This window comes from Lactococcus taiwanensis (genome assembly GCF_014905395.1).
GTDB lineage: Bacteria > Bacillota > Bacilli > Lactobacillales > Streptococcaceae > Lactococcus > Lactococcus taiwanensis.
In genome coordinates this window covers 1-57671 of record NZ_BNDT01000001.1, presented here as the reverse complement: position 1 = coordinate 57671, position 57671 = coordinate 1, and the positions used below count along the sequence as shown (strand labels likewise).

Annotated in this window: 50 protein-coding genes, 1 tRNA gene, 1 other RNA gene and 1 pseudogene (1 of these 53 running past the window's edge); 15 read left to right on the top strand and 38 right to left on the bottom strand. The window is 38.5% G+C overall.

Going from position 1 to position 57671, the window contains the following annotated elements; all coding sequences use genetic code 11:
- A protein-coding gene (locus tag JKP71_RS00265; RefSeq protein ID WP_200406604.1) for an aspartate kinase crosses the window boundary here: on the top strand, positions 1-240 show its 3' portion. It extends 1113 nt beyond the left edge of the window; the window shows 240 of its 1353 coding nt (coding positions 1114-1353); its start codon lies off the left edge, out of view; the stop codon is at positions 238-240.
- A 47-nt stretch (positions 241-287) separates the two neighbouring features.
- Here JKP71_RS00265 and JKP71_RS00260 read toward each other — a convergent pair whose 3' ends face one another.
- The 3 genes from JKP71_RS00260 to JKP71_RS00250 form a co-directional block, all read right to left on the bottom strand.
- A complete protein-coding gene (locus tag JKP71_RS00260) occupies positions 288-1718 on the bottom strand; it encodes a flotillin family protein (protein ID WP_075525066.1) in 1431 nt (476 codons plus the stop codon).
- A 44-nt stretch (positions 1719-1762) separates the two neighbouring features.
- A complete protein-coding gene (locus JKP71_RS00255; protein ID WP_075525111.1) occupies positions 1763-2110 on the bottom strand; it encodes a hypothetical protein in 348 nt (115 codons plus the stop codon).
- A gap of 101 nt (positions 2111-2211) precedes the next feature.
- Positions 2212-3597, bottom strand: coding sequence for a Cof-type HAD-IIB family hydrolase (locus JKP71_RS00250; RefSeq protein WP_200406603.1), 1386 nt, complete (start codon positions 3595-3597; stop codon positions 2212-2214).
- Positions 3598-3782: 185 nt separating this feature from the next.
- Between JKP71_RS00250 and JKP71_RS00245 the strand changes: the two genes are divergently transcribed.
- A complete protein-coding gene (locus JKP71_RS00245) occupies positions 3783-4751 on the top strand; it encodes an asparaginase (RefSeq protein ID WP_200406602.1) in 969 nt (322 codons plus the stop codon).
- 57 nt (positions 4752-4808) lie between these two features.
- Here the strand turns inward: JKP71_RS00245 and JKP71_RS00240 are convergent, their stop codons facing one another.
- The 3 genes from JKP71_RS00240 to JKP71_RS00230 all read right to left on the bottom strand — a co-directional run bounded on the left by JKP71_RS00240 (position 4809) and on the right by JKP71_RS00230 (position 7670).
- A complete protein-coding gene (locus JKP71_RS00240) occupies positions 4809-5741 on the bottom strand; it encodes a DHH family phosphoesterase (protein WP_200406601.1) in 933 nt (310 codons plus the stop codon).
- Between the two features lie 68 nt (positions 5742-5809).
- Complete coding sequence (locus JKP71_RS00235) at positions 5810-7090, bottom strand: DRTGG domain-containing protein (RefSeq protein WP_075525070.1); 1281 nt, start codon at positions 7088-7090, stop codon at positions 5810-5812.
- Positions 7091-7094: 4 nt separating this feature from the next.
- Entirely contained in the window at positions 7095-7670 is a 576-nt protein-coding gene (locus JKP71_RS00230; protein ID WP_200406881.1) for a GNAT family N-acetyltransferase, read from the bottom strand.
- 137 nt (positions 7671-7807) lie between these two features.
- On the opposite strand from JKP71_RS00230, the gene JKP71_RS00225 reads away from it, so the two are divergent.
- The 7 genes from JKP71_RS00225 to JKP71_RS00195 all read left to right on the top strand — a co-directional run bounded on the left by JKP71_RS00225 (position 7808) and on the right by JKP71_RS00195 (position 15611).
- Entirely contained in the window at positions 7808-8938 is a 1131-nt protein-coding gene (locus JKP71_RS00225) for an isochorismate synthase (RefSeq protein WP_200406600.1), read from the top strand.
- A 23-nt stretch (positions 8939-8961) separates the two neighbouring features.
- Positions 8962-10617, top strand: coding sequence for a 2-succinyl-5-enolpyruvyl-6-hydroxy-3-cyclohexene-1-carboxylic-acid synthase (menD, locus tag JKP71_RS00220; RefSeq protein ID WP_200406599.1), 1656 nt, complete (start codon positions 8962-8964; stop codon positions 10615-10617).
- Positions 10607-11428, top strand: coding sequence for a 2-succinyl-6-hydroxy-2,4-cyclohexadiene-1-carboxylate synthase (menH, locus tag JKP71_RS00215; RefSeq protein ID WP_200406598.1), 822 nt, complete (start codon positions 10607-10609; stop codon positions 11426-11428). Before menD ends, menH begins: the two co-directional genes overlap by 11 nt.
- A 221-nt stretch (positions 11429-11649) precedes the next feature.
- A complete protein-coding gene (menB, locus tag JKP71_RS00210; protein WP_003132444.1) occupies positions 11650-12492 on the top strand; it encodes a 1,4-dihydroxy-2-naphthoyl-CoA synthase in 843 nt (280 codons plus the stop codon).
- A 126-nt stretch (positions 12493-12618) separates the two neighbouring features.
- Positions 12619-13974 (top strand): o-succinylbenzoate--CoA ligase, encoded by a 1356-nt coding sequence (gene menE / locus JKP71_RS00205; protein ID WP_200406597.1) that lies wholly within the window; start codon positions 12619-12621, stop codon positions 13972-13974.
- The gene (gene menC, locus JKP71_RS00200) at positions 13971-15092 is read left to right on the top strand and encodes an o-succinylbenzoate synthase (RefSeq protein WP_200406596.1); all 1122 of its coding nucleotides are present in this window, start codon (positions 13971-13973) and stop codon (positions 15090-15092) included. The genes menE and menC overlap by 4 nt, the downstream gene beginning before the upstream one ends.
- Positions 15093-15200: 108 nt before the next feature.
- The gene (locus JKP71_RS00195) at positions 15201-15611 is read left to right on the top strand and encodes a PaaI family thioesterase (protein ID WP_200406595.1); all 411 of its coding nucleotides are present in this window, start codon (positions 15201-15203) and stop codon (positions 15609-15611) included.
- A gap of 60 nt (positions 15612-15671) precedes the next feature.
- Here JKP71_RS00195 and JKP71_RS00190 read toward each other — a convergent pair whose 3' ends face one another.
- From JKP71_RS00190 to JKP71_RS00155, 8 genes are all read right to left on the bottom strand, one after another.
- Complete coding sequence (locus JKP71_RS00190) at positions 15672-16904, bottom strand: M20/M25/M40 family metallo-hydrolase (RefSeq protein ID WP_200406594.1); 1233 nt, start codon at positions 16902-16904, stop codon at positions 15672-15674.
- Between the two features lie 94 nt (positions 16905-16998).
- Entirely contained in the window at positions 16999-17829 is an 831-nt protein-coding gene (locus tag JKP71_RS00185) for an Rgg/GadR/MutR family transcriptional regulator (RefSeq protein ID WP_200406593.1), read from the bottom strand.
- Between the two features lie 322 nt (positions 17830-18151).
- Positions 18152-18237, bottom strand: an RNA gene (gene ffs, locus JKP71_RS00180) — signal recognition particle sRNA small type.
- Between the two features lie 15 nt (positions 18238-18252).
- Complete coding sequence (gene tadA, locus JKP71_RS00175) at positions 18253-18738, bottom strand: tRNA adenosine(34) deaminase TadA (protein ID WP_234446088.1); 486 nt, start codon at positions 18736-18738, stop codon at positions 18253-18255.
- Positions 18726-19478, bottom strand: a complete 753-nt coding sequence (locus JKP71_RS00170; RefSeq protein WP_200406592.1) for an MBL fold metallo-hydrolase — start codon at positions 19476-19478, stop codon at positions 18726-18728. Before JKP71_RS00170 ends, tadA begins: the two co-directional genes overlap by 13 nt.
- Positions 19479-19601: 123 nt before the next feature.
- On the bottom strand, positions 19602-20705 hold the full coding sequence (locus JKP71_RS00165; RefSeq protein WP_200406591.1) for a vitamin B12 independent methionine synthase: 1104 nt from the start codon (positions 20703-20705) through the stop codon (positions 19602-19604).
- Positions 20706-20838: 133 nt separating this feature from the next.
- The gene (locus JKP71_RS00160; RefSeq protein ID WP_200406590.1) at positions 20839-21501 is read right to left on the bottom strand and encodes a Crp/Fnr family transcriptional regulator; all 663 of its coding nucleotides are present in this window, start codon (positions 21499-21501) and stop codon (positions 20839-20841) included.
- Positions 21502-21616: 115 nt separating this feature from the next.
- Entirely contained in the window at positions 21617-22276 is a 660-nt protein-coding gene (locus JKP71_RS00155) for a YoaK family protein (protein ID WP_075525084.1), read from the bottom strand.
- 344 nt (positions 22277-22620) lie between these two features.
- On the opposite strand from JKP71_RS00155, the gene JKP71_RS00150 reads away from it, so the two are divergent.
- The 3 genes from JKP71_RS00150 (at position 22621) to JKP71_RS00140 (ending at position 25737) form a co-directional block, all read left to right on the top strand.
- Positions 22621-22839, top strand: a complete 219-nt coding sequence (locus JKP71_RS00150) for a zinc ribbon domain-containing protein (RefSeq protein ID WP_075525112.1) — start codon at positions 22621-22623, stop codon at positions 22837-22839.
- 89 nt (positions 22840-22928) lie between these two features.
- Positions 22929-24929 carry an ABC transporter ATP-binding protein/permease gene (locus tag JKP71_RS00145; protein WP_200406589.1) on the top strand — a complete coding sequence of 667 codons (2001 nt, stop codon included), beginning with the start codon at positions 22929-22931 and terminating at the stop codon, positions 24927-24929.
- Positions 24930-25098: 169 nt separating this feature from the next.
- Positions 25099-25737: a DedA family protein gene (locus JKP71_RS00140; RefSeq protein ID WP_200406588.1), complete on the top strand. Its 639-nt coding sequence runs from the start codon at positions 25099-25101 to the stop codon at positions 25735-25737.
- A 96-nt stretch (positions 25738-25833) separates the two neighbouring features.
- Here the strand turns inward: JKP71_RS00140 and JKP71_RS00135 are convergent, their stop codons facing one another.
- The 21 genes from JKP71_RS00135 to JKP71_RS00035 all read right to left on the bottom strand — a co-directional run bounded on the left by JKP71_RS00135 (position 25834) and on the right by JKP71_RS00035 (position 54061).
- The gene (locus tag JKP71_RS00135) at positions 25834-27603 is read right to left on the bottom strand and encodes an ABC transporter ATP-binding protein (RefSeq protein ID WP_200406587.1); all 1770 of its coding nucleotides are present in this window, start codon (positions 27601-27603) and stop codon (positions 25834-25836) included.
- 274 nt (positions 27604-27877) lie between these two features.
- Positions 27878-28744: a MarR family winged helix-turn-helix transcriptional regulator gene (locus JKP71_RS00130; protein WP_200406586.1), complete on the bottom strand. Its 867-nt coding sequence runs from the start codon at positions 28742-28744 to the stop codon at positions 27878-27880.
- A gap of 290 nt (positions 28745-29034) precedes the next feature.
- Entirely contained in the window at positions 29035-30765 is a 1731-nt protein-coding gene (cydC, locus tag JKP71_RS00125; RefSeq protein WP_200406585.1) for a thiol reductant ABC exporter subunit CydC, read from the bottom strand.
- Positions 30762-32549: a thiol reductant ABC exporter subunit CydD gene (gene cydD, locus JKP71_RS00120; RefSeq protein ID WP_200406584.1), complete on the bottom strand. Its 1788-nt coding sequence runs from the start codon at positions 32547-32549 to the stop codon at positions 30762-30764. Before cydD ends, cydC begins: the two co-directional genes overlap by 4 nt.
- 194 nt (positions 32550-32743) lie before the next feature.
- Positions 32744-33739 (bottom strand): cytochrome d ubiquinol oxidase subunit II, encoded by a 996-nt coding sequence (gene cydB, locus JKP71_RS00115; protein ID WP_075525091.1) that lies wholly within the window; start codon positions 33737-33739, stop codon positions 32744-32746.
- Positions 33739-35220, bottom strand: coding sequence for a cytochrome ubiquinol oxidase subunit I (locus JKP71_RS00110; protein ID WP_200406583.1), 1482 nt, complete (start codon positions 35218-35220; stop codon positions 33739-33741). Before JKP71_RS00110 ends, cydB begins: the two co-directional genes overlap by 1 nt.
- A 312-nt stretch (positions 35221-35532) precedes the next feature.
- Positions 35533-37026, bottom strand: coding sequence for a peptide MFS transporter (locus tag JKP71_RS00105; protein WP_200406582.1), 1494 nt, complete (start codon positions 37024-37026; stop codon positions 35533-35535).
- Positions 37027-37216: 190 nt separating this feature from the next.
- Complete coding sequence (locus JKP71_RS00100; protein ID WP_200406581.1) at positions 37217-39019, bottom strand: glycoside hydrolase family 13 protein; 1803 nt, start codon at positions 39017-39019, stop codon at positions 37217-37219.
- A 165-nt stretch (positions 39020-39184) separates the two neighbouring features.
- Positions 39185-41584: a glycogen/starch/alpha-glucan phosphorylase gene (locus JKP71_RS00095; RefSeq protein WP_200406580.1), complete on the bottom strand. Its 2400-nt coding sequence runs from the start codon at positions 41582-41584 to the stop codon at positions 39185-39187.
- Positions 41585-41622: 38 nt separating this feature from the next.
- Complete coding sequence (glgA, locus tag JKP71_RS00090; RefSeq protein ID WP_200406579.1) at positions 41623-43071, bottom strand: glycogen synthase GlgA; 1449 nt, start codon at positions 43069-43071, stop codon at positions 41623-41625.
- Positions 43072-43145: 74 nt separating this feature from the next.
- Positions 43146-44288: a glucose-1-phosphate adenylyltransferase subunit GlgD gene (gene glgD, locus JKP71_RS00085; RefSeq protein WP_075525096.1), complete on the bottom strand. Its 1143-nt coding sequence runs from the start codon at positions 44286-44288 to the stop codon at positions 43146-43148.
- On the bottom strand, positions 44278-45420 hold the full coding sequence (locus tag JKP71_RS00080) for a glucose-1-phosphate adenylyltransferase (RefSeq protein ID WP_075525097.1): 1143 nt from the start codon (positions 45418-45420) through the stop codon (positions 44278-44280). The genes glgD and JKP71_RS00080 overlap by 11 nt, the downstream gene beginning before the upstream one ends.
- 90 nt (positions 45421-45510) lie before the next feature.
- Entirely contained in the window at positions 45511-47514 is a 2004-nt protein-coding gene (locus JKP71_RS00075; protein ID WP_200406578.1) for a 4-alpha-glucanotransferase, read from the bottom strand.
- A 216-nt stretch (positions 47515-47730) separates the two neighbouring features.
- Positions 47731-48708, bottom strand: coding sequence for a transcription antitermination factor NusB (nusB, locus tag JKP71_RS00070; protein ID WP_200406577.1), 978 nt, complete (start codon positions 48706-48708; stop codon positions 47731-47733).
- Positions 48701-49102 carry an Asp23/Gls24 family envelope stress response protein gene (locus JKP71_RS00065; protein WP_075525100.1) on the bottom strand — a complete coding sequence of 134 codons (402 nt, stop codon included), beginning with the start codon at positions 49100-49102 and terminating at the stop codon, positions 48701-48703. The genes nusB and JKP71_RS00065 overlap by 8 nt, the downstream gene beginning before the upstream one ends.
- Before the next feature lie 175 nt (positions 49103-49277).
- Complete coding sequence (efp, locus tag JKP71_RS00060) at positions 49278-49835, bottom strand: elongation factor P (protein ID WP_075525101.1); 558 nt, start codon at positions 49833-49835, stop codon at positions 49278-49280.
- Between the two features lie 214 nt (positions 49836-50049).
- On the bottom strand, positions 50050-51108 hold the full coding sequence (locus JKP71_RS00055) for a M24 family metallopeptidase (protein WP_200406576.1): 1059 nt from the start codon (positions 51106-51108) through the stop codon (positions 50050-50052).
- A gap of 98 nt (positions 51109-51206) precedes the next feature.
- Positions 51207-52091 (bottom strand): 16S rRNA (adenine(1518)-N(6)/adenine(1519)-N(6))-dimethyltransferase RsmA, encoded by an 885-nt coding sequence (gene rsmA, locus JKP71_RS00050; protein WP_075525103.1) that lies wholly within the window; start codon positions 52089-52091, stop codon positions 51207-51209.
- A gap of 78 nt (positions 52092-52169) precedes the next feature.
- Entirely contained in the window at positions 52170-52739 is a 570-nt protein-coding gene (gene rnmV, locus JKP71_RS00045; protein ID WP_200406575.1) for a ribonuclease M5, read from the bottom strand.
- The gene (locus JKP71_RS00040) at positions 52717-53250 is read right to left on the bottom strand and encodes a P-loop NTPase family protein (RefSeq protein WP_200406574.1); all 534 of its coding nucleotides are present in this window, start codon (positions 53248-53250) and stop codon (positions 52717-52719) included. Before JKP71_RS00040 ends, rnmV begins: the two co-directional genes overlap by 23 nt.
- A gap of 37 nt (positions 53251-53287) precedes the next feature.
- Complete coding sequence (locus JKP71_RS00035) at positions 53288-54061, bottom strand: TatD family hydrolase (RefSeq protein ID WP_200406879.1); 774 nt, start codon at positions 54059-54061, stop codon at positions 53288-53290.
- 364 nt (positions 54062-54425) lie between these two features.
- Between JKP71_RS00035 and JKP71_RS00030 the strand changes: the two genes are divergently transcribed.
- Complete coding sequence (locus tag JKP71_RS00030) at positions 54426-54872, top strand: GNAT family N-acetyltransferase (RefSeq protein ID WP_200406573.1); 447 nt, start codon at positions 54426-54428, stop codon at positions 54870-54872.
- Positions 54873-55056: 184 nt separating this feature from the next.
- On the opposite strand, the gene JKP71_RS00025 is transcribed toward JKP71_RS00030, so the two are convergent.
- The 3 genes from JKP71_RS00025 to JKP71_RS00015 form a co-directional block, all read right to left on the bottom strand.
- A complete protein-coding gene (locus tag JKP71_RS00025; protein WP_075525106.1) occupies positions 55057-55257 on the bottom strand; it encodes a cold-shock protein in 201 nt (66 codons plus the stop codon).
- A 128-nt stretch (positions 55258-55385) separates the two neighbouring features.
- The gene (locus tag JKP71_RS00020; RefSeq protein WP_200406572.1) at positions 55386-55586 is read right to left on the bottom strand and encodes a bacteriocin; all 201 of its coding nucleotides are present in this window, start codon (positions 55584-55586) and stop codon (positions 55386-55388) included.
- A 100-nt stretch (positions 55587-55686) separates the two neighbouring features.
- Positions 55687-55760 (bottom strand) — tRNA-Met (locus JKP71_RS00015).
- A 665-nt stretch (positions 55761-56425) separates the two neighbouring features.
- On the opposite strand from JKP71_RS00015, the gene JKP71_RS00010 reads away from it, so the two are divergent.
- Entirely contained in the window at positions 56426-57319 is an 894-nt protein-coding gene (locus JKP71_RS00010) for a WaaS/CpsH family glycosyltransferase (RefSeq protein ID WP_200406571.1), read from the top strand.
- 259 nt (positions 57320-57578) lie between these two features.
- Positions 57579-57671: pseudogene (locus tag JKP71_RS00005) on the top strand (GlsB/YeaQ/YmgE family stress response membrane protein); the annotation flags it as partial.

The window sequence follows — 57671 nt, the reverse complement described above, 5'->3', positions numbered from 1 at the left end:
GAGTCACTCCACCCTGATGAAGCTTATATAAATCGTGATTTTTCTATTATCACACTTGTAGGAGAAGACATGAAAGAACACATTGGGGTGACCGCCAAAGCCACAGCTGCGCTTTCAAAAAAAGGCATCAATATTGCCATGTTATCCCAAGGTTCTAGCGAAGTTTCAGTTATGTTTATTGTTAAAGAAAAAGATGAAAGAGAAGCTTTACGTGCTATTTATTCTGCTTTCTTTGACTAGAATAAAAAAAGCCCTTAAGGGCTTTTTTATTTGCACCTAAACTCCAACTAAACGTGTTGTTCAGACTGAGCTTGCACTTTTTGACCCGCAAAATTATTTAGCAGGTCTGGAACATCAATCCCCATTGTACCTAGCACATCAAGTCCTTGTTTGAGACTTTCTTGTGACATGCCAAGAATTTTAGAGGAACCCTCTCCACCATAGATGTTAATGGAATCAACAGCTTGAAGATTGCTAGACACACTGGCAACAACTTGAGGCAATACTTCGAGTGCCATGTTTAATTTTGCTGCGTCATTCATTTTTTGCATGGCTTCTGCTTTCTTCTCAATTGCTTCGGCCTCGGCTAATCCTTTTAGCCGGATTGCTTCTGCTTCAGCCTTACCAGTTGCTTCAATAGCTGAGGCCTCGGCTTGTGCTTTGACTTCACGTTCACGTGCGTCCGCTTCTGCTTTAGCGATTTGGGCGGCTTTTGCGGCTTCTGCGGCTTTTACAATATTAGCTTCATTTTCTTGCGCTTGGCGTAAAACTTCTTGGGTTTCAAGATCTGTTTCCCGTTGTTTCTTAATTAACTCAACTTGCATCTCTGCTTCAGTGGTTTCTTTTTTAGAAATTGCTTCTTGAATCGCATAAGCTTGGTCAGCAGAGGCTTGAGCCTGATCAGCCTTCGCTTTAGATTCGGCTGTCGCAATGGCTTGTTCTTGTTCATATTGCGCCAGATTAATTGCTTTTTCTTTTTGAGCATTTGCCACTTGGGTTGCTGCTAGAGCTTCTGCTTTTTGGGCATCTTGATCAGCTGCAGCTTTTTGAATACGTGTTTCTTTATCCGCATTCGCTACTGCTATAGCTGCTTCTTGTTGCACTCGTGCTACTTCTTTTGCTCCGAGGGCCTTGATATAATTTTGATCATCACGTATATCATTAATTACAAAAGAAACAATTGATAAGCCCATTTTTGACAAATCTGTTCCCGCTTGGTCTTGGACCTCTGACGAGAATTTGTTACGGTCTTCAATCAATTCCGAGACCGTCATTGTCCCGACGATTGCTCGAAGATGACCTCGTAAAACTTGATCGGCCATACCATCACGTTGTTCATCTTTTTTACCCAGAAATTGTTCTGCAGCTGTCGCAATATCTTGAAGCGTTGAACCTACTTTTATCATCGCAGTAGCTTCGACTGTAACTGGAATCTTATCTTTAGAGAGCACTTTTTCAGTTTTGATATCAATCGCAGCAGACTGCAGACTCAGGTAACGGGCATTTTGAAAAATAGGTAAAACAAACGTTCCAGAACCCCGTACCACTTTTAATTTATTCCCTTGCGAATCTTTATTGACTCCTTTTTTCCCTAAACCTGAGCCGTAAACGATTAATGCATCTTGTGGTCCTGATTTTTTATAATTTGCCGCTATAATTCCTAACAGCAAAACAATAACAACTATTATTGCAATAATAAGTATATAGAGTATGGGCATCGTGACTCCTTTTTGACCGATTTTGCTTTCCCTTAATGAGATAGCTATGAAATGAGCGTCTGTTGATAAGGAATCACATAGGCAATTCCTAATTTAGTTTCAATAATAAGTACCTCCGTTCCTTTTGCTATAGAATGAACACTTCCTTGAGAGGAATGAAAAATCTTGGCTGGCATTGTTTTTCTAGATTCATTGACAAAATTGGTTACTACCTCACCTGTCGCCTCTGTTGAGAGGATCGCTGTCGTAAGTATCCCTGTTAGCAACTCTTTTTCATCAGCTTGATAACGCTGATCTGAGAACTTATTGAAAAGTGCCATTCCCGGTAATGATAGGATGGTCAGTAGGATAAATAAAAAGATAAATACCAGCATGATAACAATAAAAATCATTTTCACTCCAATCTCAAAAAGCGCTTTCATGCTTTTTTATTAATATAGCACTTTCGCCTTAAAATGTAAATATGTTTACGACTATTTTTTGGAGATTTCTTTTATTTCGTTTGTTTTTTCAATGCAACACGTTGTTGACGTTCGAGTTCTTTTTTAATTCGTTCCTCTGGTGCATATTTTTCTTCCCAATCATCAGGTTTGAGGACTTTATGCGTCACGGGGTCAAAATGGGGGCGTCCATCAGGGAATATTTTCCCCATGTTTGCTCGATGTACAGTATTAAAGATTTCATAGGGGTCTACCCCCGCGAGCACCAGCGAACCATAAGTGAAATAAAGCAAGTCGACCATAGCGTCTACTTCTCCCGTTAACATGTCTTCTTTATGTGCTTTGCGCTCTACTTTTTTTACTGCTTTTTCTATATCCAAATGCAAGCTTTCCACTTGTTTAGAAAATCTTTCTTTGTCACCTTGCGCGCTAGCATAGAGAAACTCGACAATCTCTTCTACTTTGAAACCTGCACGGAAACTGGCTTCCAAAGGAGGAAAGGCACGAGGTATTTCTTGCGTTTTTCCATCCATCAAGCGATGGAATTCTTTAACTTTATTAAAGTTTGGATCTTTAGAGGTAAAATCTTTCTCTGCAGAGTAGCTGATCAAACCGTAATAGGCCAATGCTTTAGCTATTCCGTCCTGATTGTTAGTATCTGTGACATAGGTGGCGATTTTTTGGATTTCAGAATCAGCATTTCCCATGGCAATCCCATATCCTACACCAGTGAGCATACTCACATCGTTTTCTGAATCACCAAAACACATGACCTGATTCAGCTCAAAATTAAATTTTTCACCTAAACGACGGATGCCTGGTAATTTTCCGATCCCTTGGGGGATTAAGTCGACTGAGTAGGGATTGCTACGGGTCACTAAAAGTTCAGGAAAAGCTTTTTGAATCCGAGAAGTTTCATCTTTGGTGGCAACCATCATGGCTTGATAAACTGCTTCTTCTTCATCATCAGCCAAATCTTCATTTTGAGGGAGCACACGACGGACGATGTGCTTAAAACTATTACGAGCTACACCAGAAGTGCTCGAAGGTAAAAGCCCTGATAGAAAGCCTGCTATACGCGTTTCTCCAAATTTCAACAGTCCCGAACCATTAACGCCATGCGCTGTTCCAAGCGAAATATCCGAATGGTTCTGTGTTGCATAAGTCATTAATTTTTTTAATGTTTTGCGCTCAAGCGGATTATCAAAAATGACCTCCTTGGGTGTAAAAATATACTGACCATTATACGTTACCGCAAAATCAAGGTCTAAATCTTCTAATAACGGCATTGCAAAGGCTGGACCACGTCCAGTTGCAATTCCAATAAAAATCCCTTTTTTGCGGAGTTCTTGGATTGCCTTTCTTGTACTGCTAGCTACTCCGCGTGTCGAGGTAAATAAAGTGCCATCTAAATCAAAAAATACTGCTTTAATATCCATAATCCATCTTTTCTTAATTCTTTGTGAAGTTTTTTTCTTAGTTTAGTTAAATTATACCCTAATTTTCCGTCTATTTCATGGTTCACGAGTTCTTTTCTGGACAAATTTTTGTTATAATTTTTATGCACGTTTTACCCACACAGAATCAATATTCTATGTAAAATTATTATAAAAAGGAGGGAGAAATGAAAAAAATATTAATTCTCCACACCGGTGGTACAATTTCTATGGCCGAAGATGCACAAGGTCATGTTTCCCCAAATGAGAGCAATCCAATGAGTGCTGTAAATATGCAGCTTGATGAAGTCGAATTGGTTACAGAAGATATCTTTAATCTCCCAAGTCCACATATTACTTTAAGTGATATGTTAGTTCTAAAAAATCGACTCAAAAAAGCTTTTCTCACAGAGAGCTTTGACGGTGCCGTTATCACGCATGGTACAGACACTCTTGAAGAAACTGCTTTCTTTCTTGACACCACCCTTGAACGGGGGAAACCCATCGTGATGACTGGTGCGATGCGCTCAAGCAATGAATTAGGTACTGATGGTATTTATAATTTTTTGTCAGCAATCCGTGTCGCAGCTGATGAGCACTCCCATGACCGAGGAGTCCTTGTTGTAATGAATGATGAGATTCACTCAGCACGGTATGTCACAAAGACCCATACAACAAATGTGTCAACCTTCCAAACACCTACCCACGGACCACTTGGCCTACTTACGAAAAATAAAATCATCTACTTTCATAATGACAGTGAAAATCAACATCTCGATGTTCACTCTGTACATGGCAATGTCCCTATTGTCAAGGCCTTTGCAGGCATGTCCGGGCAAATTTTAGATTTACTCGATTTAGATAAATTGGATGGTATCGTCATTGAGGCGCTTGGCGCAGGCAATTTACCTCCTATCGCCAGTCAATCCTTACAACGCCTCTTAGATGCGGGTGTTCCTGTCGTCCTCGTTTCCCGTTGCTTTAATGGAATTGCTGAGCCTGTCTACGCTTATCAAGGCGGGGGTTCTCAACTCTATGATGCTGGCGTAATGTTTGCTGATGAAGTAAATTCTCAAAAAGCCCGTTTGAAATTGATTATTGGCTTGAACGCAGGGTTAGAGACCCCTTCACAATTACGTAGTTTCATGGAAAACTAAAAAATTTACTGACCAAGCGGTCAGTAAATTTTTGTTTATTGTGCGCTATTATGCGGTTTAATTCTGAGCACCTAGATTTTGTTGCAGCTCCTGCCAGATTTGCTCATTTTCTTCAAGGGAGTAGGAGTTAGCCCCTGAGGCAAGGGCATGTCCTCCGCCATCATGTCGCTTCGCAATTTCATTGATTGGAACAACTTTTGAGCGCATCCGTACTCGGAAATGCCCATCTGCTTGTTCAACAAAAATTGCCCAAGATTCAATGCCACGAATATTTCCTGGAACTCCAACGATACTTGATGTTTCTGCATCACGTAAGTCAAATTTTCTTAAGATTTCTTGAGTCAAAAGGACACGCGCAGCACCTGTGGGAGAAACTTCCATCTGTTCATAAACATAACCTTGTAAACGGGCCACCTTCATGTCAAAAGATGACATTTCCCGTCCCAAAGCCGACCGATCAAAGTCATAAGTGGCCAATTGGGCTGCTATCTTCAATGTGTTAGGTGAGGTTGCTGGATAAAGAAAGCGGCCCGTGTCTCCAATGATTCCCGCATAAAGTAGGCGTGCCGCTTCAGCGTTAAGCAAAAGCCCCGTACTGAATGCAAATTCAGCAATGATTTCGGAAGCTGAACTTCTGTCAGGCTCTACCAACAGTAAGTCCCCATAAGCATCATCATTAGGGTGATGATCAATTTTAATGACGAAATCAGCTTGTTGGTAACGCTCGTCGTCAATTCGTGGAGTATTTGCCGTATCGCAAACAATACTGAGGTATTTTTCATTTTTTTCAAGTTCTACTTGATCCATTTCTGTCAAGTAAGTCAAAGTTGGTTCATCATAGCCTACTGCATAAATTCGCTTGTTCGGGAAATTTTCCCGGAGAATAGCCCGTAGACCGGCTTGCGAACCTAAAGCATCGGGATCCGGATTTTTATGACGATGGATAAGGATTAAATCATAAGCTTCAATTTTTTTTAAAATTTCGTTCATTTTTCACTTTCACTTTTCATATTTATTGTTACTGATGCGCCTGTCAGTAACTTGCACATCAATTTTGCTCACGTCAGCTGAACATTTACTAAAACTTTAGCGATAATATGGTTAACATGATAAATCTCACAGTCTATCATCGCACCAATACGGGTCTCCCCGATTACTTTTGGATAAATTTCAAGTACATTATCAATACCAGCTGCCCCCAGCATATGCATATCAATTGATTCAATAATAATATTTCGTTTGCGTCGCTTACTAAAGACGCGATGGACCACATGGCTAATCAACTCAGAAAAAACGCCAGTAGCCACAGTCCCCACACTATTAATCATAAAGGGTTCGATAGTTATTGTATAAGCCGTTCCCTTTTCTGCCAATCCATCTGCGATATTGTCACTGAACGTGTGCGCCACTTGACTCTCTTCTTGAGCTTTTTGAAGACTTTGTAAGACATCTGACTTGGTAATAATCCCAGCATAAGTATGATTTTCATAGACCACGGGCATCATATCATACCCTTCATAAATCATCTTTTGAGAAACGCTTGCCACAGTCATATTTGCTTTAGCGACATTTGCTCGCGTCATCACCTTATTTAACAAGGTATCATTTTTTCTATTTGTCACATCACGCATCGCAACCACACCGACTACGACATTGTAACGATTAACGACCGCAAAACGGCTATCATTTGTTTTTTTCACAAGATCTAAGAAATCTTTAACCGTATTTTCCTCACGTAACGTTGCTCGTTTTTGATGGAACACATCGCCCACTGTAATCACATCTTTTTTGATGAGCTCATTTGAAAGGGCGTGACTAATCCGGTTGGCGACTGTAAAGGTGTCGTAACTTGTGCGCATGAGTGGTATGCCCAACTCATTCGCATAGTCAATCACCTCCTGATTGACCTCAAAACCACCAGTGACCAGGACAGCATTCCGTTCTCGCAAAGCCAAGCTTTGGATTTCTTTTCGATCACCGACGATAACTAAACCATTGGGAGAGAGATAACGTTTGAAAGAAGCACGTTCCATGGCACTAATGATAAAACGACTAAACTCAACCTCTAATCCTTCTAACCCTCCTAACACCTCCGCGTTCGCCACCTCGGTAATCTTGCCAAAGGTCAGCCGATGGGCGATTTTTTGCCCTTTAGCTGCAACACGAACAGTTCCAGAACGATCATTTACGGCAACTAAACCTTGATTTTCTGCTTCTTTTATCGCTCGATAAGCGGTACCATCAGCTACTTTCATGCGATTGGCGATTCCACGGACACTGACCTGCCGTCCGATTTCCAATCCTTCAATATAATTTAATATTTCCTCATGTTTTGACATCGTTCTAATGCGCTCTTTTCACTAACTTTTCTTGAGACCAGTTCGCAGATGAGGCTTCATATTTTTCAAAGTCCCGAATCTTCCCTGTATAAGGGCTTGCTGCTTTAAAATTCCCCATCAACTGGTAACCAACTTTTTGCGCCACTCTTTTAGAGGGAGCGTTGGTTTGATCAATTTTCAGTGTCACGTTTTTTAAACCAAATTCTTCTAAACTAAATGCTGTGAGCGTGGCTAAAGCTTCCGTTAAATAACCTTGATTCCAGTAAGCTTGATTAAGAACATAACCTATCTCTGCACATTGTTTTTTCTCAGAAAGGGAGACAAAGTGAATGTCTCCTATTAGTTTATTTTCTTTTTTCAACTGAATTGCCCATTTTCCTAATGGGGCCTTCATAAGTTCAGTTGCAAGGATATACTGCGTCTCTTCTAAAGAAAAATGGGGAGCAAAGACGTATTGGAGATTTTCTGGTTGACTCGTATACTCATACATTGCTTTTGCATCCTCAAACCTGAAAGGACGTAAAAGAAGCCTTGACGTCTCGAGTTCTGTAAAAGCTGCAAGTTTGACAATAATATTCATCGAATCTATCTTTCTACTCATCTGTGTCTCATTATACCAAATTCTTGCCTAAAACCACTACCACAAGTTAAAAGAAAAGAGTCTCTTTTATCTGACAAGCTCTTGCCTGTGTTATAATTCTTAGTGGTATTATAAAAATGAACTATAAGAAAATAAAATTAAACTTAGAAAATCCGTTGTCTTTTTGGTCTCACTTCTCAGGTGATGAGCGTTTCTATTGGTATGATCGTCAGAAAGAACAACTCATTATTGGTGCAGAACGCTTATGCGCCGTTAAAAATCAAACCAACGAATATCCCTATCTCTTTCACACACAGTCCTTTTTTGAAGGAGAAATGAGAGCACCTTGGCAAAACATGGGAGGCGAAACTCTTGCTTTCAAGCACTATTACGTTAAAACAAATCATGAATCCCTTTATCTCACCTGTACTGAGCCGGTCACTATTGAACCTAAAAAAGTATTAGAAGTGACTCATTCCCTCACACAAAAGGAAGATGATTTTGAAGAGTGGGCCAGACTCTTTAATCAGATTCAAGAAAGTTTTAAAGCGGGAGAAAGTCAAAAAATCGTAGCTTCACGGGAAATTGACTTCACTTCTTCACAAGATTTTTGCATAGAAAGCATTCTTCACAAACTTAGTAAGAATAATCCAAATTGCTTTATTTTTGCCTACCAAAAAGGAGAAAAGACCTTTCTAGGTGCCTCACCAGAGGTCTTAGTCCAAAAAGCCGATGATGAGATTTTAAGCTATGCCTTAGCTGGCACCATCTCCAAAACGGAAATCAATGCCGCTGAGCGTTTACTTAATGACCCGAAAAACCAATTTGAACATCATATTGTGATTGATAAAATAAAAGCTCAACTTCTCAAAAAGACATCACAAGTAACAGTTGAGGAGACAGGACTCATGGAACTAAAAAATGTTTATCACCTGAGAACCCTCCTGCATGCTAAGGATCATAGCACCTCACTTACTGAATGGGGAGTGCACCTTCATCCTACGCCAGCATTGGGCGGAGAGCCAAGTGACTATGCGCTCAATTTCTTACGCCACCATGAGCATCACGAACGTGGACTGTATGCCGCCCCGTTAGGGATTATTGACGGCCAGGGCAACGGAACCCTCGTAGTGGGGATCCGTTCAGCGTTGATTGAGGGAAAAACTTTACGTGCGTATGTTGGATGTGGAATTGTTCCTTACTCTGATGTTCGTGACGAGTTTAATGAAACCAAAGTCAAGTTAAAAACAATTTTAGAAGCTTTATAATAGATTAGAAAAGGATGTCCTTCATGACCAATGAATATTTAGCCCCTTTTGTTGATGAGTTGTTCAGACTAGGGGTCCGAGAAGCAGTGTTTAGTCCTGGTTCACGCTCTACAGCTTTAGCTATGCTTTTTGAAGAGTACAAAAAATACGACACCTATGTCAATATTGACGAGCGATCCGCCGCGTTTTTTGCTCTAGGTATTGCTAAAGCTCAACAACGCCCTGTCGTACTCGTTTGTACCTCGGGTTCTGCCGCAGCACACCATTTCCCAGCTGTGACTGAAGCAAAAATGAGTCGGATCCCCCTGATTATTTTAACCGCTGATCGTCCTAGCGAATTACAATTCGTGGGAGCGCCACAGACCGTTGATCAAACGCGTTTTTTTGGTACCTTCGTCAACCATTTCGAGACGTTGGAGGCTCCCCAAGAAACCCACTACTGGACCTATCCACGAAAAGTTGCACAACGGGCAGTACTAGCAGCGATTGACCATCTTGCAGGGCCTGTCCAGATCAATATCCCCTTACGGGATCCTTTAGTTCCTGCCTTACTTCCTGAAAATTATACTTATGGACGTAGTAGCCATCCTTTTCAGATAGCTCGAGGAAGGATGAGTGCTAGCATTAATCCTACGCTTATCGGGGAGCGCACACTTATTTTGGCTGGTCCAAATATTGAGACCTCTGCTCATGAAGCACTGCTCCAGCTTTCTGAAAAGCTTAACGCTCCTTTATTGGCGGATCCACTATCCAACATGAGAAATTACGACCACCCCCATATTATGGATAGCTATGATGCTTTTTTGAGTAATGTTCAACTGAAAAAAGAATTGAAACCTGATCTTATCTTTTTATTTGGTCAGATGAATGTTTCAAAGCGGCTCCAACAGTTCATTGCCCTTCATGAAGATGTTCCTTTTATCCAAGTAGATCCTGCACTTGATTATCGTAACCCTTCGCAGACCACTTCTTATATGGTTCAAAGTGACATTAAAAATTTTGTAACCTCTTTAACTCTTACAAATGCTCAGACTGATTACCTAGGCAGATGGCAAGCCGTCCAACATAAGATGCGACAACAACTTGATTTGGTGGCAGCAGAAAACCAACCATTTGAAGGACATTTTGTGCAGAAGTTGCAAGCCTTAATGCCTGAAAACGCTCAGTTGCTCGTTTCTAATAGTATGGAAATTCGTGATGTGGATTATTGGTGGAAAAAAGAGGATTCTGAGGTAACCCTTTATGGCAATCGTGGGGTAAATGGGATTGATGGGACCGAATCAACAGCACTTGGTTTATCAACTACTGGGCGTCCTACCGTTCTTCTTACAGGAGATTTATCCATGCTCCATGACCTGAATGGTCTGATTATTGGGAAAACCCATAAGCTCAATCTAACCATTGTTTTATTTAACAATGATGGAGGAGGAATTTTTCATCATTTGGCCCAAAAAGGTGTTCCTCATTTTGACTATCTCTTCTCTACTCCTCATGGACTTGACTTTGCTGGTTTAGCCCCTTTAACTGGTCTTGATTACCACGAAATTAAAGGTGATTTAGACTTTGAGAAATGTTTGATTCAATCAGTGAATACACCAGGTATGCACGTCCTTGAGATCAAGACTAATAAATCGTTAAGCCTTGCGCTTCATCAAAAATATACTGAATATGAAATTTGAAAGACGTACCCTTAGTATAGAAGGGATCAACTATGCTGTGCGTATTCACGGAAAAGGCAAGCCTCTTATCGCGTTGCATGGTTTCTCCGAATCCGCAGAAACTTGGGATTTATTGGACTTACCGGGCTATCAGATATTCGCAATCGATCTTTTGGGGCATGGTCAAACAGATAAGCCCAGAGCACGAGAGCCCTATCGGATTTCCCCCCTCCTTCACGCGCTCGATTTGCTGATTAAAGCACTTATTGGTGATCAATCCTTTGTTTTACTCGGTTATTCGATGGGAGGAAGGCTCGCCTTACGCTATTGTCTTACTTATCCACAAGCTTCGGTAAGCAGTTTAATCTTGGAATCGACAGGTCCTGGCCTAAATAGTGCCAAAGAACGTGACGATCGTCGCAAAGCTGATGAAAAATTAGCTGAAAACATCATGAAAAAAGGGCCAATCTGGTTCGCTGATTTTTGGGGAAATCTTGGACTTTTCAGCTCACAGAAGCACCTTTCTGAGTCCCTCCAAGCTCAAATATGGCAACGACGTGCGTCGAACTCACCTCACGCTTTAGCAAATACCTTAGCCGGTACAGGGCAAGGTGAACTCACTTCAGTGGCCGACCAAATCGATATCCTCCCGTACAAGCTTCTCTATCTCTCAGGTGATTTGGATAAAAAATATACACAATTAGGTGCAGAAGTTTTCGCCCCTTGTCAAAATGTTCAAGTCATCACGGTACCGGATTGTGGTCATAACATCCATTTAGAAAACATTGCTCTTTATAACCACATTGTAAGGGAATTTTTAACGGGCCACTGAGCCTTTATGATATAATGAAAAAATACGATTGATTGAGGGGTGTGACCTATTGAGGACAAAATCTTAGTGGTGCCAATAATTAATTTATCCCGCCAATAAGCCCTCTTTAGCACTGACAGCTCGGTCAGTTCTACTTTGAAACAAGCCTTTCTTTCTGTCTTGTTTCACTAATTAACTATTGATGAGCCTGTTTTATTTCAAGCTCTGTTTAAAGGAGAATCATGTCAAAATTTAACTGGGTTGCTCTCAACCGTAACTACGAAGATATTATTTATGAAACTTATGATGGCATTGCTAAAATTACCATCAATCGTCCTGAAGTTCGCAATGCTTTCCGCCCTAAAACCGTCGTTGAAATGATTGATGCTTTTAGTGTCGCTCGTGATGATACCAATGTCGGCGTGATTATTTTGACTGGTGCCAATCATGGAAAAGGTGAAGATAAAGAAGCCTTTTGTTCTGGTGGTGACCAAAAAGTACGTGGAAATGGTGGCTATGTTGGTGAAGACCAAATTCCTCGTTTGAACGTTTTAGATTTGCAACATTTGATTCGGATTACACCAAAACCTGTCATTGCTATGGTAAATGGTTTTGCCATTGGTGGAGGTCACGTTTTACATATCGTTTGTGATTTGACAATTGCTTCTGAAAACGCAAAATTTGGTCAAACTGGTCCGCGTGTTGGTTCTTTTGATGCGGGTTATGGTGCTGGTTTACTTGCTGCTATGGTTGGGCAAAAGAAAGCCCGTGAAATCTGGTTCCTCTGCCGTCAATATACTGCCCAAGAAGCAATGGACATGGGAATGGTTAATACTGTTGTTCCATTTGACCGTCTTGAAGAAGAAACCGTTCAATGGGCCCAAGAAATGCTTGCCCTCTCACCAATGGCGCTTCGTATGCTCAAAGGTTCAATGAATGCTGCAACTGACGGACTTGCTGGACTGCAACAATTTGCAGGAGATGCAACACTTATGTTCTATACCACGGATGAAGCCAAAGAAGGACGCGATGCTTTCAAGGAAAAACGCAAACCTGATTTTGACCAATTTCCAAAATTCCCATAAAAATTTCCCAAATTGCTGACAAAGCGTCTTTTTGACGCTTTTTGTGATTTAAAAGTTACTGACAGGATTTCCGTCAGTAAAAAATACACAGAAAGGAGAAAATTGAGTTCGCTCACAGCTTAAATAATGAAATGGTTAAAAAAACAGGCGGAACTTTATCCCCAAAAACACTTTTTAAATGACTCTACTTTTGCCCAAATCAATCAGGAAGTCAATAAGATGGCTGAACATTTGGCTCCTCTTATTGACAATCAATCACGGGTTGCCCTCCTTTCAGAAAACTCTGTTGAAATGGCCGTCGTTTTGTTTGCCTTGCTCGGTTTGTCAAAAGAAGTTCTTCTTTTGAATACACATCTAACCACATACGAACTGGCTGAGCAAGTCAATGAACTCGAGATTGAGACAGTCTTCACATCGGATTCACTGACAGAAAAAATTGCTGACAGCATTTCTTTTTCGGAAATTTGGACTAGTAACCCTTCCCCTGTAAGTCTGTCAGCAGATTTTCCTGATGAAAAAATTGCCGTCATCATGAACACTTCCGCCACTACCGGAAAATTTAAATCTGTCCCTATTACTTGGGGCATGATTTCAAATCACGTCAAAGCCTCAAAGGAAACGCTTGGTGCTTATGACAATGATAATTGGCTGGTCATCTTACCCATGTTTCACGTCTCCGGACTTTCCATTATCATGCGTACTTTATATAATGCAACATCAGCGACCATTGTTGATAAATTTGATGAAAACCAACTTCTTGAAATGATCAATTCTGGGAAAATCAACATGATTTCACTCGTTCCCACCCTCCTTACAAGAATTGCTGACAAATTATCTGCCAATAACTTACGTTTAATTCTACTTGGTGGTGAATTTATTCCCCAACCTTTAATCAAAAAATGCCAAGAATTAGGGCTTCCTATTTACAAAACTTATGGCATGACTGAAAGTTTTTCACAATCTGTCACTTTTAATATTTTAGATTTCCCTGATAAAATAAGCTCTGTCGGGCGACCTTTACCAGGTGTTGAAATTGAGATTCGTCAAGCTGACCTTGCTGGCGTTGGTGAAATTTGGTTAAAATCTCCGATGTTGATGAAAGCTTACCTCGGCCAAAAGCCTTACGGCACTGCTTTTGAAACTGGCGATATCGGTTACCTTGATGCGGACGGTTTTCTCTATCTGCTCAATCGCAGAAAAGATATCATTATTTCTGGCGGTGAAAATATTTACCCCAAAGAAATCGAAGATTTAGTTTATTCTCTTCCTGAAATCAAGGAATGTGCCCTTGTTGCTAAGCCAGATGCCAAGTGGGGACAAGTGCCAATTCTCTTCGTTTCAGGCAATATTTCCCAAGAAAAATTAGAAAACTTTCTCACTGAAAAACTGGCAAAATACAAACGACCCCAATCCATCACTTTCATGAATAAATTGCCCAAAAATGCGTCTGGAAAAATCTTGAGAAAAGAGCTTAAAGGATGAGAATTGAAAAAATTACAATGTTTCATGTTCAACTCCCTATGAAATTTAATTTTAAGACCGCCAAAGGTTCCTTAAATCTCCGCGATACAATTATTATAAAAGTTGAAAGTCCTAACGGACTTTCGGGATTTGGTGAAGTTGTTGCTTTCACGACTCCTTTTTATACTTCAGAAACTTTTGCTGATGCTTGGAAAATTTTGGAAGAAACTTACCTGCCAGAAATTTTGCAAAAAGACTTCTCACACCCTTTTGAGATCCATAAATTTTTTAGAAAGCCCTTACCGATGGCACTGGCTGGACTAGAAAATGCCCTTCTAGATTTATATTTTAAAGAAAAAAATGAAAATTTGATTACTGGACTTTTCCAAGAAAAATTAGCTGATAAAATCCCACGTGGTGCGGTGCTTGGACAAATGTCTGATGCGCAAACCATTAAGGAAATTGACCAACTTATTAACAGTGGCGTCAAAAGAATTAAATTAAAAATTAGTCCACAAATTGGGACTGACTTGATTAAAAAGCTGGTAAAAAGATATCCACAAATTACATTTGCTCTTGATGCCAATCGAAGTTTTCAACTGACAGACTGGCCAGTCATCAAAGCGCTAGACGAACTTGGTCTGGCTTGTATCGAAGAACCTTTTGCTATCAAAGATTTATCCGAATTAAAATTACTGACAGAGCTGTCAGTGAACTTTTCAACGCCCCTTTGCTTTGACGAATCCGTTCAAGATTTAGAAAGTCTAAAAATACTGACAGAACTTCCTTTTCAAACGATGCTCAATGTAAAAATAGGTCGTTTAGGTGGACTTTATCAAACGCAAAAAGCCATCGAATTTTGCAGACAGCATCAGATTGGCTTTTGGATTGGCAGTATGGTTGAGTCTGGCATCTCAAAAATACTCCATGTCCAACTCGCCGCGCTTTCTGGAAATGCGATGGCCGGTGATTTATCCGATTCTAAGCATTATTTTGACCAAGACCTCATTCAACCAGAAATTGCCTTTCCAAACGGTTGGATGACCGTCCCGACTGGCGCTGGCATCGGTCTGTCCGTTAATGAAGTCGCGCTAGATCGCTACACTGTAAATAAATTGAGCTTGACCTCCTTGAAATGAACGAAAAAAAGAAAAAACTGGAACCTGCACAAGTGCAGAACCACATTTTTCCTATTTTTTCATCATTTCATGACAGTCGGTCTCACATCTTATTAAGGAGATTTTCCAATGAACATGATTGACCAACTCAATATCACAGATTTTCAGCTTTTTACTGACGAGAATGCTGACAGTTCTGTCAGTAACAGCTATAAGTTCTCAAGTAAAATGATCCTCAGTGCTTTTCATGCTCAACCGCACGGCTTTTTAAATGGAGTTGCAAGTCTTGCCCTCGCTGAAATCACAGCTGGTATGGCCAGTAATACCATCGGCTCTGGTCAATATTTTGCCCTTGGTCAAAGCGTAAATGCCAATCATCTCAACCCCAAAAAATGCGAAGGTTTCGTAAATGCCCGCGGTCTTCTGCTCAAAAATGGCAAACGTAACCACGTTTGGGAAATCAAAATCACTGATGAAAATGAAAAGCTCATCTCTCAAATCACGGTGGTCAATGCCCTTGTGCCTATAAAAAAACTCTGACAGATCTGTCAGAGCTTTTTTAACCATAATTATTTATTCATCTTAAATTATTTATTCATCTTATTTTAAGAATTCTTTGATTACTTCTTTATAAAACTCAATACATTTTAGATAAATCTCTTTATTAACGTACTCATCTACCATGTGGCTTGTATTGTTACCCGGACCTACAACAGCTACTTGCAGGTTAGGATTTCCTTTTAAGAATGTAGCTGCATCTGTACCACCTGCCACAGCTCTAAGGGGGTAATCTTGCATCAAATATTTTTCTCCTAATTCTTTTACAAGTTTTATAAAGGAGGAGTTGGGATCACTTTTAACAGGAAGCTTATTATTTATTACCTCTAGCTCCAAACGGGTCCCATGCTTTTTATTTAATTCTTCAATAATAGCTTCTAAGTCACGAGTTATTATATCAGCATTATGCGTTGGTGTAGTCCTTATGCGCCCTGTTAAACTTGCTGTCGCAGGTACGGAGTTTATTTGATCCCCACCATCTATCAATGTCGTTACGGGAATAATCTTACCTAAAGTATCATCCACTAATTTAGTGTTTTGAAAATATTCTTCTTGCTTATTATAAAACATAATCAAATTATTTATTGCATTAATGCCCAAGTGAGGCATTGAACTATGGGCTGTCTTGCCAGTTGAAGTAACTTTGTAATCGTAAGAGCCATTATGCGCATAAATCAAAAAATGTTGTTCTTGAGTTTTATTATCATTCAATAATTTTTGTATTTTTTCATCTGGAAGAGGAAGACTTCCAATATTATTTTCTATCTCTTTTTTATTAACACCAGAGGGCTCCGCAACGATAAGAGCATCTAAATCTTCAACTTCTCCTAATTCGACAAATTTTTCTGCTCCCGATTCATTTTTTTCTTCATCTACTGTTGCTAAGAACTTGATTTGTCCATTAAATTTTTCACCCGACTCTTTCAGTTCAATCATCGCTATAGCAAGCGCAGCAAGCCCACTCTTCATATCAGACGTCCCACGTCCAAAAAGATTTCCATTTTTTTCATACAAATCAAATGGATCATGTGTCCAGCTATTTTTTTCACCTATACTTACCACGTCCATGTGTCCCGTGAGCCCTAGTACTTTTTCACCTTCTCCAAAGGAAGCAATAAGATTATCCCTCCCTGGACTAACTTCTATATTACGAGCATCAATACCATACTTCTTAAATAATTGGGCAAGGTAATCAGCAACCTTTTTTTCGTCTTTATCTTGTGTATCTATAGCTACAATATCTTTAAAAATATTTAGTTTTTGCTCTGTTTTCATTTCTATCTCCTTTAACATTATGTGTTATTCTGATTGCTTTAATTTTTTTATACCGCCTCTTTTACTGATAATGTTTGGGTTATTATTACTCAGGCTATATAATATTTATATATTTTTGGTATCGCTTATTAAAATACATATAAATTTCTGAGGGACTTAGTTTTTTTTGAATATCAAGAAAGAATTTTATTTTTTCCCTCCCTTCATCTTTATTCAAAAAATGATAAATCCAAACTCCTTTTGTACCATAAAGTAACATTCTCAAGAACATTCTGTCTTCTGTCAGCTTTTGCTTTTCCATATATTTTATTATTTTTAGTGAATCGCTTTTATAACCACGATAAGCTAATACATTCGAAGCTCTGCACAAAGCTAAAACAATCTCTCTATTAAATATCCTAGATTCACAAATTCCATTACTATTTTTCTTGAAATTATCATAGATCTTTAAAATTTCATTATTATCCAAAAAGTCCATGATAATATAATAAATGTACAGTTCGGCATGGCCCCAAGTCTGTGCATCGAATAAAAAAGTAGTCGTTCGGCTTATATCTTGAACTTCTTGCCTACCTAATATAATCTTTATTGCTGAATAAACAACCCTATATTGTTGTTGCTCACTAATAGTTAGAAGTTCTTCCAACTTTTTCCTATCATCTTTGAAATACGCTTCCTCAGCTTCTTCTAATAATAAAACAGTATCTGCCGTTATATAGTTGTTCAGATAATTATCAAACTGTGCTAAACCACTTCCCATTCTTTGCAGTGCTGAGTCCACTTTTTCCAAACTCATCATCGTTTTCCCACACTCGAAATCTGACAGTGTGGATTTGGGAATACCAATTGAGGTAAAATCAGAAATAGCAAAGCCCTGTTGCTTGCGAATTCTTTTGAATACTTCACCATACTTTTTATAAACCATTTTAAGTGCCTCATTCTAAAAGGATAGAGAATTAATGTTATATTCATTATAATACATTGTTTAACAAGGGAAAAGATTTTTGTCCGTTGTTCCGTTATATCGGACGCTCGATACGCCATCTCCTAAAAAAGTCGTCAAAGAGGCAATCGAAAGGAGATGCAGCTCTCAGTATTTTAAGATTAACCATCTTATTTGCGTACATATTCTCTATCCTCTTAAATAAAAAAGGCTCCCTTTCAAAATAGCCTTCATTTTATAACTAAATGATCTTCCACCTGAGGAGTTTCAAGCGAGATTATAATAGATTTGTTTTATTTAGAAACAAAAAAAAGAGCACATAAGCCCCATACTTAGTGCTGCTACCGTCAGGTCCTGACACGCTTCGTAAGAAACTTATTGCTCCGAAAACTATTATAACACAATTTATTTTTTTCGTCTATTTTTAAAGAAATCTTGCATGATTTTTGCACACTCGTCTTCTAAAATCCCCGATTCTACTTGGACGCGATGGTTCAGTCGCTTGTCTTCTAAAATCTGATAGAGACTGACTGTTCCTCCAAATTTAGGATTTGTCGCCCCGAAGTAGACTTGTGGAATCCGCGCCAACCCAATTGCTCCGACACACATGACACAAGGTTCAATGGTGACAAAGAGGGCGCAATCAAGGAGTCGCCAATTTCCCACTGCCTGATTTGCTGCTTCAATCGCACAAACTTCAGCGTGATGGGTCGCCCGACCATCAAGCTCTCGCCTATTGAAATCACGCGCAATAATTTCGCCGTCTTTAACAATGACAACTCCAATAGGAACCTCCTCATTTTCAGCTGCTTTCTGCGCTTCTTTGAGTGCTTCTTCCATAAAAAATTCTTTTTCTTCTTCTGTAAAAACTTGCATCATTAGAGCTGCCATTTTTTATGCGGAACTGCTAAATCAGTAATGACAGTATCTCCCGCTGCTTCTTTTGCTTCCGTCAGTAAAATATCCAAATCACCAAATTGTGGCAGATGCGTCAAAATTAATTTTTTAACCTTTGCCTCCTTAGCAATTTGACCGGCTTCAATGGATGATAAGTGATTAGGCATTTTTGCTTTGTCCTTAAAGAAATAAACATCAGCAAGAAGAAGGTCAGCCGCTTTGGCAAAGTCAGTCAATTCATCAAAATAGCCAGTATCTCCAGTATAAATCAAAACTTGTCCCGTTCTGCGTTCAACAATGCGCATGGCATAATTCACCACAGGATGAACTGTTTTTAGAAAAGTAATATCAAAAGGACCAACTTTTGTTCCATTTTCGACATCATAAAGATGACCTTCAGAAACCTTATCCAAAGTTAGTTTAGAAAATTCATATTCATTTTCCCCATGGCCATAAATAGGCAACATCATGCCATCCCAACCATCTTGACCCAATGGATAAAGCTGACGATATTGGCGCAGAGCCCCCAAATCTGCAATATGGTCTTCATGATAATGACTCAAAATAACTCCATCAAGTTGAGTTGGTTGCAATTCATGTTCAAGTTCTGTCACCGCGCGTGAACCACAATCTAAAAGCAGGTTAAAACCTGATTCTGATTGTAAAAGATAAGAGGTTGTTCCGGCATCGCGCGTAGGATATCCGCCCCAAACACCTAGTGCTGTTAATTTCATATTTTTTCTCGCTTTCTTTATTTTTGCTTAAGTCTATTATAACAAAGCAAAGCTCATTTCGCTTATGCGCCATTTAATCTTTACTGACAAACAAAAAAAGTGGTAGCCTCTACCACTTTTCTCTTATTTCCAAATTTCATCCACAAACTTTTTAATATGTGCTAATTTAGACCATTCTTCTTCTTCAGTCAAATCGTTTCCTTCTTCTGTAGAAGCAAATCCACATTGTGTTGAAAGTGCTAAATTTTCAAGTGGAATCGATTCAAGCGCCTCGTCTAAGCGAGCTTTAATGTCTTCATACTTTTCAAGTTCTGGATGTTTAGAAGTGAAAAGTCCTAGCACAAGCAAGACATCTTTTCGTTGATTCCAGATTTCTGCTAAAGGAGCAAAAGAACCTGAGCGAGCATCATCGTATTCTAAAAAGAAAGTATCATAATTAAGCTGACCTAAGTATTTTGCCACAGGCTCATAAGAACCCTCAAATAAATAAGTTGATTTGAAATTCCCTCGACAAATATGAGTTGAAACTCTCAAGTCCTCAGGTAAATCCTTCAAGAGTTGATTAACAAGATAGACAATGTCTTCACACATCTTAACATACTTTTCATGATTTTCTGGATCATCTAGTAATCTGGCAATAAGATAAGCCCAAGTCGTATCGTCCAGTTGAATATAACGCGCACCCAATTCATAAAAATGGAGCAAAGTTTCATGATAAGCTTGAGCCAAATCATCTAAGAATTCTTCCCAACTTCCATAAAATTCTGGCCAACGGTCTGAACGACCATCACGATTTGGAATTAACGAAGGGGAAGGGATAGTTACTTTAGGTTCAACACCTGGTGGGAGGATAGATTTAAGAAATTCAAAATCCTCAAAAAAGGGATGGTTCGGATTATAAGCAACTTTTGAAGTCAATTCAATATTTGTAGTGCGGGTTTTTGCCCCGTGAAACTTGTAAGAATCAGTTTGCTCATATTTACCCACTCCGTTAAGCCCCCAGAGAAAGTCTAAATGCCACCATGAGCGGTTAAATTCACCATCTGTTACTGAAGTTAGTCCAACTGCCACTTCTTTTTTTACAAGTTTTTCAATGGCTTCATGTTGTACCGTCTTGTAGTCAGCAAGTGAAAGTTGATTCGCTTCGTATTGATTACGCGCAGTCTTAAGTTCTTGAGGACGAAGAAAGCTTCCCACGTGATCAAAATGTGAACGATTTTTTGTCATAAACTCTACCTAGATTCTATATTATTTCTTTCTTATTATTCTATCAAACTCTCCTCAAGGTTGGTCTTCATATTTTTTAATGATGCAATGCAAATATTTTATGCAAAAAAGTCCAGCTTATGGACTTTTTTAACTAAGTATAGTGCGCTTCTAAAGCCATTGGATCAAGGAGGTGGATTTTTTTCCCCTGCCGTTCAATACACTGGGCCATCTCAAACCCTTTGAATTTGCGTGAAAGAGTTTCTGGTGTAGTCCCAAGGAAATTAGCTAAGTCCTTCATCTTCATCGGGAGAACAAAATTTAAACTTTCAGTAGCTTTTGCAAGTTGTAAAAGGTAGTGAGCAAGGCGGTTTTCGATACTTTCCATGACCAAATAAGCAGCTTGTTGCTCTGTTTGTTCAGCTTTTTGAGCATTGATTTCTAAAAGTTTTAAGCTCAGTGCAGGGTTATTCATAAGCAATTCTTTAAAAGCTTCGCTTTTTACAAAACAAACCACGCTATCTTTTATCACCTCACCAAACATATTTTCATTGACAACACCAAAAAGCGCAGCTTCTCCTTCGTAACCGCCAGGCTCTATCACTCGCAGAAGTTGCTCTTTACCGCTTGCGGAAAGCCGATAGATTTTTAAGGCACCTTTTGCTACAATGACCAAACGGGGTGCTTGGACTGGCGATAAGACAAGCTCTCCCTTCTGAAAGCTCTGGTGCTGAACCACTTGCTCTACTTTCGCAAGTTCCTCTGGTGCGAGTTGACTGAAAAGGGGAACCTGTGTGATACAATGATGTTCTTGCACTTTTTATTCATCTCCCATCCTTTTTGTCATTACTGACAGGCTGGTCAGTAACTTTTACCTTATTATAAATCATTTATTGGTTTAAAAACTTGAGGATTATCAAGTTTTTAAATTATCATACTTCAAATCGCATAATCAGATAAGCCGCACCAATCAAGATGGTCGAGCCAAGCATTGTCCAGCTGCCAAACCAATTTCCCGCTAAGGTGGCGATAATGGCCCCCAAAAAGAAAATTCCAATCAACAACACATAAATTCCTGCAGAGCGTAGTTTTTCTTGATCCTTGGTTAAAAAATACTGAGCAAGATTAGCCGACATTGATTTCATATTCCCCGTCATGAAGATACTCCCGTAGGCGCGACCATGTACTTTTGTAAAGGCATCATATTGAATTGCCATAAAGAAACTAAAAAGTCCTACATAGACGGACACAGGAAGTTGCAATCCTAAGCCATAAGCAATAGCAAAAGTAGTCACTCCTAACCATTGAATGAGTAAGAGATAGGTGGCATCAAAACGGTGACGTTTCATCAAATAATGGGAGTAAAAGCCTCGAGTCATAACCCCTAAAACAAAGAAAATCATTGGAATTACAAAATTCCAAAAACGAGGAAAATTTCCTTGAGCAATGTTAATTCCCGCTTGTATTAAATTTCCTGACTGCGCACCTATAAAACGATCATCAAAATGGAAAAATGAGAAACCATCCATAAAACCTGCATTTAATGCAAAGAGCAATGCGATGCGCATTTTTTCCTTAACTTGTTTATCCATAGCTAAAATTATAACAAAAAAACGCCGTCTGACGAATTTTATCCGTTTTCATCACTTTTTGACAGACCATTTACTGACAGAGCTGTCAGTAAATTTAACGCTACTTTTCCATGAAGAGGGTTCTTACACAGGCTGTCAGCGCTTATTTTTTAGTCTTTTATTCCATCTAAAGCCTAGCTAAGCCATTTTCTTTGCAATATAGTGGCCATAGTTTATAATAATGTTAAGTAAACGCGTACATGTTCAGTTCTCGAGCTTTCTCAAATCATTAAATAATCCAAAGCTTTTACGCTATAATAAAAGAGAGAAAAGTGGAGCAACTAGAGGAGACGGAGGATTTTTCAATGAATGGTTATAAACAGCAATATACTTGTTTAAAGTGTGCTAACCACACTTTTGAACAGGACCAATTTCAAGCTACAGGTGGGGACTTTTCTAAGTTTTTTAATGTTCAAAATAAGAAATACATTACTATTTCTTGTGCCCAGTGTGGTTATACGGAGCTTTATAAAGCCCAAACAAGCACAGGAATGAATATTCTAGATTTTCTATTAAATGGCTGATTTCAAAAAAATAAGACCTTGGTCTTATTTTTATTTAAGGAATTTAAGGTATAATTAAAATACACACATTTTAGAAAAGAGAATTATTTATGGCAGTTTTGGAGCTAAAAAATATCCGAAAATCTTATTTCCTCGGAAAAGAAGAGTTTCCCGTCTTAAAAGGAATTGACCTCGAGTTTGAGCGGGGAGATTTCGTTAGCCTTCTTGGAGAATCCGGGGGCGGGAAATCAACTCTCATGAACATCATCGGTGGTCTGGATCGTAAATACGAAGGGGATGTTATCGTTGATGGCATTGCTCAAAAAACAAAAAAAGAAAAAGATATGGATGCCTATCGGCGTGATACGATTGGTTTCATCTTCCAATCGTTTAACTTAGTGAGTTATTTGAGCGTTTTAGATAACATCTTAATCAGCCTGAAAATGACGAATCTTTCAGATAAAGAACGTCATGCACGCGCTATTGAGTTGACCAAACAAGTTGGGCTTTATGAGCATCGTAAGAAAAATCCTTCGCAACTCTCTGGTGGGCAAAAACAACGGGTCGCTATCGCGCGAGCTTTAGCCTCTGACCCTGAGATTATTTTAGCCGACGAACCTACAGGTGCCTTAGATTCACAGAATACTAAAGAAGTCCTCGCTTTACTCCGTGAAATTGCTCAATCGGGTAAAACGGTAATCGTTGTCACTCACTCTCAAGAAGTTGCTGACTATGGGACACGTATCATTCGCTTAGCAGATGGACAAATTACAGGGGATGAGCGGCTAAAACCAGCTTATCCAGTCGAAAGTCACGAACGTGTCCAATCTAAAGCATTGACTTATCGTGATACTTTCCGCACCGCCTTCAAACACTTTACGCACTCTTGGAAAATTAACTTGTTAATTGCACTAGGTACAGCGATTGGACTCTTCTCCGTCATTTTCTTCTTAGGTTTAGGCAATGGTGCGACCAAATATATGAATGACACGATCAGTTCAAATGTTAACCCTAATGTCGTGACCGTATTCAAGCGTACCACTACGGATAATAAACTCAGTAACGAACAGGCGCTCCAGCAAAGTCAACAAGAACTTGGAACTTCTACTGGAAACCTTGATAATGATCACCTCAATAAACTCAAGAACATTGATCATGTCAAAAAGGTAGAACCTACTTATTCACTTTCAGGAATGAGTAGTCTCAAATACAATGATAAAACAAAAGCTGGTTTATTCACACTTGATACTTGGACTGAGTCGAATATCAACGACGAATATGCCGCTGGGGCTAAGCCTAAAGATGGTGAAATTGCTCTCCATACTGCCGATGCAAAAGCCCTCAATGCGGATTATAAATCCCTGGTTGGGAAAACAGTTAATTTCACATTCCAAGCTAAAACAAGTAATGGTACAGCAGTTCAAGTCAGCAAAGACTTTAAAATTTCTGGTATTCTAAAAGACCCTGAAAATGCTGCTGGCTCAAGTTCTTCTAGCAGTGTAATTGCAACTTACAATACGATTAAAGCTTCCTTGTCTGCCGTAGATGCTGACACAAATGCTACTTATGCCGTTGTTACAGCAGATAAAGTTGACAATGTTAAAGGCGTTATCTCTGATATCCAAGCGCTTAAAGTGGATGGAAACAAAGCATTTGTCACTTTTAGTACAACTTCAATTCTCGATTTGGTAACCAATATTACTAACATCGTCAGCTATGTTCTTGCTGCTATCGCAGGGATTAGCTTAATCGTCTCTATTTTCATGATTGTTGTCACAACTTACATGAGCGTTGCTGAACGTACCAAAGAAATCGGGGTTATCCGTGCACTTGGTGGTCGTAAGAAAGATATTTCTCGTCTTTTTACTTCTGAGAGCCTGATTCTTGGCGTATCCTCAGCAGCAATTGCCATTGTCCTCGCTTATGCAGGCCAAGCGCTCATCAATAAAGCCCTTGAAAGTTTCCTTGATGGTGCTAATATTGTCCAAATCTCGACAGGAAATGTAATTTTTGCCATCATTGTTGCCATCTTGATTGCGTTACTTGCAAGCCTTGCTCCTAGTGGACGTGCTGCTCGCTTAAATACTATTGAAGCACTCTCTGCTGAGTAAATCCAATTCAACTACTGATCATTTGGTCAGTTCAATTTAACACCCGATGAGTTTACTCATCAGTAAAAAATAGACCTTGCCCGCTGACAAAGCCTATTTTTTATATTACTTTGTCCCTCTTTCAGCTTATGTTACAATAAAAATAACAGACGATCAAAAAGGAGCAAGAATGCAAGAAATAATTATCCAAGTCATGAACCAATTTGGCTACTTCGGTGTCGCTTTTCTCATCATGGTTGAAAATATCTTTCCACCAATTCCCTCAGAAGTAATTTTGACTTTTGGTGGCTTCATGACGACTTATAGTGAACTTGGGATCATCGGAATGATCATCGCTGCAACCATTGGCTCAGTACTCGGAGCTTTAATTCTCTACTTTGTTGGCCGCCTCTTGAGTGTTGAACGCTTAGAGACACTTGTTTCAGGTAAGTTAGGAAGAATCCTTCGCTTAAAAGCAGGGGATATCCAAAAGGCTGAGCAATGGTTTCTGAAAAGAGGGAATGCCACTATCTTCTTTTGCCGCTTCATTCCCTTAATTCGCAGTTTAATCTCAGTTCCCGCTGGTAGTGCTAAAATGAAACTCCCTATTTTCCTCTTTTTAACTACTTTGGGAACATTGATTTGGAATATCGTTTTAGTCTCACTTGGAGCTGTTTTAGGAGATAATTGGGAGAATTTAGCAACCATAATTGATACCTACTCTACAGTAACTGTGGTTATCCTGGGTGTAGTTTTCCTTGCAGGGCTTCTAATTTTTATCAAAAAACGCTTTTATCCTTCCCCAGCAACCAAAGTAAAAAAACGCTAAGTAGCGTTTTTTATTTTACCTCTTTTTTTATAGCGTAAAGCTTATAAAAAACCGGTCTAATAACATCAGGTTACGAGACGCGGTTCTTATCTTTTATTATGCAGTTGTCAACTGCTCAGCAACATAGGATGCATAGAGTGGATGGTCTTTCACGAGTTCTTGATGCTTTCCTGAACCGGTTACTTTTCCTTTTTCAATGAAGTAAATACAATCTGCATCTACAATTGTAGAAAGCCGGTGAGCTATTACCAACGTTGTCCGTCCTTTCATTAGACTATCCAAAGCACGTTGTACCATTGCTTCTGATTCACTGTCTAGACTTGCTGTCGCTTCATCGAGCATTAATATTTTAGGGTCGCGTAAGAAAGCTCGCGCAATGGCTAAACGTTGCCGTTGTCCGCCTGATATCTTAACACCTCTTTCTCCCACTTGAGTATCAAGCTGTTCAGGCATATTTTCCACAAAAGCCCGCGCATAAGCTAAATCTAGTACTTGCCAAAGTTGTTCATCACTATAATGTCCAGTTAACCCATAAGTCAAATTTTCTCGAATCGTCCCTGCCATAATCGCCGAATCTTGTGAGACAAAACCAATTTGGCTCCGCCAACTTTCTAGAGAAAGTTCCTCAATAGGTTGTTCCCCTATCGTAATCTCTCCAGCTGTTGGTTGATAAAAACGTTCCAAAAGAGAGAATATAGTTGATTTACCACCACCCGAAGGACCTGCAAAGGCAATAATGGAATTGGGTTTAGCTTCAAAGCTAATTCCTTGAAGGATCTTTTCAGATTCATCATAGGCGAAATCAACCGCATGAGCTGCTAAAACTTTTCCTTCTAAATCAACAGTCACGCCTTGATGAAGCACTTCTTGGTCTTCTTCTAATAATTCCGTCAGGCGTGCAGTTGAACCCGAAGCTTTGGCTAATTCTGTAAAGAACGTGGCCACAGTAGGAACTGCACCAATCAAGTTCATCAAATACATCATCATCCCAAGTAGCGTCCCCAGACTCATTACACCCGTTGAAATGAGATAAATCCCATAGGCAAGTAACCCAAAGATCATAAGCATCATGGAAAGCATCATAATAGGAGACATTAGACCATCAAATACGGCTTCACGTATCCCAATTTTATATAAGGCGTTAACATCAGATTCTGCTTTATTTGATGCTTCTTTCTCTGCATTTGAAGCCTTAACCAAGCGAATTTCTGAAAGGGATTCATTAGCAATCCCCTGGAAATTTGCGAGTGAATCTTGACGCGTACGACCAATTTTTTGACCAAAAGTCATGATGGGAAACATGATCAGCATCACGACAGGTACCGCAATAATCATCGCTAGGGTTAAGCGCCACTGCATTTGAATCATAAAGATTACTGAACCAATCAAAAGCAAGATAGAAGTAAAGGCTTGTGGAATGGCATTAGCAATTAAATTTTTTACCTGCGTTGTATCATTAGCTAAACGTGAAGACATCTCTCCGGTTTTGACTTCATCAAAATATTTAACAGGGAGATGAATCATTTTATCCCAGACACGTGTGCGGAGATTTTTAACGACGGACTCTCCAAAAAATCCTAATACGATAGCAGCTCCTGCAGAAACCAGTGCAGAGATAATATAAAGTGCTATAACTACTGCTACTTTACTTCCATCTACACCTTGTGAAAAACTATTCACAAGTGGTTGAACCATCTTGGGGACTTGTAACTGAATAAATGTTCCAATAATCCCAGCAAGGATTCCTATCGCAAAAAATAGATAGCGTGGTTTAGCCGCACGGATTAACGCGATAAAATGTTTCATAGATGTTTTATCGACAGCTTTTTTTTCAATGTGTTGATAAGGTTGTGAACCTCTTTCCATTTTTTTACTTCCTTTATTCATTTTCTAGATAAGTCATCAGTTTTTTTAAAACAATCTCATATCCTTTTGGCAGCATATGCAAACCATCAAACGTAATTTCTTTTTTTAGATTGCCTTGTTCATCTGCTAACCCTTTATTGGCATCAATAAAAATTTACACTTTGGCGTTTGGCGAGCAAAGCTATTTTATTGCTGGCAGGTTGAAAGGCATCCTTAGATCGCGTTTTTAATAACTTTCTTTCATCTTCATCTTTGGGTCCAAACACTATATCATTTAAAAGTCGTCCCAATTATCAGGTTCTTTTGGATCTTGAACGGAATCTTTATTCTTCTTTTCTTTGGTTGTTGTATCTGAGAAATTTTTGAAGCGTTCATCCATTTCATTATCAAAATTTTCCCAGGGAGCGTTGAAACCCGTTTGATTGCGCGGATCAAAATGTTGCTGAAAATTTTCTTTCATTTGTTGACCAAAAATTTTCCAATCTTCTCCAAAAGGTGCATTATCTCTTGCTTGTTTACGCATATGATTTTGAGATTTTTTCATTTCTTGAGCAGAGCGACGCATTTCTCGTTGCCAATTTTGCATTTCACGACGCATATGATTTCCAAAAGCATGCCGATCATGAGCATTCATCATATTTTCCATCATTGGCCCTCCAAAAAATTGAGCCATTCTTTGAAATTCTTTTTCATCATGAGGATCATTCTCAGCTACAAGTTTTTCCATTAAACGAAGCAGTTGTTCCTGTTCTTCTTCATTAAGTGCACCAAAAATATTTTCAGAAACATCATTTTGGAACGTATCACGAGTTTCTTGCGCTGCTCGTCCTTTTTCTGTTAAGAAAACACGATTTACACGTTTATCTTTTTCATCTTGTTTTCGTATAACCATTTGTGCTTCTTCTAATTGTTTCACTTGAGCCGTTACACTGGAAGGCTTAATATCAAGTAGTTCTGCAATTTCTGCATTGGTTAAACCATCTTTTTTCCAAAGCTCTACTAATAAGCCTTGGGCCCCGGTACGATTCCCTCTATTTCTCATTTGACTAGAGAATTTATCTGTACGCAAGGCAAATAAAACACTAGGATTGCGAAGTAATTTTGAGAAAAGGTGTAAAAGGTGATTAGTTTGTTCAGACATAGTGCTGTCCTCCTTAAGTTCTTTTTTGAGTCATCGTTCGTGAGGAAATTGTATCCAGTTCATCATCGTATACATAGGCTAGACAATCTACCGAGCGGTTATAATGTTGAATCAGCTGTTTAAGTAAGCTATATAAAACTTTTACCAACTTGTTTCCTCTTTCCTTTGATTTTAGTTAGTTTACTTTCTAATTAACTAACTAAAAAAATTATAGAACTTTTATTTAGTTTTGTCAACAATAAACTAAATAAAAAAGAAAAAAACAGTCATAAGACTGTTTTTAGATGACTTCAATCTGTCTTTTCTTCTCCTAGATCCAGCTTATAGAGCTGTTGGAACGTAGCGTTTGAAGCCATAAGATTGGCGGGGGAGCCATCAAACTTTATCCTGCCCTCTTCGAGAAAAAGAACACGGTCCATTTGATGAACCCCTAAAAGATGATGGGTAATAAAAATAATAGTTTTGTGTCGTAAACGTTCAAAAAATAGACGAAGAAGTTGGTTTTCAGTGATAGGATCAAGTGATACCGTAGGTTCATCTAAAATTACTACTTCTACATCCGAAAGTAAAATTCTTGCTAAAGCCAATCGCTGACGTTCACCACCAGAAAAGCGTTCTCCAGCTTCATCGACTTCTTCAGAAAGACCTTTAGGCAATTTTTCTACCATTTCTCGCAAGCCGACTAGTTCTAAAGCCTCCCAAATTTCTTCATCTGTAGCATGTAAATTTGCAAGTGTGAGATTAGAACGCAAACTTGCTGCAAAAAGATAGGGGGATTGATTAATAACTCCAATCTTGTCTTCAACATTTTTAGCTTTGTAAGGTGCTATATCACCAAAGGAGATATTACCTTTTTGAGGAATTAAATCCCCTCGAATAAGGCCTGCAAGTGTGGATTTACCAACACCTGAACGGCCAAGGATGGCAAGATGTTCGCCTCTTTTTACTTGCAAACTGAAGTCATGGAAAAGTTTTTTCTCCTCTTCAAACGCAAAGTCAAGATGCTCAATCCTCAAGTCCACGTCAGTAATAACTTGATCACGAAGGGTTTCATTAGGATCGGGCAGATCATTTAATCTTCGCACGGAATCTCCATAGCGGTTGGTTTCAACAACCGCATCAGACAAAGGTGAAAAAGCGTCAAAGAGTGGGAAAGCCATTAAACTAACAGCTGCGATATAGTTGGGAGCATCACCTGTATTCAAGGCACCTGATGACCAAGCCATCAAGTAAATTACTAGTAAAGTATAAACAACTTGTAAAAAGAGATTTCTCTTTCTGCCAAAGGATAGCAGTTTAGCCTGACGTTTTCTAGCGGAAACTTCTGCTCCTCGATAAGCTGTGAGGAAATCTTCCTTACGGCCAGAAAGTACCCAGTCTTGTAGTCCTAAAATATCGTCAGTCAAATGTGAAAATAGGTCGTTACGGTAAGCTTTTAATTCTTCATCAAGCTTCACCGTAAATTTCAAGGAAATCAATGGTAAGACAACAATTAAGAATCCTAAAAACAGAGCCACACCTAATGCTAACCATAGAGAGAAAAATCCACTAGCAATGACTAAAGCAATAGCTAAGGTTCCTGCAATAAGTACTGGGAAGAGTGTCCGTAAAAATAAGTCTTGCAAATTTCCAATATCTTCGTTAAGCACGCCTAATAACTCACCCAATTTGTAGCGTTCAGATAAGTTAACTGCAGATTTTTCTAAGCGCAAATAAAGCTTTTTTCGTAAAAGGCTGGTAATCCGCAAAATCCAGTTATGAGACGTGAGCCGCTCAACATAGCGCATCACAGGACGACCAATCCCGAAAATCCGCACAAACAAGACAGGAACATAAATCATCAAAATATTTTCTGGTTTAGTTGCTGATTTTGAAATCACATAACCTGAACTAAACATCAAAAGACCAGCCATGGCCATCGTAATTGTTCCAAGAAAAATAGCTAAGACAAATCCTTTACGATATTTCTTCAAAAATGGTGTAATCCAGTCATTTCCAAATAAAATCGTTTTTAATTTCATTTATCCTGCCCTCCTTTTGCTTCTGATACGGGCTGGTCAGTCACTGACAGCTCTGTCAGCTGTTTTTTTTCGTCGTCAACACCACGCATTTGGGTTAATAAGGTTTGATAATAGACATTTGTTTGAAGAAGTTCCTCATGCGAGCCAACTCCTTCAACTTTGCCTTCATTTAAAACGATGACCTTATCCATGCTAGACAGCCAGTGCAGACGGTGCGTAGCAATAAAAACCAATTTATTTTCTAATAAAGGCAAGATGTTGGCTTTGATTTCAAGTTCTGTTTCGATATCGAGATGAGCCGTCGGTTCATCCAATAATAAAATATTTCTCGAACGACTCAGAAAAGCACGAGCTAATGCGACACGTTGAGCTTGCCCCCCTGAAATGGTCCGACCACTCGCCCCAATCTGGCCATCCAATCCTATTTCTTCTAACAATGAGGTTAAACCTGCAAGTTCAACAGCTTGAATAATTGCTTCATCAGTAGCTGTTGGCTCATAAAAGGCTAAATTTTCACGGAAAGTTCCTGAGAAAATATATGTTTTTTGCGGAATAAATTGGACAGACTGCCGGTATTTTTCATCCGTTAAGGTTTCTAATTTTTGCTGATTGATCTTAATTTCGCCAGAAGAGGGCACCATAAAACCAGCGAGCATAGAAAGTAACGTCGATTTTCCGGATCCTGAGCTCCCTACCAAGGCAACTTTTTGAAAACCTTGCAGCTCCAAATTGACCTCTGAAATTCCCCGTCCTGTCTCGTAAATTTTTGACAGATTTGTCAGCTGTAGCTGTGCCTTTTCATCCCAACGTAAGGGTTCATCCAAGACTTGTTGTGTTACTTCAGGCTGGGCTAAAACTTCGTTAACAGCCGCTAAGGCGTTCTTACCATTTAGTGTTGCATGATAATCACTCGCAAAGTCACGCAGCGGAAGGAAATATTCTGGAGCCATAATCAAAGCTGCTAAAGCAGGAAAAAGTAAAATTTCTCCATTCATCAGGCGTAAACCTAAAAATAGAGCAACAATCGCTACAGATAAGCTAGCAAAAAAGTCTAGTGCAAAGGTAGAAAGCATGGCAATCCGCAAAGCACCCATGGTTTCCTTACGAAAATCTTCTGACGTTCGGTAAATAGAGTTAGCATAATCTTTTGACAGACCAAAATAACGTAAGGTGGCAATACCGCGTAATGAATCCAAAAAGTGATTAGATAAATATTGAAAAGTTTTATATTGACGTTCTGCTCTTCCTTGTGCTGCATAACCCAATAAGATCATGAAGATGATTGCAAAAGGAAAAGTTAAAGTCAAAACGATTCCACTTTGCCAATCTAAAAGATAGACCGGAACCAAAATAAGTAGGGGGACAATCATCATGTTAAGTACTTTTGATAAAACAAGCTTGATATAATCCTCAACTTGATCTATCCCCGTAATCACAGTAGTTGCTGCCGACCCCGAACCCAGTTCAGCGACACTCGAAGGTCCCAACCGGAAAAATTTATCCAACATATCCCCACGTAGTTTGGAGGCCAAACGATAAGCCAACTTATCTAAACTTTTAGAACGGAAGAAATTAATCACTTCACGTCCCATAAAACAGACGGCAAAGCCTAATACCCAAGGTAGAGCACCTGAAAAGGATTCCCCTTTCCAGAATTTTGTGATTGCCGTTGCCATGAATAAAGCTTGGCAAGCAATCACTGCTGCTTGAAATACAGCTAATATTCCTAGTAAAGGAAACATTTTCCGTACTCCTGGCAGCTCAAAAAGAGATTTATCGATCATAATTAAGTTCAACACACATTAAAATTTACTGACCACGCTGTCAGTAAATTTTAATAGGGCATCAGTCTCCTTCTTAAAAAATTGATCAGTAAAAATCATACTGATCTTAGTAGTGGTGAGTCTTTATCCACTCATTATAACAATTTTTTGTACAATCTGAAAATAACTGGCCTAACCAGTTATTTTCTTTAAGTTTATTTTTCTATACGTTTTCTAAAAATGAAGTAAGTCCAACCCATATAAATCAAGACAAAGGGTAAAATCACCAAAGTGATAAGGGTCATCGTCTTCAAAGTATAGGCTGTGGAGCTCGCATTTTTAATCAAGATGCTGTGCGCTGCATTAGTCGCGATCATTACACGTGGGAACATGCCTTGGAAAATTAAAGCGACCAAGGCGATGAAAGTCAATCCAGAAGCCAGAAAAGCAGTCATTTCTTTTTTAGCACGTACTGACAAATGAGCGATAAGTGTTAATACCACGATAACAGCAAGCAATATGAGCGTTCCTAGGAAATGTTTATCAAAGAAATCTGTATAAAGCGCCACTAAAATAGCGAAAACGACTTCTCCTGCATAAAGCACGAAGTATAATTTATTTGCTACACGTGCCGCGCGTTCTCGTAAATCGCCTTCCGTTTTAAGGGCCAAGTAATTCAGACCATGCAGCCATGAAAGAAGCATCACTGCTACTCCTCCTACGACTGAAAGGAAATTCACATAAGTGGTAAAGGTAGCCATAACATTTCCTTTTTCATCCATCGGTACCCCTTGAATCATCGCCGTAAACATGAGACCAAAAAGGAAAGGAATAGCAAAACTTGCAACACCTAAGATACGTGTCCAAATCATTTTGCCCTTCTCTGTATGAGAATGATGACGAAACTCAAACGTTACTCCTCGGAAAATTAAACCGACCAAAATCAAAAACAAAACCAGATAGAAGCCAGAAAATAAAGAAGCATACCAATAAGGGAAAGAGGCAAACATTGCACCACCAGCTGTTAAAAGCCAAACTTCATTTAAATCCCAAACGGGCCCGATAGAGCCAATCGTTTGTTCGATTTCTCGCTTATCTTTGGCTATGGTAATTGTACTCATTCCCACCCCATAGTCAAATCCTTCAAGGAAGAAAAAGCCACTAAATAGCACACCAACAATGATGAACCAAAAAAGTTGTAAACCTGTCATTATTTATCAGTCCCCTCTTCTTCATTTTTATCTGATGTCTGTTCTTGTTGTTCCTCTTCCGAAAGGCCACTAAAGGCATCTTGCGTAAAGGCATCGAGTGAAACATAGGCTGTTTCGGCACCTTCCACTCCTTTTTTCATATGTTGAATAGTGAAATAAATCATTACTCCTCCAAGGAAACAGAACAAAAGGAAATAAACTACATTGGAGAAAATCAAAGAACCAACGGAAACATTAGGAGAAACAGAATCCCGGATTGTAAACAGGCCATAGACAGTCCATGGATACCGTCCGAGTTCTGTCACTAACCATCCTGATGTGATGGCCAAAAATGGAGCAAATAAGAACCACCGATAAACTTGCAAGCCAAAATTATTTTCATATAAGCTTGGTTTTTTCTTACGTGTTAAAAACAGACCGACAGCTGAGAGTAAAATCATTGCCATCGACAACCCTGCCATAACCCGGAATGTCCAGAAAAGTGCTGTAACAGGTGGGAAGAAATTTCCACCGATTTCCTTAGCCACCTCAGGGAATTGTTTTTGAAGTTTGGCATTAATCTCGTTCATTCCTTCGACCGAACCGCTAGGACGGTGGTAGGTCAGAATAGAGAGCATATAAGGGATTTGAATACCAAAGACTTCTCGGTGTTCTGCCTCGTTAAAGAAGGCAACCATATCCCATGCTGCTGGGTCAGGTGTTGTTTCATAAACCCCTTCGGTAGCAGCAAATTTCATAGGCTGTGTACGTTGAACTTCGAGCATTTGTTGGTCACCAGCTACAAAGTTTCCTAGCGCTCCAATAAGAGCAACTAGAAGTCCCAGGCGTAAAACTGGTTTGAACATGTCAATTTCACGCTTTTTAAGGATCTGGTATGCAGAAACTCCTGCAATAACAAAGCCCCCAGTAACTAAAAACCCTGTCGCTACGTGACTAAACTCTAAAATGGTTTGGGGATTTGTAAGTAAGGCCGAAAAGCTTGTTAAAGTTGCACGACCGTCTTTCACTTCGTAACCAACAGGATTTTGCATCCAAGAGTTGGCTGCTAAAATCCAGAGTGAGGAAAGAAAAGTTCCTATAAATACAATCCATAATGTCGCACAGTGAAGTTTCTTACCCAGTTTATCCCAACCAAACATCCAAACTCCCAGGAAGGTTGATTCTAAAAAGAACGCAAGGAGCGCTTCAACAGCAAGGGGGGCCCCAAAAATATCTCCGACATAACGGGAATAATCTGACCAGTTCATACCAAACTGGAATTCTTGAATAATTCCTGTTACCACACCAACTGCAAAGGACAAAAGCATTATTGAGCCAAAGAACTTTGTGCGTTTTTTCCACTTTTCATCGCCCGTTTTAACATAAATTGTTTCCATAAGAACAGTCATAAAGACTGTACCTACAGAAAGTGGAACGAAGAAAAAGTGGAAAATTGTTGTCATCGCGAACTGAAAGCGCGCGAGATTTTCAATGGTTAACATTTAACCAACCTCCAATTTTTTTCCACAAAGATACCCCAAGACAGAACAAAAAAAGAAATTTTTTCTCAAAGAAAAATAATAATGTCGATGAGATAAATAAATTCCTTGATTTTTCTTTTTTCACCCTAATTTCTAGTAATTGGGCACCATTTGCCTATTATTTAAATTTCTTTACACTTTATTTTAACATGATGTAAGCGGAGATAAAAATTATTTAACTGTCAATTTCTTTTAACATAATCAACACACTGTTATGTACAACTAAAAAAGACCTACCACTTCTGATAGATCTTTATTCTCCCTTTTATTTCATTAACGTACGTCGCCCATTAATTTTAGAATTGGGCGTTTGACTAACAACAAGATGATGCCGACAGCGATACCGATAATCCCAACAATACCAAAGAAGTGAACTTCTGTGGAAGCATTAAAGAAAGGTGCAATCTGTGCATTAATTGCTTGTGATGTTGAGTCAGCCAAGAACCACATAGCCATCATTTGAGATTGGAAGGCGACAGGTGCCAGTTTTGTTGATACAGAAAGCCCAACCGGCGAAACGAGAAGTTCACCAGCCATTTGAACCGCAAACATAAGTACAAGCCACAAAGCACTCGCACGACCAGCTGTCCCGTTAAGTAAACCTGGCAATGTCATGATGAGGTAAGAAGCCCCTGTTAACAACAAACCAAAACCAAATTTCACGATGGTTGAAGGTTGGCGATCACCTAATTTGTTCCAAAGACGAACAAAGAGAGGAGAGAGCACAACGATAAAGAGGGGATTAAGCAATTGATACCATGAGGGGTCAATGTGGAAAGTGATACCAAACCAAGTTGGATTTAAATTAGAACGAGATTCACCCCATACTGCAATGATTGTTGAGCTTTGTTCTTCAATAGCCCAAAAAACAATAGCAGATAAAAAGAGGGGGATATAAGCTGTTAACTTACGACGTTCATCAGTCTCTACTTTTTTAGACGTAAACATCATTACAAAATAGATGATGGGTACCACAATCCCAACGATTGACAAAACATTGATAAAGTTATCAATAAAATGCTCAGGGCTCGCTTTATAAAGCGCAAAGAAAGCCGCAAAGGCAACGATAATCACAACGACTAAGCTAATCAAGAAATTACGTTTTGCTTTCGCATCCATAGGATTAGAAGGCTTACGTCCAATTTCTGGGAAATGACGAATGCGGCCGTACCAATATACAAAGAGTGCTACAATCATCCCGATAGCAGCCAGCGAGAAACCAAGGTGATAATTTATTCCTTGACCAACTGTCCCTACAATCAGAGGAGCAATCAATGATCCCATGTTGATACCGACAACGAAGATGTTAAATCCTGTATCACGGCGAGGGTCTTCTTTAGAATACAAATGCCCCACCATGTTTGAGATATTTGGTTTAAGCATCCCTGTTCCCAAAATAATTAAGAATAATGCCACGAACAATGAAGTTAAACCAAATGGAGTAGCTAACGCAACGTGTCCTAAGGTGATGAGAATCCCTCCGACAAGAATCGTTTGCGAAGCCCCGAGCAAGCGGTCTGCAATCCATCCACCAACAATTGTTGATAAATAAACTAACGCACCATAGATACTTACGATAGCCATCGCTTGCGTTTTAGGAAGTCCCAAACCAGCATTATCAGCTGTCGTTAAAGCATACAAGTAGTAAACCAGGATGGCGCGCATCCCATAGTAAGAAAATCGCTCCCAAAACTCTGTTTGGAAAAGCGTCAGCAACCCACGCGGTTGCCCGAAGAATGTTTTTTCTTTTTTATTTAAATTTTCCATAAAATATATTATAAAGTTTTCTATACAACTTGTCAAGTTGTCAAACAATTTTATCTATACAGATTTCTTTGAAAACGCGGGACAAACAGATACAATAAGAAACTTTCTAAGTTTCTTCTATTTTTTGAAGGTTATTTATCAAAATAACTTTTCTCATAAAAAAATTACTGACCAGGCTGTCAGTAATTTTTTAGCGTGATAGAATCAAATTGATTTGGGACTTACCTGGGATTTCAATATCCTTTAAAGATTGTTCCAATAATGAAAGAAAGTCGAGCGGCTGTAAAAAGGTAATTTCTTTAAAATTGAGTGTGAAATTTTCTTCATTCGAATTAATCAATTGAACATATACATCTTGCTCTGTGTAGCGCAGAATCCCCAATAAAGTGGGAGTGAAAAACATCGAAAAGTCCCCCTGAATCAGTACTTGTTCTTTCACTCGTTTTTTCGACCAAACTTGATAAGTTTGAAAAACTTCATCTCTAGGTTTTTCCCATGGAAAATATTTGCGATTATCAGGGTCTTTACCACCTGTAAGTGCAACCTCATCTCCATAGTAAATACAAGGTACGCCAGGTAAGCTAAACAACATCGCAATAGCGAGTAGATTATTGCGTGATCCAACCATTGTTAAGATACGCTCAGTATCATGCGTCCCCAGATTATTTAAATTTCCATAAAAGATGCTGTGCGGGTAATTTTCATATAAACTCATAAAGCGTTGAGCAGTCTCTTGACTTGAGCGCTTTCCTATCAAAAAGTTGATAATCAAATCTCGAAAAGGATAATTCATACAGCCCTGAAGGCCTTCACCAAGAATATAGTTGCGACGCGCCCCATACGAAATCTTGTTGGAAGCATCTTCCCAAATCTCACCAATCAAAACTTTTTCAGGGTAATGTGCTAAATTCTCTCGAATCCCACGAATAAAGTGGTCTGGAAGCTCATCAGCAACATCCAGCCGCCAGCCGTCTATGCCAAGCTTATTCCACTTTGCTAGCACAGAATCCTCCTGCCCATAGATAAAGTTTTGGAAGGAAGTATTTTCCTTGTCAATCTCAGGCAAATCTTTTATGCCCCACCACGATTTATACTCTAAGGGATAATTTTCAAATTTAAACCACTGGAAATAAGGAGAATCAGGATTTTTGGCTGCTCCTTCCCTATCACCATAATCGCCGTTGATATTAAAATAGCGTGAGTTTTTGCCCACATGTGAAAAAACACCATCCAATATTACATGCATATCTGACTCATGGGCTTTCTTGAGCAACTCTTTAAAATCGTCTAGCGTTCCGAGCATTGAGTCAATCTCTAAATAATCACTAGTATCGTAACGATGATTACTTATCGCTGAAAAGATTGGATTGAGATAAAGCGCAGTCACACCAAGTTCTTTAAGATAGGGTATTTTTTTGATAATCCCTTGGAGATTGCCCCCAAAAAAATCCCACCGTGCCAAATCCCCATTTTCTTCTTTGACATAAAAGGGTGTATCTGCCTTCGTTCCATAGATAAAAGAATTAGGCTTTGGATGATTAATATGCCCATCTTCGTTTCCATTGTGAAAACGATCAGGAAAAATTTGATAAAAGATAGCTTCACGATACCACTTGGGACTTACATCCTCTCCATCATAAACTGTCAACTGATAGGGCTTCACATCATGTTCATTGCCATATAAGATGCCCTCACCTCCGATTCCCGTACTGCCATAATAATGACGAATCTTTCCCCAATCTGACGGCTCAGAAATCTCGAAATAATAAAAGTAAAGTCCTCTTCCCACATCAAATGGTACTAAGACGCGAAATTTACCTATTGCCGTTCTTTCCATACTAAACTCATAGCGTTTACCAAAATCACGCCGAATAATGAATTTAACTTCTACATGAGGCTTATCGCTATCAAAAAGTACTTCCATCATTTGGCCAACCCTGATAGCGCCAAAAGGTTTTTTATGCGCTGTGCTCCAAGAATTGTAATAATACATCTTCTCTCATTTCATTTCTCATTAATTTCTTACTTTATGATGCTACTTCTTTCATTCTATCATAAACTTATCCAATGTTAGAACAGTATCAAAACTATTTTTTAATATCTAAAAGCTCCTGTACTGACTGACAGGAGCTTTTTTTACTGACCAGCCTGTCAGTAATTATTTTTTAGCTTTAATGTGCCAGATATCATCTGCATATTCTCGAATGGTCCGATCAGAGCTAAAATGACCGGCATTAGCAATGTTCATTAAAGCAGCTTGAGTCCATGCTTTTTGATCCTGATAGCATTTTTCAAGTGCTTCTTGTGCCCGTACATAATCATTAAAATCTCGCAAAACAAAATACTCATCATTATAAGTTGTCAAAGAATCGAAGATCTGTTGTCCTTCAGCTGAAATATTTGGAATTGTTCCATCTACAAAGGTATCTAAAATCCGATGAACCAGTGGATTTTGTTCATAGATATCACGAGAATTGTAATTACCATTTTTATAATAATCATAAACCTCATCTTTAGTTAAACCAAAAACAAAACCATTCTCATAACCCGCTGCTTCAAAAATTTCAATGTTCGCCCCATCCAACGTTCCAATAGTTAGAGCACCATTCAACATAAATTTCATGTTTGATGTTCCAGATGCTTCCTTTGAAGCCAGAGAAATTTGTTCGCCTACATTAGCCGCAGGAATGATAACTTCAGCTAAGGAGACATTATAATTTTCTAAGAACACGACTTTAAGTTGGTCACCAATATCAGGATCGTTATTTATTAAACGAGCAATTTCATTGATACATTTAATAATGGCCTTCGCATAATGATATCCTGGAGCTGCTTTAGCCCCAAAAATATGCACCCGCGCTGTACGGTCAGCTGTTGGATTCTCTTTAATTTCAAAATACAACTTCATGATATGAAAAACATTCAAAAGTTGTCTTTTATAAGCATGAAGCCTTTTGACCTGTACGTCAAAAAGTGCAGTTGGATTGACCACTATCCCATTGCGTTCCTCAATTAATTTCGCAAGCTTTACCTTGTCCTCATACTTCGCTTCTTGTAGACGTTGCAATGTGGCATCATCTTCTTTATAAGATTCTAAAAGTTTGAGCTCTTTTAAATCAGATCGCCACTTCTTCCCAATTGTTTCATCGAGCACCTTTGAGAGTGGCTCGTTTGCAATTTGACTCCAACGCCGGTCAGCGATTCCGTTCGTTTTATTATTAAAGCGCTCTGGATAAATCAGATAAAAATCATGCAATTCAACATCTTTCAACAAATCAGAATGTAATTTTGCCACACCATTTGTCGAGTGCGAACCAATTATTGCAAGATGGGCCATATGGATTTGTCCATCTTTTACAATCCTAGTGCTATGAACCAATTTAGCACCAACTTTTGGTAAAAGCTCCGCCGTCCGTCGCCGATCGATTTCGATGATAATTTGATACAGCCGAGGTAAGAGTGACTTCACCATTTCTTCAGGCCATTTTTCCAAAGCTTCTGACAAGATCGTATGGTTAGTGTAAGACATTACTTTAACCGTAATATTCCAAGCCCTTTCCCACGTTATCCGATACTCATCAATAAGAAGACGCATAAACTCAGCCACACATAAAGCGGGATGTGTATCATTAATATGGACTGAAATAAAATCGCTGATATGCGTGATTGGCGCTTGCTTTGTAGCTTTATAGTGATGCAAAATTCGTTGAAGACCTGCTGAAACAAAGAAATATTCTTGTTTTAAGCGAAGGAGTTGACCATTATAATCTGAATCATTAGGATACAACTCAGAGGAAAGCATTGCAGTTTGATTCATGTACTCGAGATTTTGGAACCGGAGGTCTAAATCTTTGGGAACTTCAGAACGCCAAAGACACATATTATTGACCGTGGTATTTTCAAAACCCACCATTGGAGTATCATAAGGAACCGCAAGCACCCGCTCTTGGTTTTGATAATGGGGAATAAAATGCCCTTCGCCATCATCCTCAAGCCAGACTTCTCCTCCAAAGCAAACTTCTACTGCTTTATCATAACGCCTAACCTCCCATGGATTCCCATTGTCTAACCATGAATCAGGCAACTCGACCTGAAAACCATCAACGATTTTTTGCTTAAACAGTCCATAGCGATAACGGATTCCATTTCCATTAAGTGGTAGACCCGTTGAAGCTGCAGAATCCATAAAACAGCTGGCTAATCGTCCTAAACCGCCATTCCCAATTGCCATGTCAGGTTCTTCAAGGGCAATCTCATCAAGATCTATCCCTAAATCACTCAGTCCTTCTCGTACAGTATCTAAAATTCCTAGGTTTAGGAGATTAGACTTAAGCATTTTTCCGGGCAAAAACTCAATAGAGAAATAATAAGCTTGCTTTTTATTACTCTCATCTTTATAGTGGTTGTCAGCTGCCCAGATACTTGAGTAATAATTCTTTACCACCGAAGATAAGGCGCCGTACTTTTCTTGTGCACCAGCCTTAGCGAGCTCGATTGCAAATTTTGAAGTTAAACGTTCTTCAAAATCATGTTTAAATTGTTCTGTAGAAAGCTTCATGCACCCCTCCTTTTTACAAGCTCTTGATTGAATTGAACTTATCTCTCATTTTCCACGGATTGATAAAGCTCAACATAACGTTGCGATTTATTTTCCCAAGAAAAATCTTCCAGCATAGCTGCCTTTATCAGTTGATTCATCACCTGAGGTGAGTTCCTATAAAGAAGAAGCGCCCTCATAATGGTGTCCTTTAACACATACCCATCAAAATTAACAAAGCCAAAGCCCGTCCCCTTTTTAGTATTGGGATTAAATGGTACAACAGTATCTTTCAGTCCTCCAATTTCATGAACAATCGGCAAAGTCCCATATCGCATTGCAATCATTTGTGAAAGACCACAAGGTTCGAAAGCTGAAGGCATTAAGAAGAAGTCTGAACCAGCATATATTTCCTGTGCAAACTGAAGATCAAATGCAATATTGGCTGAAATTTTATCAGGATATTGTTGAGCAAAGTGCTTAAAAGCCGTTTCGATTTCTGGAAAACCCGTCCCCAATAAGACAATTTGAAGGTCTTCCTGTAATAATGTCTCAAGTTGGGTTAAGACAAGATCAAAACCTTTCTGATTCGTAAGGCGTGACACTATTCCTAAAAGCGGTGTTTCTGCTTTGACGGGAAGCCCTACCCGCTTTTGCAAACTTTCTTTCATTTTAGCTTTTCCAATGCGGTCATCCACTGTAAAATGATGAGCAAGGTGGATATCTGTTTCAGGATTGTAGATTTCATAATCAATCCCATTGAGAATGCCAGATACCTTTCCTTTAACATATTGGAGAATAGGATCTAAGCCACAGCCAAAAGCAGAGGTTTGGATTTCTTTTGCATAACTAGGAGATACCGTATTTACTCGGTCAGCGTATAAAATACCCGTCTTCAGCATATTCAACATGCCATTATGGCGGACCACTCCTTCAAAATAACGCTCCATTCCCATACCAAAAAGCTCAGTTAATGCGGTACCTTGCATAATTCCTTGAAACTCAATATTATGGATTGTTAGGATGGACTTGATTTTATGATAAGCTTTGATCCAAGAAAATTTCTCTTTCAACAAGAAGGGAATCATAGCAGTTTGCCAATCGTTAACGTGTAAAATATCAGGAATAAAATCCAAACGCTCTAAAAGTGTACAGACAGCAAGATCAAAGAAAGCAAAACGCTCTCCGTCATCATAGTAGCCATAAAGCTGCCCTCGTCCAAAGTAGTGTTCATTATCTAAAAAGTAATATTTTACTCCATCTTTTCCTAGGCTCTTTACTCCTACGTATTCACGACGCCATCCAACGTCTACAAAATCGTAAAATTCATCCTGTAAAAGTTCGATATATTCGCTCTTCATTTCACTTTTAAAATAAGGCAGGATGACTGCGACCTCTGAGATTTCTTTTTTCTTTGCCAATTCTTTTGGCAGTGCTCCTGTTACATCCCCTAATCCCCCGGTTTTAAAGAAGGGTGCGCACTCACTAGAAGCAAATAAAATTTTCATTTCGTTTTCCATTCTCTTTGTTTTCGTTCTCCTTCTTTATGAAGTAGAAAAGTAGGCAGTTCCACCCTTTTTATTTATTCAAGAACATCTTCTGCAACAACTGTTCCTTTAGGGATTACTACTGGCTTATCTGGTGTTCCAATAATTTTTACATTATTTTCTACGACAACATTTTTATCAATAATCGCATACTGAATTTTAGCTCCAGATTTTACAAGACTGTTAGTAAAAATTAAGGTGTGCTCAATCAAGGCATCCTTTTGTACTTTTGCCCCGCGTGAGATAAGCGAGCTTCTGATTTCTCCCTCAATAATTCCTCCTGAGCCGAGCTGACTTTTCACAACCTTGCTTTCTTTAGAAAAGTAAGTGGGGACTTCGTTTTTTATTTTAGTATAAATTGGCTGACTGCCATACAAAAGGGAAGTAAAATTAGCCGAATCTAACATCACCATATTTGCATCATAATAAGATTTGATATCCGTAATATTGCTCATATAGCCTGTATACTCATACGTATTCACATCGTACTCTTTCATGTGTACTCTCAAAAGGTGGGAAACTGAAGCGAGTTCTCCGGCTTTCTGCATTTTTTCCAAGAAATCAATCAGACAAGCAGTATTCACGATAAAAATATTAAGACATAATGCTTCTTTTTCTTGAGGGTCTTCCAGTTGATTTTTATAACAGTTGGTCATTTTACCCGACTCATCAAAGCGAAGAATCGTATCATAAGCTCCTGCTAAATCAGGGCTGACTTTTTTATAAACGGCGGTAATTTCTTTTCCAGCCAACTTATGAATCTTCAAGACCGCATTCAAATCAACATTGCAAATGAATTTGCTTCCCAAGAGCACTGTATAAGGGGCTTTTGATTTTTTCAAAAAGCTCAATTGTTGAGCAAAATACTCTTTGCCTTGATCTTTCAAACGCTGGAAGTCTTCTTGGAGGTAGACAAAATAACGGCTTTTAAACCCATCTAAGCCCCACTCACCACCAGAGCCAAGGTGATCAAAAACGGATTGTGTCTCGCCTTGATTAAAAGTCATTAAAATATTATCCACATGCGCATTCGAAAGTGAAGACAGTGGAAAATCAATCATGCGATACTTACAATCAAAGGGAAGCGTCGCAATTGGTCGTTCACTCGTCAGTGGATAAAGTGCATTACTTGATGAAACATTGGATAAAATGGCTGCCATTTTGTTACTATTGTTCATTTTTATCTTCCCCCTTTATTTCTCCGTGTCCGATGACGGCGATTTCTCCCTCACCAATCACTTGCACGTTATCCCCAATTTTCGCGTTTTCTCCCACGATAGCATTCTTTATGACCACATTGGACCCAATAAAAGTACCCGACATGATAAAGCTATTTTCAATTAATGTCCCCTCTTGAACATGAACATTTTGTGACAAGATAGAATGTTTAACTGAGCCATCAATATAGCAACCATCCCCGATTAAAGCATCTTGGATTTCGGCCTTTTCTGTAATAAATTGTGGAGCGGAAATATCATTGCGTGAATAAATTCGCCAGGATTTATCCGTAATGTTTAATTCATTGTCCAAACTTAAAAATTCCATGCTGGATTGGTGTAGCGAATCAATTGTTCCGACATCTTTCCAATAGCCTTTAAAACGGTAGGCAAAGACATTTTCACCCGCTTCAATATAAGCAGGAATTACATCTCCTCCGAAATCCTCCATTGGATTTCCTTTAGAATAACCATTTACTAAGACTTCACGCAGCCTCTTCCAGTTAAAAATGTAAATTCCCATTGAGGCAAGGTTCGATTTTGGATTTTTAGGTTTTTCTTCAAATTCAATAATCCGATCATTATCATCAGTATTCATAATCCCAAAACGGCTTGCTTCTTCAAGCGGTACTTCCATGACGGATACAGTAAGACTTGCGCCACGTTCTTTATGACTTTCGAGCATGGCCTCGTAATCCATTTTATAGATATGGTCTCCAGATAAAATCAAGACATATTCTGGATTTTGTTGGTCAATATAAGCAATGTTCTGATAAACTGCATGTGAAGTCCCCTCGAACCACTTTGAACCTTCTTGAGATGAATAAGGTTGAAGGATGGTCACACCACTATTAATTCCATTTAATCCCCAAGGTGAGCCATTTCCAATATGGGCATTTAATGTGAGCGGCTGATATTGAGTGATAACCCCCACATTTTTCACATTAGAATTTGCACAGTTAGAAAGCGCAAAATCTATGATGCGGTAACGTCCGCCGAAAGGTACAGCTGGTTTAGCTACATCTTTTGTAAGCTTCCCAAGGCGTGTTCCTTGCCCGCCAGCAAGGATAAGTCCGAGCATTTCTGTTGCCATATGAATTAAACCTCCATTTTTATAAACTTTATCATATTTCTTAATATTTTATAATTTTTTTCTTATAAAACAAAATAATACGCTTATCCTTTATTTTCGATGTGCTGAAACAAATCGAGCTAAGAAATCTGTCCACTCCTCATTTTCAAGGAGTGACTCAATGGTGCAGTGAAGACGATAGCGCCAATAATGAAAGGGTTCAGAAGGAATATTAATTTGTTCACTCTGTGGATTTTCTTTTCGGAGCTGTTCATCCAGCGCTAACCAATCCTGAAGCGGCAAGATCACCATCATTGCATTAGAGCTTAAATGTCGGCCAATAATTTCTTTAACAATTTCTACGGTCGCCTGTTTTGGTGCGGCTCCCTGCCAACCCATAATCTCATTATAATAACGTTGCGTCCGAAAATAATCTTCTTCCCACCAGGCCCTTAAAGGGCTTGTATCATGACTTGAAGTCGTAACAACTGACAGGTAGGGGGCATACTGTAGAGGATTGACGAAACTATTATCTGATGGCATGCGTTCGATAATTAATCGTAGTATACCTAGCCGATACATCACATCCGGAACATTTTCTGGGACCATGCCAAGATCTTCACCACAAGCTACCATAGCCGTAGCTTCTTTTAGAATTGGTAATTTTTTGTAGGCTTCTTCTTGCCAAATTAAATCATTTCTTCCATAGAAATAATCATTATAAAGTTTTTCTAACCGTTTTTTATAATCTTCACCAAATTCTCGAAAACTAATTGTTGAGGTAAACGTAATTCGAGGATGATAGAGGTGATCGTTGGTATGATCCTTTAAGAAAATAACATTCTCATGAAGAATATAAAGTCCTTCTTTCAACCAATCAGCGAGGGGAGCACGCTCAATTTTTTTCTGAGAATTATAGGAGGTGTTAAACTCATAATTACCATGCCCTTTGTAGTTTAAAAAGTTTTGTATGACCGTGTCACGGTTATCTCTACCGAAGATTTCGTCAATGACCCAATCTTTTATAAATGGCTCTGTGAAACGTTCTATTCCCCATTCTCTGAACGGAATTCCATAATTTTGCTCAATTTCTTCAGGGCTCAGAGCAAGAGCAGGAGAAAATTGCCCCAAAAGTCCGCGTATGGCCTCCGCTGGAATCTCCCAAATCCGAAAAAAACCAAGAATATGGTCTAGACGGTAAGCATCAAAATATTCAGCCATGGCTAATAACCGCTTTTTCCACCAGTCATAATTTTCTTTTGCCATTTCCGCCCAATTGTAGGTTGGAAAACCCCAATTTTGACCCGTCATTGAAAAGGCATCAGGTGGTGCTCCGGTTTGCATTTCAAGATGAAAGAGGTTAGGATTCGTCCAAGCATCAACGGAATCATGAGCAATGCCAATCGCAATGTCCCCCTTCAGAGCAATCCCTAAGCTGTGACAATAGTACACCGCATCTGTTAACTGTTGATGAAGTAAGTATTGTACAAAAATAAGAAGATCTAATTTTTTGGCTGCATCTTTATTTTCTTGTAACTGCTTATAGTAGTCACTTGAATAGCTAGCATAAGTTTTCCATTTAGTAAAATCAGCCGTTTTATATTTATCGCGCAGATAAGAAAAGACCGCATAGGGTTCTAACCAATTTTTATTTTTTTCATAAAATTCTAAATAGGCGGCTGTATCTTTCACTTTTACAGCACATTTGCGATAAATGAACTTTGCATATTGCCATTTTAGTGCCAAGACTCGCTCGTAGTCAAGTTGCTCCAGCTCGTTTAATTCTGCTTCCGCTTCTGCCAATCTTTGTTTTTGTAATTTTGTATAGTAAGGTTGGAAGTTATGGATATCAAGATAAATAGGATGAAGAGCAAAAACAGAGATGGCGCGATAAGGATAAGAATCTCGCCAATCCATAAAGGTCGTCGTGTCGTTGATAGGTAACAACTGGATGACATCCATTTGGGTCTTTTTAGCAAAATCGGCTAATTTTTTTAAATCTGAGAACTGTCCGACTCCGCTAGATTGCTCTGTTCTTAGCGAAAAAACGGGTATGGCTAATCCCGTATGAAAGGCATTGTGTTCACCTCCGGTTAGAGTAAAATCAGCTGACATTTTATACCTCCAATTATTATTTTTACTACAAGAAAACGGTTTCTAGTATTTCTTTTCTCATTATAACCTATTTCTCATTGATATACCACTATCAATTGCGACTTTTCAGAAAAAATAAATTTTTTTACAGTAAAACCCAAACATTATGATTGGATTACAAAACATATTTTAGAGAATAAAAAAACCTCATTAGTAGAACTAATAAGGTTCGAGTTATTAATCTTTTTTAATAAAATTAGTCAAGACTCCGTTAATAAAGCGGCTGGATTTGTCGTCACTAAAGTCTTTAGAAAGCTCTACGGCTTCATTTACCGCTACGACATCTGGGGTATCTGTAAATAAAATTTCGTAAGCTGATACTTCTAAGATAACTTGTTCAATCAACGTAAGTCGAGCAAAACTCCAATTTTTAGCGAGATAAGCAGAAAGCTTTTCATCGAGGGTTTCTTTTTGCTGAAGAACCCCATCTACTAGTGTAGTGAAATAGCTTGGTTCGTCCAAATTTCCAGCTTGTTCATTATCATAATTGAGCACGAAAGTTTTAGTACGTCCGAGCAAAGCCTGAGTCTGAGCATGGGCTTCTTGTTCTGCTTGCGCTAGTTTTTCGTCAAGCTCTGTTGCTAATTTGGCTGGTACAAAAAGTTCCTCTGAATAGCGCTCAAGAATATTTTCATGAAGAAAAGCAAAGGTTTTTTTGAAAGTGGCATAAGCTTCATCGCTTGTAGCCTTTTCAGGCAAATTTTTCAAAAACTCCAGTACTTTTGGAGCGACTGGCTCTTCATCGAGTTCAATCTGAAAAAGACGAATCAGATTAAGATTGGCCATAATGCCACTAAACAAGTTAGTGGCTTCGTATTCATTCATTTTTTTAGCGTAACCACCAAAGTCGCGCATAAAAGCAAGCGCTTTAGCTACCGTTGTTTTTTCGATATTTTCCACACCGAGAATCTCATAGATTTCGTAAATCTTCTCAAGTGGTTCTGAGAGGGATTTGGGAAATTTACGGACCGTGATTCGCTCATCACGAAAATCAACGTCAAAGCGGATGGTTTGGGCAAGCACTGCTTCAAGTTTTTCAACATTTTCTCGGAAAGCTTTGACAACAGTTGTTGCCATTTCATTTTGAACAGTATAGCTAAAAAGCGTTTGAACAGCACGTTGGCGAATTTGGTGTTGTGTGAGCGTTCTAGGCATCAAAGAACCCCTCGTCAAACAAATCTTCAAGTGCTGGTTTGGTTTGTTTTTCAGTCATGACACCCACGATATGGATATTGACTTCATCAATTACAATCTCAGTAGCTTGAGCAACTGCTTCTTTCACTTCTTTTTGGATTTTAGCGGCAACTGCCGGAACGCTTACGCCATAAGTCAGGTAAACATAGATATCTACAGCGACTTTATCATCTGTTGATTCAATGTAAACACCGCGTCCTTCATTTTGTTTTCCAAGGCGATCAGAAAAACGTTTGTTGCGCAGTGCATAAACGCCATCGATTTTGGCGGTTGTAATGCCGATAATGACTTCTAGAACTTCTGGTGCGATAACAATATCACCAAGTTCTTCAGAATGTACAGTTTTTTCTGCCATATTGATTTCCTCTTTAAGCGATAAATGTGGGTAAAATCAGAAAAAGTCTTCTTTTATGCCCACATTTTTTTACTGTTTTAAATTCTTCCTTCTTAAAAAAGGTAAAGAATCCAACGTTCAAAGACGACAGATTTACTGACAGAGCCGTCAGTAAATCTGTCAAAGTACTTACGACTTAAGCACGTTTCAAGTATTCACCTGTTTGGGTATTGATTTCAAGTTTTGTCCCAACTTCAACAAAGTCAGGGACGTTAACTACCAAACCAGTTTCCATAGTTGCTGGTTTACCTGAACCAGTTACAGTAGCCCCTTTGATTGAAGGTTGTGTTTCAGTTACTTCAAGCACAACTGTTGTTGGCAATTGGATCCCAATCACTTCTGTACCGTAAAATTGGATTTTTACGTCAGTATTTTCAAGGACATAAAGGAGTTCGTCTTTGACTTGTTCCACTGGAATTTCGTATTGTTCATACGTTTCATTATTCATGAAGTTAGCTGTATCATCCATTGAGTAAAGGTATTGAGCAGTTACTGTTTCGATAACAGCTTGTTCAAATTTATCTTCAGGACGGTATGTATCGTCGAAAGTTGATCCAGAGCGCACGTCTTTAAGTTTCATACGCATGATGGTATTCCCTTTACCTGGTTTGTGGTGGCTTGCTTCCATCACGCGCAGGAGTTTGTCTCCGTTCAAAAATGTCATGCCTGATTTAAGATCTTTTGCTAAAACCATTGTTTATGTTTCTCCTAGTATGTATAAATTTAGATATTCTGTCACTTTCGTGGCTACTGACAGCTCTGTCAGTAAGTTTCTTTCAGTACAAGTTCGGTTGCTGTCTGTAAAACAGCTTATCAGCTTACTGACCGCTTGGTCAGCATTTTTTGTGCACGAAAAATGTGAAATGACAGGATTTAACAACTTATTTTATCATAATCTTGAGGCTTTTTCAAATAACGATAAGCTCTTTTGGGGCATTTGTCAGGACTTCACATCCCTTTTCAGTAATCAAAAGGTCATCTTCAATCCTCACCCCTCCTTGATTGGGTAAATAAATCCCTGGCTCATCGGTCACAACCATTCCTGCCTTTAAGAGAGGTTGGGTCATGGCAGCACTAAAATAAGGGATTTCATGCACCTCGAGCCCCAAGCCATGCCCAATTCCATGTGTAAACTGTGCTGCATAACCCGCTTCACGAATCACCGCTCGAGGTAACTCATCGAAAGTGGCATAAGTCATGCCTGCTTTTGCTTGCTCGATCAGCGTCGTATTTGCTTGATGCACAATGTTATAAATTTCAGCTAAAGGATCACTCACTTCACCAACAAAAATTGTTCGGGTCATATCACTGGCATAATGATGATAATAACAGCCAAAATCAATCGTAACGGGATCCCCAAACTCAATCAACTTGTGAGTAGCGACGCCATGTGGCAGGGCACTACGTTTGCCACTTGCCACAACCGTTTCAAAAGAAATCCCGCTCGCACCCAATGCTCTCATTTTGAAATCTAGAAAATTAGCCACATCAATTTCGCTACGACCTGGCTCAATGAACTTGAGGACTTCTCGAAAAGCCTGATCAGCAATCGCACAAGCCTGACGAATCTTTTGGATTTCATCTGAATCTTTAACCTGACGTAATTCCAATAAAAAATTGCTGGTTGAAAAAAGGTCAATTTTCGTCATACTTCTTGATAATCTTTTGAAAAAGGCATAATCTACAGTCTCTTCAAATGCCATATTTTTAAATTGTTCACTTACTGACAGCTCTGTCAGTAGACTTATAGGATCCCGCGTTTCAATAATTTCAAAGTCCTTGATGAGACTGCGCGCCATTTCTGTATAACGACTATCAGTCATAAAAATATTCCGCGTTTTGGTCAAAAGTACGGTTGCTGCTGTCCCTGAAAATCCAGTTAGATAATAAATATTTTGCTTATCCGTAACCAAGAAACTATCTATCTGTTCCGCCGTCAGCTTTGCTCTTAATTTTTCCAGTCTCATCATTTCCTCACAACTCTAGTGACCTTTTACGTTAGACCACGAACCTTTTTCTCCATCATAACACAAAAACGCTAGGTCCTCCTAACGTTTTTCCAAATTTATTTTTTCAAGGGTAAAAGGGCATCAGCCAACTTGCCAAACTCTGCGATAGATAAAGCTTCAGCTCGTATCGTCGGTGCTATTTCAGCTTGGGCAAGTAGTCTTTCAATTTCAGGTTTGTTTTCCTTACCAAAAGCAGCCTGCATATTATTCATCAGTGTTTTACGGCGATGGACAAAAGCACTGTGCATTGTTTTAAAGAACCATGCTTCATCTTGCACCTCAACCAATGGCTGTTCACGTCGCACCATTTTTAAAATGGCTGAGTCCACATTTGGTGCGGGAATAAAGACCGTTCGAGGCACAACAAAAGCAACACTCGCTTCCATATAATATTGCACCGCAATGGATAACGAGCCATATGCTTTACTATTTGGCTTTGCAGCGATTCGATCCGCTACCTCTTTTTGCATCATCACTACAAACTCCGCAAAAGGAATCTTACTTTCAATCAGATGCATCAAAATCGGAGTGGTGATATAGTAAGGCAGATTTGCAACGACCTTAATTGGTAAACTTGGATCTTTAAATTGCTGAATTTGAGTCGCTAAGTCCACTTTCAAGATATCCGCATTAACCAAAGTAAAATTATCATAGTTTTCCAAAGTTTCATCTAAGATTGGGATTAATGTTTTATCAATTTCAAAAGCCATCACTTCAGCAGCTTCTTCTAAGAGATACTGAGTCAGCGATCCAATCCCTGGACCAATTTCTATAACATTTACCTGTTTAGATAGCCCCGCTGTTTGTGTTATTTTAGTTAAAATATTATGGTCAGTTAAAAAATTCTGGCCAAATTTTTTCTTGAAGTTAAAATCATGTCGACGCAAGATGTCCTGAGTCCGAATGATATTTGAAATCCGATCAATATCTGTTTTTGTCATAGTGTTATTATAACGGAAATTTGAACTAAAAGCTACTCTACTTCGACTCGATAACCTTCTGAGTGCTCACCCAAATTTTCAAACTCCTCTATAAGACGCCATGATTGTTTCCAACTGTGACTTGGAAATGCCAAACATATTGAGCCTTTTTTCAATTTGTTTTCCGTTCGCATAACCAATTCGGAGCTGCTCACATACATATTCACGTCGTTTTCGACTATCTGCTCTCATAATTAAGCCAAGAGCCATCAAATCCGCTTGCTCCAACTTTACTGACTGCTCTGTCAGTACCGCATCTCCGCCCAAAACAGAATTAAGGGCACGCTTTAGGTCTTCATACTTCGCATGTTCTACACCCAGTGAGCCCTTACCTTTAGGTCTTGCCTCATCGCGATTTAAAAAAGCATGTTTAGCATTTGGAACGGCTTTCATTATGATTTTACGAATTCTTTCTCCTTGGAAATCTGGATCAGTAAAAACAATAATTCCTCGCTTATCTTCTAACCTCTTTAGTCGTTCTAAATCTCTGTCATCAATAGATGAACCTCCTGTTTCATAGGTCTCACAGTCAAAATAACGCTTAAGATTCGCTGTGTCATCTCGTCCCTCTACCACAATTACTTCATTAATTTTTTGCTTTTCTACCATAATTTGCTAAATATTTCTCTTTATCTCTTCGATTTTTAAGGATAATCACTTTATTTTCAACATTAAATTTTTTTATTTTTTGCTCAATCTGTGGAAACTCTTTTTCAGGAAAGGTCCAAACAAATTTTAAAAATTCTAAATATTCCTTGTCCCATTTTTCTTTGAACTCTTCAGCAATATCTGGACGATTTTTACCAAAAACACGACTCTTAATCGAGCGCTTAATCACCCGAAACGTTGTTTTTAAACGGGGTGTCTTCAACCAGATTACTTCATCAGCAAAAGGTAATCGCTCATCTAAAGTTGAACCGTAATTTCCATCAATAATCACATTCTCATTTTGAAAAATAAAAATTCTTGTCGCCTCACGTAACTTTTCTCTGGCAATTTCACTTGGATATTTATGAAAAACCTTATCTAAATGCAAAATAGGATAACTTGTAATTTTTCCTAATTCTCTTGCAAAAGTTGATTTACCACTTCCTGAACTACCAATAATCATAATTTTCATAAAAATAGCTCCTATCCAAATCAAAATAAATACGAATTTATTTTTTCAAGCCAAAAATCCTCAAGGCATTTTCTGTTGTCGCTTTAGCCACTTCATCAGCAGAAATTTCACGTAATTCAGCAATTTTCTCAATAATATATTTTGTGTAAGCTGGTCTATTTTCTTTTCCACGATATGGCATTGGTGTTAAATAAGGCGCATCAGTTTCCACTAAAATTTTGTCCAAGGGAACTGTAGCCGCAGCCTCCTGAACATCAAGAGCCTTCTTAAAAGTGACTACACCTGAAAAAGAAATCATCATTCCAAGCTCTACAAATTTGAGTGCCTCATCGGCTGTCCCAGAAAACGAATGCATAATCGCACCAGCAGGACCAACACCTTCTGATTTAATAATTTCATAAGTATCATCAAGCGCATCACGTGTATGAACTTGAAAAGGCAGACCGATTTCCTTAGAAATTTGGATTTGTCTTCTAAAAACTCGTTCTTGTTCTTCTTTCGGACGGACCATCCAGTGATAATCCAAACCAATTTCTCCAAGAGCAACAACTTTTTTTGCTGACAGCTTGGTCAGTAAATAATTTTCAGCTTGGTCATCAAATTCAGCAGCATCATCAGGATGCCAGCCAATTGTTGCGTAGCATTCTTCAAATTTCTCAGCCAACAAAAGTGCTGCATCATTTAATTCATAGTTGCTTCCCACATTATTAATTCTTGTTACGCCAAAATCTTGCGCCTTAAGCAGCTCTTCTTGGATCCGACCTTCAAATTCACTAGTATTGAGATGTGTATGTGTATCAAAAATTTCTATCATGTTATTCATCATAATTCCTCATCATTCCTAATGCCTCTTTTGTGCTTTAAGTCTTATTGAAAAATTATGTTTTCTCACCTTTCTTATCCTCTTAGTCTGCTTTTACGAGTACTATTATTCAAATTTTCACCTTTTTTACTCTTCATAAAGAACCTACAAGACTAACTGAGAGAACAAACATAACCCGCCATCTTCTCGCCTTAAGACATCTTCTCTATAATAAGAAAGCCTTGCTTTTTACACTGTTTATTATAGCAAAAATAATGGAATCAGGCTCTATAACAAGAGTCACTAATCAACTTGAAACTTTAATTTATGCAGTATACTATGATAGAATAATGAAAATAACAAGGAGATAAAGATGAAAATGATAGAAATTAAGACACTAACAACAGATTTAATTGAACGCTTATTGATTATTTGGGAAAGTTCTGTCAGAGCAACACATGACTTCTTATCAGATGAAGAAATCAATAACATCAAAAAATGTGTCCCAGATGCCCTGAAAAACATCGAACATTTGATTATCCTAGAAGACACCTCTAAACAGCCTCTAGGATTTATGGGAATTAGCAATCAAACACTCGAGATGCTCTTTATAGCAGACAAAAATCGAGGCAAGGGATTAGGAAAACAGCTTTTATCCTATGGCATTGAGCATTACGCTGTGCAAAAATTGACTGTCAATGAACAAAATCCACTGGCTAGAGGATTTTATGAACATATGGGCTTTCAAACCTATAAACGAAGCGAATTCGATGAACAAGGAAACAATTATCCCATTTTATATATGCGTAAAATTGACTGATTATGAGAACTAAAATTTCCCATTGCAGTACCAAAATATCATACATTTCTCATTTTATTTCATCAAAAGCAACACATTAAAGTCAAACAATTTAACGTTAGCAATAGCTATTTATATTAGTCTTTCTAAAGTTATATCAAATAAAAAAAGCAAGGTCAACGCCTTGCTTTTATTTCATTTAGATTCAAATTTTATGCACATTCGAAGCAAAACGTCCTCGTGATGTCATTGCAACCTCAAATGTAACTTTTTGTCCGTCAATGTACTTCTTAAAACCACTCCCTTGGATATCTGAAAGATAGGCAAATACATCTTGACTATCTTCAGTCAAGATAAATCCATAACCTTTATCAATATTAAACCAGTTTATTGTTCCTCTTATCATTAGAAACTCCTTTCGCTAAATTGTAAATCCTATTTTGCGAAAAAGTGCATTCCTAAAACATTTAAACTCGAGACAAAACCTACACCCTCATAGTATCATCTATAGGTCCGAAAGTCAATGTTTCCAAATCAGAGTTCGCGTATTCTTTTATGATTGCCTAGATTGTCATGAGGATTTGCTTTAGCAAGATTTAAGGTTTCTCTATCAACAACTCTAACATCTTTATTTTCAAGTTCTACTACCAAGGCATTTTTATAAATCGTAACATCCCCAGAGATTATTCGTGCCTTCTCACCATTTGCCAATGTAATACAGTCGCCAGTTTCCATTTAATTTCCAACCTCTCTAAATCTTCTTTAAAGTTTCATTCTCCGCACAGTTTTATATGAAAAATAAGGACCTATCGTCCTTACTCACTCATCCTATGTATTGCGGGAATAGGATTTGAACCTATGACCTTCGGGTTATGAGCCCGACGAGCTACCGAGCTGCTCCATCCCGCTTCGCAAGTATAACACTAATCCCTACCCTTGTCAAATCTACTAATGCCTCAAAGAGATAAGCTGTCCCATCTCTTGTTTTTTATTGGCATAAAGTTAGTAAAAAAGCCCTCTTCTTTTTCTTAAATGTCTAATCAGAAGACCCAAATTTGCACAAGTTACTGCTCCAATGACTAAAGCTAATCCCAGAAATCTTAATACTTCTGCTACAACGCCATGGAAAACATAAATGCTTCCAACGCTTAGAAATATTCCTAAAATCGCTGTGTAATACCAACTTTTGTTAACTCTTATCACGTTCATCTTCCTCTCAAATTTGTTTATAAAAGTATATCATAGAATACAAAAAAGTATATACCAATATGCTCAAGGAGTGACTTTTGTGGCTTAGGAAAAGTGCTAAGTGAGCAATAAATCGATCCATAAAATAAATCAGATGTAAATAATATTACTAAATCGTCTATGTTACAAGAATCCTACTTTACCTTTTATCCACAATGCAACTACTTTGAATGAAAAACTCAAAGAAATTATTTCCTTTCTCACAAGAAAATAGCTTATTCATTTCATGTATTGTATAAATAATTTAAAATTTTCGAACCTATTCTTTTGATTACTTAATTTTTTTATTATATGATTACAGTAATACAAGATATGGAGGAAGATATATGACAGATACTGTGGAAGTGTTGCTCGTTGCAAAAGATAGTCACCTTTATTTCTTTGATGCTCTAACAGAAATAGACGTAATGTCGGGGAATGAATTAAAAGAACTAACAAAGTTTAATTCTAAAGAAGCAGAAAAGTTAGCTCGTTACCAACTTATTATTTTTATGGATAGTGGCTTCCATCCTGAGTATGCAAAGCAAGTAAAAAAATATACTTCCGCACGTTTAGTCCTCTTTTTTTGGAATAAGATAGCGGACAAGAGACTTGAGTTATTATTGGATACGAAAAAAGATGGTAGCATCGATGATTACTATAGTTTCGATCCCATTGAAGCAAAAAAATTCGGCCTCTATCATAACTCCACCTTCTATAAATCATGTGTAGAGCTCTCAAAACAAGCACCTCAATACGATTTGTTTTTCGGAGGCAATAACAAAGGAAGACGGAATATGGCCCATGTTCTAGAAAGCAAATTTGGAAATTTGGGAATTTCTTTGAATCTTTTCATCATTGAAGGCAATGAGGGACATAAAAATAGAGGATACCTCCCTTATCAGCAGTTTTTAGAATTTCTATCCCCCTCCAATGGAATATTAGAAATAATGCAAGAAGAGCAACATGGACTAACACTTCGTACGATGGAGTCATTATTTTTCCAAAAAAAGCTCGTCACTACAAATCTGGAAATTAAACGTTACTATTTTTATCATCCAGATAATATTTTTATTTTAGGACATGATTCTTTAGAAGATTTGCCAGCATTCATGAGTAAGCCACATAAACAGCTCAACGCTGATATGATTCGATTTTTCGAGCCTCAGTCATGGCTTCAGCGTTTTTTCTGTGAAGAAAGACTAGAAGAGAACGGCTTATATTTTGATTCAAATAATTAGATATAACTAAATAAGCATAAAAAAACTACTAAACCCTAGTTTTAATACTATGCTATTTAAAAAGCTAAATGATCTTAGTATCTAAAAGAAAACTGTCATATACATTAAACGTAAATTAGAGAAAACGCTACTAAAATAAAATTGTTCTTAAAAACAAAACAATTTTTTTGAGTCTCCATTCTCGTTATGGTAGAGTATAACCATAGATGTATGCAATAAATTACCTAAAAAGACAGTGCATACTAGAAAGAGGTATTTTATGATTTGGTCGTTAATAGTAGGAGCTATTATTGGTTTGATTGCAGGGGCAATCACAAATAAAGGGGGATCGATGGGCTGGATCGCTAATATC

Excerpts from the sequence above, each read along its gene's own strand:
- JKP71_RS00260 (WP_075525066.1), bottom strand. The coding sequence starts at position 1,718 with ATGCCCATACTCTATATACTTATTATTGCAATAATAGTTGTTATTGTT.
- JKP71_RS00255 (WP_075525111.1), bottom strand. The coding sequence starts at position 2,110 with ATGATTTTTATTGTTATCATGCTGGTATTTATCTTTTTATTTATCCTA.
- JKP71_RS00250 (WP_200406603.1), bottom strand. The coding sequence starts at position 3,597 with ATGGATATTAAAGCAGTATTTTTTGATTTAGATGGCACTTTATTTACC.
- JKP71_RS00245 (WP_200406602.1), top strand. The coding sequence starts at position 3,783 with ATGAAAAAAATATTAATTCTCCACACCGGTGGTACAATTTCTATGGCC.
- JKP71_RS00240 (WP_200406601.1), bottom strand. The coding sequence starts at position 5,741 with ATGAACGAAATTTTAAAAAAAATTGAAGCTTATGATTTAATCCTTATC.
- JKP71_RS00235 (WP_075525070.1), bottom strand. The coding sequence starts at position 7,090 with ATGTCAAAACATGAGGAAATATTAAATTATATTGAAGGATTGGAAATC.
- JKP71_RS00230 (WP_200406881.1), bottom strand. The coding sequence starts at position 7,670 with ATGAATATTATTGTCAAACTTGCAGCTTTTACAGAACTCGAGACGTCA.
- JKP71_RS00225 (WP_200406600.1), top strand. The coding sequence starts at position 7,808 with ATGAACTATAAGAAAATAAAATTAAACTTAGAAAATCCGTTGTCTTTT.
- menD (WP_200406599.1), top strand. The coding sequence starts at position 8,962 with ATGACCAATGAATATTTAGCCCCTTTTGTTGATGAGTTGTTCAGACTA.
- menH (WP_200406598.1), top strand. The coding sequence starts at position 10,607 with ATGAAATTTGAAAGACGTACCCTTAGTATAGAAGGGATCAACTATGCT.
- menB (WP_003132444.1), top strand. The coding sequence starts at position 11,650 with ATGTCAAAATTTAACTGGGTTGCTCTCAACCGTAACTACGAAGATATT.
- menE (WP_200406597.1), top strand. The coding sequence starts at position 12,619 with ATGAAATGGTTAAAAAAACAGGCGGAACTTTATCCCCAAAAACACTTT.
- menC (WP_200406596.1), top strand. The coding sequence starts at position 13,971 with ATGAGAATTGAAAAAATTACAATGTTTCATGTTCAACTCCCTATGAAA.
- JKP71_RS00195 (WP_200406595.1), top strand. The coding sequence starts at position 15,201 with ATGAACATGATTGACCAACTCAATATCACAGATTTTCAGCTTTTTACT.
- JKP71_RS00190 (WP_200406594.1), bottom strand. The coding sequence starts at position 16,904 with ATGAAAACAGAGCAAAAACTAAATATTTTTAAAGATATTGTAGCTATA.
- JKP71_RS00185 (WP_200406593.1), bottom strand. The coding sequence starts at position 17,829 with ATGGTTTATAAAAAGTATGGTGAAGTATTCAAAAGAATTCGCAAGCAA.
- tadA (WP_234446088.1), bottom strand. The coding sequence starts at position 18,738 with ATGGCAGCTCTAATGATGCAAGTTTTTACAGAAGAAGAAAAAGAATTT.
- JKP71_RS00170 (WP_200406592.1), bottom strand. The coding sequence starts at position 19,478 with ATGAAATTAACAGCACTAGGTGTTTGGGGCGGATATCCTACGCGCGAT.
- JKP71_RS00165 (WP_200406591.1), bottom strand. The coding sequence starts at position 20,705 with ATGACAAAAAATCGTTCACATTTTGATCACGTGGGAAGCTTTCTTCGT.
- JKP71_RS00155 (WP_075525084.1), bottom strand. The coding sequence starts at position 22,276 with ATGGATAAACAAGTTAAGGAAAAAATGCGCATCGCATTGCTCTTTGCA.
- JKP71_RS00150 (WP_075525112.1), top strand. The coding sequence starts at position 22,621 with ATGAATGGTTATAAACAGCAATATACTTGTTTAAAGTGTGCTAACCAC.
- JKP71_RS00145 (WP_200406589.1), top strand. The coding sequence starts at position 22,929 with ATGGCAGTTTTGGAGCTAAAAAATATCCGAAAATCTTATTTCCTCGGA.
- JKP71_RS00140 (WP_200406588.1), top strand. The coding sequence starts at position 25,099 with ATGCAAGAAATAATTATCCAAGTCATGAACCAATTTGGCTACTTCGGT.
- JKP71_RS00135 (WP_200406587.1), bottom strand. The coding sequence starts at position 27,603 with ATGGAAAGAGGTTCACAACCTTATCAACACATTGAAAAAAAAGCTGTC.
- JKP71_RS00130 (WP_200406586.1), bottom strand. The coding sequence starts at position 28,744 with ATGTCTGAACAAACTAATCACCTTTTACACCTTTTCTCAAAATTACTT.
- cydC (WP_200406585.1), bottom strand. The coding sequence starts at position 30,765 with ATGAAATTAAAAACGATTTTATTTGGAAATGACTGGATTACACCATTT.
- cydD (WP_200406584.1), bottom strand. The coding sequence starts at position 32,549 with ATGATCGATAAATCTCTTTTTGAGCTGCCAGGAGTACGGAAAATGTTT.
- cydB (WP_075525091.1), bottom strand. The coding sequence starts at position 33,739 with ATGACAGGTTTACAACTTTTTTGGTTCATCATTGTTGGTGTGCTATTT.
- JKP71_RS00110 (WP_200406583.1), bottom strand. The coding sequence starts at position 35,220 with ATGTTAACCATTGAAAATCTCGCGCGCTTTCAGTTCGCGATGACAACA.
- JKP71_RS00105 (WP_200406582.1), bottom strand. The coding sequence starts at position 37,026 with ATGGAAAATTTAAATAAAAAAGAAAAAACATTCTTCGGGCAACCGCGT.
- JKP71_RS00100 (WP_200406581.1), bottom strand. The coding sequence starts at position 39,019 with ATGTATTATTACAATTCTTGGAGCACAGCGCATAAAAAACCTTTTGGC.
- JKP71_RS00095 (WP_200406580.1), bottom strand. The coding sequence starts at position 41,584 with ATGAAGCTTTCTACAGAACAATTTAAACATGATTTTGAAGAACGTTTA.
- glgA (WP_200406579.1), bottom strand. The coding sequence starts at position 43,071 with ATGAAAATTTTATTTGCTTCTAGTGAGTGCGCACCCTTCTTTAAAACC.
- glgD (WP_075525096.1), bottom strand. The coding sequence starts at position 44,288 with ATGAACAATAGTAACAAAATGGCAGCCATTTTATCCAATGTTTCATCA.
- JKP71_RS00080 (WP_075525097.1), bottom strand. The coding sequence starts at position 45,420 with ATGGCAACAGAAATGCTCGGACTTATCCTTGCTGGCGGGCAAGGAACA.
- JKP71_RS00075 (WP_200406578.1), bottom strand. The coding sequence starts at position 47,514 with ATGTCAGCTGATTTTACTCTAACCGGAGGTGAACACAATGCCTTTCAT.
- nusB (WP_200406577.1), bottom strand. The coding sequence starts at position 48,708 with ATGCCTAGAACGCTCACACAACACCAAATTCGCCAACGTGCTGTTCAA.
- JKP71_RS00065 (WP_075525100.1), bottom strand. The coding sequence starts at position 49,102 with ATGGCAGAAAAAACTGTACATTCTGAAGAACTTGGTGATATTGTTATC.
- efp (WP_075525101.1), bottom strand. The coding sequence starts at position 49,835 with ATGGTTTTAGCAAAAGATCTTAAATCAGGCATGACATTTTTGAACGGA.
- JKP71_RS00055 (WP_200406576.1), bottom strand. The coding sequence starts at position 51,108 with ATGAGACTGGAAAAATTAAGAGCAAAGCTGACGGCGGAACAGATAGAT.
- rsmA (WP_075525103.1), bottom strand. The coding sequence starts at position 52,091 with ATGACAAAAACAGATATTGATCGGATTTCAAATATCATTCGGACTCAG.
- rnmV (WP_200406575.1), bottom strand. The coding sequence starts at position 52,739 with ATGGTAGAAAAGCAAAAAATTAATGAAGTAATTGTGGTAGAGGGACGA.
- JKP71_RS00040 (WP_200406574.1), bottom strand. The coding sequence starts at position 53,250 with ATGAAAATTATGATTATTGGTAGTTCAGGAAGTGGTAAATCAACTTTT.
- JKP71_RS00030 (WP_200406573.1), top strand. The coding sequence starts at position 54,426 with ATGAAAATGATAGAAATTAAGACACTAACAACAGATTTAATTGAACGC.
- JKP71_RS00025 (WP_075525106.1), bottom strand. The coding sequence starts at position 55,257 with ATGATAAGAGGAACAATAAACTGGTTTAATATTGATAAAGGTTATGGA.
- JKP71_RS00020 (WP_200406572.1), bottom strand. The coding sequence starts at position 55,586 with ATGGAAACTGGCGACTGTATTACATTGGCAAATGGTGAGAAGGCACGA.
- JKP71_RS00010 (WP_200406571.1), top strand. The coding sequence starts at position 56,426 with ATGACAGATACTGTGGAAGTGTTGCTCGTTGCAAAAGATAGTCACCTT.